Consider the following 57,246-nt stretch of genomic DNA (forward strand, 5'->3'; position numbering starts at 1 on the left):
CCCCCGGCCGGCTCGACCCCGGCATGGCGGGCCTCCACCGACACCCGACGCAGAATCGCGGCCAACAGAKCCGGAACGGCCACCTCGGTCTGGCCGAGCAGCGCGAAACCCTCGTCCACACCACGCTTGGGATGCGGCTCGAACCGGTCYGGCGCCGTCCGCGCGAGCCGTTCGGCGTCCTTGCCGGTGAGTAACTCACCAGCCGGGTCGATGAACACCCCCGACGGCAACATCGGCGAACCATCGAACAGGAGAGCCCGCACCGGTTGGCCGTCGCGGCGCACGACGGCGACCGTGTGCGACGTGCCGAGGTCGACTGCCAGCCGCACTTTCCACTCCCCCGCAAGATCCGAAAGGAGGATCGTAACCACCCCTGAGAAACGCCGCGAACGGTGAGGTCCCGGCGCCCCGGAGCGCAAGCCTCCCGAGTCCAGGAGGATCCACGTCCGCGGCGACACGAGGGAGTTCGGCGGTCGCACGTCGGGGACCGGCTCGACGCACTCTCCTAAGATGCGCCTTGAGCTGCGCGACTGTTAGCCGAGGGAGCACGAGTGAGCGAGTACCACGTCATCGATGTGTTGGGTTCTGCGGTTCGGTCCGCCCTCACCGGGGCCGAGACGGCTCCCGAGCTGATCCGGCGGGTCCTCGAGGAGGACTCGTGGCGCGGGTTCACCTCCCCGGGTGGTGACCAGGTCAGCCACGAACGGTTCGACGCCTTCGTCACCAGCGCCCCGCCGGTGGGACTGGGGCAGTCGATTCCGGACCTCGTCCAACTCGCGGCCGGCGATCCCGCGACGCTCGGACTGATGGCGGCGGCGCTGGGGGTTCACCCCGCCGACCTGGTGCCCTCGTCAGCGCCACAGCCTGCCGCCGCCGACCCCGTGCCCTCGTCGGAGCCACAGCCCGCCGCCGGAGACGTGGTCGACCAGGACGCCCACCACTTCGGCGGGTACGTACGGGCGGGTGGTTGGCTGTTCGGTCTCCTGGTCGCCAGGAACGTCCGCCCCGGGAGCATCGACAGGCAGTCGGAGTCCGAGTCCGGCCCGGCCCCGGCACCCTGCGCGCAACCGTCCAAGGTCTCCATCGCCGCCTTCGCGATCAAGGCGGGCTGCTCCAGGGACCGGGTCATGAGGTTCTACCGCGCGTGGGAACGCGCCGCGGGCGCGGGTGTGGTCCCCGACTTCGAGGCGCTGACGCCGGGCGTCGACATCGAACTGCCCGAGCCGCACCTGTGGTCGGAGTACTTCACCTCCTACGAACGCGGCAGTGACCGCCGCGAGAGCATCGCCGAACAGGCGGAGTCAGCGGGGACCAGCTACGGCGACGCGGTACGCGTCGCCGAACACCCCACCGCTCTGCGCACCGCGATCCTCGGCGATGCCCGGACGGCGGAGGCTGCCAGGAAGGCGCTGGTCGACAGGCTCGGCGACGATCAGGAGCTCCAGTCGCAGTTCGCCCGGGACATCGCCGCGATGCCCGCCCTGAGAAGGGCGGTGTCCGACGAGGCCAAGCGCACCGACCAGGCGGACTACGTCCGCAAGATCGCACAGAGCGGCAAGGCCCGCATCTCCTCGGGGGAGATCGCGCTCACCGAGGAGGCCGTCAGGAGAATCGCCCAGCACCTGCCGGCCGAACTGCCGGAGGAGGCCACGGCGGAGGAGGTCACCACGGCGTACGAGACGGCTCAGGCGCTGATCGCCGAAGCCGTCGAGGCGGACCCCGAGACGCAGCTGCAGGAACGCAGGCACCGGTTCCGGCGTGCGATCACGACCTCAGCGAAGCAGATCGAGTCCATCGACGCGGACGGTGTCGCGGACCTCGCCGACGACGAGATCCGCGACACCCTGATCGCCCTCCAGCAGAAGATCAACGTCCTCGCGAACCAGTTGAGGAGTACTGAGCTGCTCCGAGCGGTCTGACCAGCGGCGGCGACGCGTCCGGCCGTTCGCGGTCGCCCCGTGTCCCGTATGCGCGGCCCGGGAGATGGCGGGCCCGCCGGCGTCCCGCGCGGCGCGCACGTCGAGCTGGCCGGCCCGTCGGGGCGCTCCCGACGGGCCGGCCCAGGCTCACACCCGTACGGTCGCGGAGCCCACCCCGGTGGTGCCGGGGTCGACGAGCACCGTGTACGTGCCGCTCACGCCCAGGGTGACGCGGGTCAGCGTCACGGTCGCCCCGGCGGAGCTCTTGGTCGCCAGCACCGTTCCGTCGGGCGCGCGGAGGCTGTAACTGGTGGACACCCCGAACGTTCCCCCGGTGACCGCCACGGTGACCTGCTGCCCCGCGACCCCGACGAAGGACACCACACCCCTCTGCCCCGGGCCGGTGAGGGACACCACGACCCCGGGGCCGCCCGACGTGGCCGTCACGACGACGTCGGCGGGCACCGCGTAGATCTGGGCGGTGATCTGACCGGTGCTGGTGGTCTGCGGGTCGAGCAGCAGGGTGTGCTCGCCGGACACGGTCAGGACGACCGGCTCGATGAAGCAGGACACCCCGCAGTTCATCGCGGTGACCAGCACACCGCCGTCGGGCGCGAGGACGGAGACCTTCGCGTTCTTGGCCACACCGAACGTGCCGCCGGTCAGTGCCGCCGACACCCGGTCGCCGGCCGCACCCGTGAAGGTGACCTTCGCGTCGCGGCCCGGCTGGGGAAGGGCCACGACGACCGCCGGGCCGCCCGGCGAGGCGGGCACCAGCAGTGGTGAGGCGTCGACCAGAGCCAGGTCGATGCTCCCGGTGGACCAGCCGAGCGGGTCGTAGAACAGGGTGTAGTCACCGGTCACGGGCAGGGTGAGGGTGTCGTAGAAGCAGGTCTGGCCGCACTGCTGGTTGGCCTTCGCCACGGCGACCCCGTCGGGCCGGCGGACGGTGGCGGCGCCGCTGGCCAGCGTGCCGCCCGACAACCACACGCTCACCTTCTGCCCGGCGACCCCGGCGAAGGTGACCGTGGTGTGCTGGCCCGGGGTGGTGGAGGTGATCCGCAACGGGGCGCCGCCGACGGCCGCGCTGGTCGCGGTGTGCGTCACGTCGTAGGCGGTCACGGTGATCGAACCGTTCGCGCCGCCGCTGAACACCCGGTGGTACCAGAGGGTGTAGTCGCCGGTGACGGGCAGCGGGAACGGCTCGACCATCGCGTTGTTCGACGCGTTGACGGTGGAGTACACGAAGCCGCCGTCGGGGGCCGTCACCGTGAGCCCCATCTGCTGGGTCCCGAAGGTGCCGTTCTCCAGCCGGAGCCCGAGCAGGTGCCCGGCGACCCCGGGTACCGTGAGCCGCGCGCCCTTGCCCGGCCGGTCGAGGTCGACCGGGAACGGAGTGCCGTCCACGGTCAGCGTGCCGGTGACCGGGGACATGTCGACCAGGCCGACCACGAAGGCCTGCTGCCCGGCGTTGTCCAGGACCAGCTCGTAGTCGCCGACCACGGGCAGGCCGATCCCGTTGAGGTCACACGGCTGCCCGCAGGACCGCAGGTCGTAGACCTGCCCGCCCGGGTGCCGAAGGTGCACGTAGGTGAGGGCGGTGCCGCCGACGGTGACGTTGACGGAGAGCACCCGGTCGGGCTGGCTGGTGGCGAAGGGGATGATCGCGCGCTGCCCGTCGGTGACCCGCGCGGCCGTGACCTGCGGCCCGTCGATGGTGGCAGGGACCACGACATCCGGCTCGGCCGCCGAGGCCGGGGCGGGCACCGCCAACGCCAGTGCGGTGAGCATGCCGAGCCCGGCCGCACACAGCCGGCGGGTCACCTGGGCGGAGAGAGGTCTCATCCCCAGACCGTAGCCGCAGCGGGGCGCAGCAGTGACGGTTACATCGATCACTGAGGATCCCTTCGTTGCCCCGACCTGCGGCCAGGGAGTCGGGTCGGAAAGCCGATAGGCCTGAAGATGTCTCGTGAGGTTCGCAGAGGCCACTGAGAGTCGACTCAGAACCCACTCAGAGGACCGCGCGCCACCCGGACGCCTGAGTGCGGACCGCATGAGGAACTCACGTGCGCGGCGTGCCGGTCACTCCCCCGGCCCGGGTGAGTGAGGGCCTCTCTCAGGCGGGGATCAGTTCGCTGAGGCGGTCCAGCGTGTACACCTCGGAGCCGTCCGGCAGGTCCTCGGGCACCGCGATGCCGACGAACACCACCGGTCCGTCCGGCCGGTTCCCGTCCCAGGTCGTCACCTCGGCGCGGGCGCGCCACCGGTCCACGAGGTAGGACACGGTGAGGTGCCGCCGCTCCATCAGCGCCCGTACCCGGTCGGCCGTGGTGAAGGTGTTGTCCTCCACCCTGTTGAACGACGGCGTTCCCCCCAGGTACAGGTGCAGCCAGACGGCCTGCCATCCGTGCTCGCCGTGCACGAACACCATCGGCAACGCCACCCGACCCCGGCCGCGCAGCTGCGAGCGCGCCCGCACGGTCCGCGCGTCGAACGGGGCGCCCGCCTGGTCCGGCGCGCGGACCTGGTACCCGAACATCGACTCGGCGACCTCGTCGAACGACTCGCCCGAGTAGATGTTGACCTGCGGCACCACGTAGCGCGCGTCGACGGCCCGTGGCACGTCGATGAACTCCGTCGCGCCGTTCCTCGCGTCGGTGACGTCGCCGGAGTGCACCAGGCCCTGGTGGCGCAGGTTCGTCCAGGACACCTGGCCGGCGCCGCGGAACTCGTCGTCGAGCAGCAGCACCGACAGGTCGTAGTCGGTGCGGCGGCCGGACTGTCGCCAGTACGTGAAGAAGCGCAGCACCTCGCCGGAGACCGACGCCCGCGAACCCCTCGGCAGCACGGCGAAGCCGCCCTCGGCCGCCCTGCCGGACAGCGGCAGCGCGACGTCGAGCACCGCCGGGTCCACCAGCAGCGGCCGGTCCAGCTCCGGCAGCCGGGCGCCGATCCGGTCGTCGAGCAGGGCGGACAGCTCGGCGATCAGCTCCGCCGGCAGCGCGGGCCGCTCGTCGGGGCCGACCCACGCGGAGCGCGAGCGGCTGGCGTACATCCGGGCGGACGCGGGCGTCAGCCGGTTGTCGACATGCTCGCGCAGCGAGAGCAGCACCCGCCCCGACGCCGAGCCGAGGGCACCGGTGACGGCGCCGGTGACGGTGGCGCGCTCTGCGGCCGACGCCAGCCGCAGCAGCCGGTCCGCGGACCGCAGGAGCAGGCCCGGCGCGGCCGACAGCACGGTCGCGGCCGTGCCGATGTCCGCGGCGCGGATCGCCGACTCCGCGCGGCCGGCGAGACCCGGCGCCCGCCGCTCGCCCCGTGCGACGGCGAACACCTGCCGGGCGTGCGGCCACTGGGGGTACTCGTGCGGGTGCAGCCGTTCGCCGAGCCGCTTCCACCGCTCGGCGTGGCGCGCGACGTCACCGAGCTTGCGCGGGTCGGCCCGGACCACCTCGTCGAGGGCGGCCAGCAGCACCCGCCGTTCCGGGCGGCGGAAGGCGCGCATCCGGGTGGGCGTGAGGAGCGCGGCGTCCCCGTCGGAGACCTGGCAGGCCAGGCGCAGCACGTCGGTCGTGGTGTCCACGCCGATCAGCGGGCGGCCGAGGACGAGCCGGATCCCGTTGAGTACCGCGCGGTTCTCCCGGACCGGGATCCCGGTCGGCTGCGCGCCGTCGAGGCGGGCGACCGCGAGCTCGCCGAGGATGGCCAGGTCCGCCTCGCCGAGTGGCGTGGTGCTCCCGGCCAGGGCCAGGTAGAGGCGCTCGGCCTCCACGTCGGTCGGGTCGCCGAGCCGCAGCAGCGTCAACCGGTCGCCGGCGCCGGTGATCAGGTCGTCGTGCGCGGCCAGCAGGTCGGCGTAGGTGTGCTGGTAGGTCCCGTAGCCGGGCAGGTCGAGCAGGTTCACCCCGCCCGAGGCGAGGAGGTCGCGCAGCCGCGCGTCGGTCGCCGTGCCCGAACCGGCGAGCACGGCCGCGCGCAGCCGGTCCGTCCAGAACTCGAGGGTGTCCGGTACGGCGTGCGGGAAGCCGATGAAGTAGGCGTTGTGCTGGACGTGGTCGCCGACCAGCTCGCGCACCGCCGCGACGACCGTGGCGGCCAGGTCCAGCGCCGGTCCGGGGGCCAGGCCGCCGATGTGCTCCAGCAGCGCCCGCGACGCCGAGAACCCGACGTCCAGCAGCGCCGCGTCCAGCTGCCGGGCCACCGGGGTGCCGTCGCCCGTCGGGCCCGTGCCGGCCGGTACCCGCAGGGTCCTCTGAATGATCAGCTTCTCGAGCACGTGGTCCCCCCGTCCGGCGGTTGTCGTGTGGTGGGCCGCCGGGGATTCGAACCCCGAACCCTTCGATCCAACAAGGAGAAGGAAGCGCCTCCATGACCGCACAGGCGGAGAGCGGACGCGCTACTCAGTCGAATGCTCTGCCATTGAGCTAGCGACCCGCCGTCGATCATCGCATCGCCCGGCCGGCCCGGCCAACCGATTCCGCCCGGACCGCGCGTCGTCCGCCCCGGGCCTCATGGCCATGGAAACCGGGTTGCGCCCGGCCCGCCGAGGGGCTGGGATCCTGCGGTGGACACCATTCTCGCCGCCGCCTCCCGGGCCCTCGGCCGACCGCTCTCCGATCCCGTCGACCTGGGTGGTGGCAGCCGTTCGACCGTCCTGCGGTGCCGGACCCCGGACGGGGCGACCGTGGTCGTGAAGGCGTACGGCGACACCCCACACGCGATCGGCGGTTTCACGGCGGAGGCCACCGGGCTGGCGTTCGGGTTGGCCGGGCCGGAGCTGTTGGCCGTGGACCGGGACTTCCCGCTCGTCGTGCTCGCCGATCTCGGCCCGTGGCCCACCCTCGCCGACGTGCTCCTCGGCGACGACGCGGGAGCCGCGCGCGACGGGGTACTCGCCTGGGCCGCCGGACTCGGCGACCTCGGGGCGCGCGCCCACGGCCGGCGGGCGGAACTGGCGGAGCTGCGGACCCGGTACGACAGGGACGAGCCCGGCGCGGAGAGCGACCCCTGGCTGCTGACCAGCATCCGGAGGCTCCCCCACACCCTCGCCGCCGCCGGTGTCACCCCGCCGCCGGGACTCGACGCCGACCTGGCCGACCTCGAGGCACTGACCGACGACGCGTACCCGGCGTTCACACCCGGGGACACGTGCGCCGACAACAACCTGCTCACCCCGGACGGGCTGCGGCTACTGGACTTCGAGGGGGCCGGGTACACGTCGGCGTTCCTGACCGCCGCCTACGCCCGGATGCCGTTCTCCAGCTGCTGGTGCGTGTTCCGACTGCCCCCTGACCTGGCCCGCCGCGCCGAGAACACCTACCGTGCCGCGCTCGTGCCGGGCCACCCCGAGCTGGCCGACGACAGCGTGTGGGGGCCAGGGGTGCGTCGGGCGGTGGCCGCCTGGACCCTGACCGTGACCGACTGGCTGCTGCCCTCCACACTCGACGCCGACCGGCCGATGCACAAGGTGCGCCGGTCCCCGACGGCCCGGCAGCTCCTGACCCACCGGTGGCGGCTGCTGGCCGACGAGCTCACAGCTGCCGGGGAGCTGCCGGCGGTGGCCGCGACCACCGGGATGTTGCTGGAGCTGACGAAGGAGTGGGACGCGCCCGGGCTGGGGCTGTTCCCGGCGTTCGAGGGCTGATCTCCGGGGCTGTCGTCGATCACCGTCACGTCGATCGTCGGCGGCACGGCCCCCGCCGAGCGGCCCGCACGTGCCCCGTCAGCCGCGCAGGCGCTCGAGCGCGGCGACGGTGGCCGCGACCCCCGGCAGGGTGCCGATCTCCGCCTGGATCCGGGCCGCGGCCAGGCGGTGGGCGGGATCGGCGAGCACCGCCGAGACCGTGTCGCGCACGTCGTCCGGGGTCGCGGTGACCGGGTCGATCGCCCGCCCGACGCCGAGTTCGACGCAGCGCGCCGCGTTGTGCGGCTGGTCGGCGCCCATCGGCAGCAGGACCGCCGGCAGGCCGTGGGCCAGGGTGCCGGTCACGCTGCCCGAACCGCCGTGCGAGACGACGAGGTCGCAGCGCGGCAGGAGTTCGTCCTGCGGGATGAACCGTTCGATCCGCACGTGGGCGGGCTGCGGACCGAACCCCGCGGGATCGATGTGCTCGCCGACGGTCACGACGATGTCGGCGGGCAGGTCCCGCAGCCCGGCGAGGACCCGGGTGTGCAGGTCCGGGTTGGTGTAGATCGTGCCGAGGGTGAAGTAGACGGTCGGCCGCGCGGCGGTCGCGCGGGTCGGGACACCGCCGGTGGTCCGGTAGGAGAACGTCGTCGACGGCAGCGGCGCGGCCGGACTGCGAAAGCTCGGCGCGAACGGCGACAGCACCAGCCCCCGCTCCAGCATGGCCAGTTCCGGATCGAACGGCAGGCCGAGCTCGGCCCGCAACGCGTGCAGCGGCTCGGCGACGGTCTCCGGGCGCAGGAACGTCCCCGCCGCCAGGACCAGCACGGTCGCACAGGGCAGGTCGTGCAGCTCGGCGACGATCGCGGCGCCGAAGTCGACCTCGTCGCGGACCACCAGGTCGGGACGCCACTGCTCGACGATGCCGGGCAGCACCGCGGCGTGCCGCCGGGCACCGGTGCCGGCGAAGCCCTCCCGCAGGTTCCGCTCCTCCTCCGCCGGGTCGCTGGGCTCCAGCGGTCCGTGGTCCGGCGTGCTCCTGGGCCGGACCGGGCTGGTGGCGAACGCGGTGAACCCGGCCGCCTCGATCGTGGCGAACATGACTCCGCTGCCGGCCACGGCCACGGTGTGTCCGGCCGCCTCGGCGGCACGGGCGATCGGGACCAGCGGGTGGAAGTGGCCGCTGCCGCCGATGAAGGTGAACAAGATCCGCACCGGTCGGATAGTAGTGGCACGGACGTCGCCGGGGTGCCCCGTCACGGACGAGGGGCTTTCCGGTCTCGAACGCGTCGCGGGGCACCCGCCCCCTGGCGGCGGCGCGACACACTGGACGGCATGCGTCGAGGTGCACTGATCGCGTTCGCCCTCCTGTTCGCGGCCACCTGGTGGCGGCCCCCGTGGCCGGTCGAGCAGGCTCTGCACCACTCGCTCACGGTGCTCGGCCTCGGGCTGCTGTTCTGGGTACAGCGCCGCCGGCCCCTGCTCCGGTCGTCGTTCCTGCTGGTCCTCGCGTTCCTCGCCCTGCACACGGTCGCCGCCCGCTGGCTCTACTCCTCCGTGCCCTACGACAACTGGACCGACGCGCTCCTCGGCTTCCGGCTGTCCGACGCCCTGGGCTGGCAGCGCAACCACTTCGACCGTCTCGTGCACCTCGCCTACGGTCTGTGCCTCGGACCGGTGCTGTGCCGGTACCTCCGGGAGGCGCTGCGCTGGCCCGCCGTCTGGGCCGCGCTCGGCGCGATCACCCTCGTGACCGCCACCGGGGCGCTGTACGAACTCCTCGAATGGGGCGTGTCGCTGCTCGCGCCGCCGGAGCTGGCCGAGGCGTACAACGGGCAGCAGGGCGACATGTGGGACGCGCAGAAGGACATGGCGATCGCGCTGCTCGGGGTCGCCGTCAGCGCCACGGTGTTCGACCCCGGGCTCCGTCGCTCCCGCCACCGGCGCGCGGCGGACGGTGCGTGACTCCACGAGTACCCGGAACAGGGTTTGGCCTTTCACGCCCGCCGCCCCCGACGAGCCGCCCGCGCCCCGGCAGCCTCGTTCTCGACGCTTCCACACCGTCGGGCCGTTCGGCCGCGTACCCGGTGCCGTGGTCCCGGCACGGTGCGCGCTGGCGGTGCCGTCGCGCGGGAACGCCGTACCACGATGCTGGTATGTGTCTGTGGAGATGCCACCGTCGCGCCTTACGGTTGATTCATGTCCACAAATGCCTCAAGAGCGGCACGCATCGACACTCCCTGGTGTCAGGAGCTGCGTCGAGTCGCCAGTTCGATGACCCGCGAGGAACTGGCCAGGCGCGCTGGCTACAGCAAGGCGAAGGTCCAGCAGATCCTCGGCGGCCACCAGGAGCCGACCATCGACGAACTCGTCCGCATCGGCGACGCGTTGCACATTCCCCGACTCCGGTTGCTGACGATCTCGGGTCACCTCGAAGGTCTCACCAGCCTCCTCGTCCACCTCGACCACCTGGAGCGGCAGGAGATCGAGGTCGCCAGGGCCGCGCGGGCCCTGCCGCTGGAGCCGCCGTCGGCCACGGCGTGGATCACCGACAAGGTCCTCGCGGACGGCTCCTTCACCGTCACCGTCCGGCCGCGCTGGGAGGGGGACGAGCCTGACCGTCGTCTCCACTACGCCGATGTGGTGAGCCTCGAGCCCGTCACCGGGGCGCCGAACTCCCCGGCCACGAAGCGACACCTGGAGACGATTCTCGAACGCGAACTGGCGTGGTTCGGCGCCAGCGTGCAGAGCGCCCGATGCGACAGCGATCCCGAACGCCGCCCACTGTCCGTCTACGTTCCACGATTCTTCGCCAACCGCCAGTCCGCGGAAGCGCCGCTGCCGGGACTGCCGAGATCCATCGCCGTTCTCGGCGGCCACTGGTGCGGGTCGGCGGACGTCGCGTCACTGCTCGGGCGGGCCTTCCACTACGACTACAGCCACGTCTCCTTCGTGGCATCGCGCATCTTCACGCACCTGACCCACCGGTGGGAGGAGCCGCACCGCAGGCGGGACCGGCTCGAGGTCGTGCGCACCTACATCACCGCCAGTGACATCGGACGGGAGCGGGTGTGGGCCGCCGACGCCGGGGACGACGACGCGGCGTCGACCGCGACGCTGATCGCCTCAGCGGCCAGGAGCAGGCGGACATCCTTCGTCATCAACCTCCGACCGTCCGACGAGCTCATCGAATGGTCCGCCGACATGAGACAGCAGCTCGAACACACGAGTCGGTCCAGGGGCGAGGACATCGGGATCATGCGGACCGCCCGGTCACGGGTCGACGAGATCCTCCGCCAGATGGGCGACAAGGTCCTGACCCTGACAGCGCCGCTCCCCGACGAGCGAACAGTCCCCGACCCCGGCATACCGCCGGCGTTCCTCGGCCTGTGGGCGAGCCTCGCCGAACGCGCGGTCGGCGAGCTGCACCGGACACACCACTTCCCGTTCGACGAGCGAAGGGCCCTCCGCCACCTGCGGGCGGTGTTCCGGACGGATTCGACCGTCCAGTTCCCGTGGCCCCAGGCATGACCCCGACGCACCTGCGATCCACGGCCGCGCCCACCCGTTCCCCCGTTCGCCCGCGTACCGGCGGCACTCCCGGGAGCACCGGAGGTCCACCGCACAGCGCACGGCTCGCGCCGGGCGCCGAACCCGGCCACCACCATCCCGCGCCACAGAAGGGACCTCGCCATGAGCGTGCCGGTCCACCCTGCCCGCCGTCCCGATCCACCTCGGGGACGTCGTCGCGGGCTCACCCTCTGCCAGCTCACCCGCATCGTCACGGCGTTGACCGGCCTCGTCGTGGCGATCGCCGAACTCGTCGCCGTGCTGCGATAGCGGCCCGGCCCGCCCGCCGGCCGCGGGGCTGCGGCGGCGGCGCGGCGGCGGGGCTCCGGCGCGGCGGCCGCGCGTCGCCGGCCGCGCTGTCCGAATCGCGACCACGCGAACCGGGAAACGCGGCGGTCTCCCTCGATACGCTGCGAGGCATCCCCAACCGGAAGGCGCCCACCATGGTTGAGATCCTCGGCGGCACGATCACCACCGACCCCTACCTTCCCGACACCGGCCAGGCCCCCGGCGCGAAGATGGTCCTCGTCTTCAAGCCGAACGTGGTGCGGTGCAAGGCGATCGACCCGAACGGCACCCCCTGGCACTTCCACCTCATCCAGATCGTCCGGGACACGGTGGCCGGTATCGGCGTCGGCGCGCAGGGCAACGTCGGTTTCCGGGACCGCTCCGTGACGGCCGGCCCTTCGGCCGGGTGGGCCCTGGACATGGAGTGGCAGGCCCAGGGGGACGCGAGCTACCGCGCGATCTCCGAGGCCCGCGCGGAGACCCTGCGGTCCCGCATCGCCGCACTGCCGGCGCTGATCCAGGCCGGCGACCCCACCGGCGCGCTGGCCGCGGAGCTGGCGGCGTGCCAGGCCCAGCAGTCCCTCGACGCGTTCAAGGTGAGCCACGCGGGCCGGGCGAAGGCCGCGGCGGTCACCAGCCTCGATCCGCGATACGCACAGCAGCGGATCTCCGAGCACGTCCCGCTGTTCACCACCAGGACCGAAGGCACGGGCGGGAACGCGTTGGTCCTGCCGTCCCCGTACGCGGTCGGGGTCACAGCCCGGGCCACGCTGCGCGACAACCCGAGCACGCCGGTCGCCTTCGACCTCCTCGGCATGGACTTCGAGACAGCGGTGCTGTTCGAGTACGGGCAGCCCGGCGCCCGGCAGAGCCGCTACGTCGGATCGGTCCGCTGGGGCTGGAGCCGCAGCGCCAACAAGACCGACGTGACACTGGTACCGCTGGCGGAGGTCAGCAACGCCGGCGTCAGCGCCCACTTCACCGCGGCGGTCACGCTGTGGAACGGGCTCACGGTCGCCGACCCGCGCAACGCACCAGCCCGCCTGCCCGTGATGACGATCCCCACCCAGTAGGGCCCGCGGGCCGGACGTCCGATGATGCGGCGGCCCCCGCGTCACCCGGCACCGGCCCGCGTCGGGCGTCGACCACGAGTCGACCTGGTCGCTCACCGAGGCTGCCGGCTTCGCGTCACGCGACGCAGAACTCGTTGCCCTCCGGATCCGCCATCGTCACGCCGTAGTGGCCGGCGGAGTCGCCGTCGTGCCTCGACAGCACAGTGGCGCCGAGCCCCGTCAGCCGCTCCACCTCGTCGTCGACCCGTTGGCGGCGCACCTCCACCGGGACCGACCGGCCACCACCCACCAACACGTCGAGGTGCAGCCGGTTCTTGAGCGTCTTGCGCTCCGGCACGATCTGGAACCAGACAGCCGGCCCGGCGCCGGCCGGATCGACGATCCGGTCGGCGCACTCACCCTCACCGAGCTCCGCCGCGGGCACGCCCACGCTCAGGTAGAAGTCCCGCCAGGTGGCGTGCCCCTCCGGCGGATCCTGCACCCGATAGCCCAGCGCGGCCGCCCAGAAGTCGACCAGCCGACCCGGGTCACCGCAGTCGACAACAAGCTGAAGTCCCATACCGGAGATCCTGCCCCAGGGGTCCGACATTTCTCAGACCAGCGGACCGGGTCGAACGACGTCGTCCTCCGACCGCACGTCCGCCCTGACGTAGGTGGCCTCGCCGCCGGCCGGGCGGATCTCGTTCTCCACCTGCCCGGCCCGGCGCCTCCCGCGATCCGTCTGGTGCTTCCGGCGGCGACGCTCGTTCCGCGAACGGGGCCTGTAGGCCCGGCGGTCGATTGCGGCCAGCTTCCGACCTCAATGACGTGCACCATGGGCTGCATGGAGATGACGTGGTCCGAGGTGTGTGCCCGGCGACTGTCCCGACACGGGTTGGGCGGGCCGGTCCCGGCCGCGCGGCTGGCCGAACTCGTCGGCGTCCTGTGCGGCGCGCACGCGCAGGTGATGTCGGCTGCGGAGCTGTCGGTGGGCGTACGGGTCGAGGGGATGACGGCGGCGGCGGTCCGCGAGGCGCTGTGGACCGGACGGTCGCTCGTGAAGACGTACGGGCCGCGCGGCACCGTGCACCTGCTGCCGACCGCCGACCTGCCGATCTGGACCGCCGCGCTCGGCGCCATGCCCTCGCAGGCGGCCCGGTTCCCCGCTGACGTGCGCCTGACCGGGGCCCAGACCTCCGAGGTGGTAGCGGCGATCGGCGCGGCGCTGGCCCACGACGAGCTGACCGCCGACGAGCTGGGGGACGCGGTCGTCGCCCGCACCGGGTCGTGGGCCGGCGACCTGGTCATGCCCGCGTTCCAGGGCATGTGGCCCCGCTGGCGGCAGGCCATCGCGACCGCCGCGCACCAGGGTGCCCTGTGCTTCGGCCCGAACCGGGGCCGCAGGACGACCTACACCTCCCCGCAGCGCTGGCTCCCCGGCTTCCGACCGGCCGACCCGGACACGGCACTCGCCGAGGTGGTCCGCCGCTTCCTGCACGGGTACGGGCCGGCCACGTCGCAGCAGTTCGCGCAGTGGCTGGCGGTGCCGAGGACCTGGGCGGCCGACCTGTTCGACCGGCTCGCCGACGAGCTGGAACAGGTCACTGTGGACGGCTCACCCGCGTGGGTGGGCGCCGGGGACACCGCGGTGCCCGACGGACCGCCGAGCGGCGTGCGCCTGTTGCCGTACTTCGACGCCTACGTCATCGGTTGCCATCCGCGTCAGCGGGTATTCCCCGGCAGGGCGGCCGAACGCGCGCTCGACGGTGGCCAGGCCGGCACGAAGGCGACCCTCCTCGTGGACGGCGTGGTGGCCGGGATCTGGCATCTGCGCCGGGCCGGCCGCAGGCTCGCCGTCACCGTCGAACCCTTCAGCGCCCTGTCCGCGCGCCAGCTCCGCGAGCTCGACGACCAGGTGGAGCGGATCGGCGTGATCGCGGGCGGCACGCCGGAGTTGACCGTCGGCGAGGTGACGGTCGGCAGCCACGCGTGACCGGTGGCAGGCCGAGGTCGACGCCCGGCCGGGCCCGCTCAGCCCGGGTGGTCCCGCTTCCACTGGTCGTAGCCGGCCTGCTCGACGGTGTAGTCGTCGTCCGGCGGGTCGGTCTCCGACCAGTTGCGGATCACCGAGCGCACCGCCGTGGCCAGCAGCAGGAGGCCGAAGGCTGTCACGATGACACCGATCGTCAGGTAGACCCACGACGGAGCGTCGTGGCCGTCCATCGTGATGGACATGACGCCGTCCGGCCCGGCGAAGCGCCGGCCGAACTCGGTGCCGCTGCCCTGCGCGATGGTGAGCAGCCCGTACAGCGTGATCAGGAGGGTGGCCAGGGCGCCGAGCACCCTGAAGAGCAGGTTCATCTTGTACGTCACGACGTAGCCCACGATGCTGACGGCCAGGAGCGTGCCCAGGATGGAGCCGATCACCTTGACGATCCGCCACGGGTCGCCGTCCACGGGGAGGGCGAGGCTCAGGGCGGTGACGCCGGCGAGGAATCCGATCCCGACCAGGACGAAGCCGATCCGGGGGAAAATGCCGGCGAGGATCACCAGGAGGCCGAACAGCAGGATGTAGGCGCCGAAGTTGAGCTGCGGGGACAGGTGGCGGGCCGCTTCGAGCGGGCCGGGGCCGCCGCCCAGGTCCGCGACGAACTGGGCCCGGGTGCTCTCGGGCACGTCGTGCTGGAAGATCCAGAGGAACTGGGCCGCGACGACGCACAGGCCGCCCAGTGCGGCGAACCGCAGGTACCGGGCCCAGCGGGTGGCCGCCTCGGTGCCCTTGTCCGTCCGGTTGACCGCGACGAGGCTCAGGACACCGGCGACGAGGAACGCGATCACCGACAGCCGGAAGCTGACCGGGGCGCCCAGACCGCCGAACCCGACCTCGCGGGCGGTGCCGAAGGTCTGGAACCCTTCGAGGTCGCTCAGCACGACGGTCTCGTACGGCGACTGGGGCGGCGGGCTGAACCGCACGGCGTACAGGCCCGGCAGGAAGTAGCCGACGGTGGCGATGGCCATGCCGGTGAGGGTCGTGTTGAATCTCGTCGTCGAACTCATGTCGCGACCCTCCCGAGTGCCGTGGCCCCGTCGTTCCATTGTGGAGACGTAGGGCGCGCGGGGAGACCCAGGTTCGGCTACCCGACACACGCGCCCCGGGAGAGCCGCTCGGGCCGGTCACACCAGTCGGACAGATCGGAGGCCCAGGACCACGGCCGGGCGGAGACCCAGGTCCCGGGCCCGGCGGATGGTCACCCCAGCCGATACGCCCGGATAGTCGTGGTCTGGACGCTGTCCCCGTTGGCGTCCGTCGCCCCCAGCCGCAGCGACACGTACCCGGTCCCGGTGTTCGCGTTCGGGTGGAACAGCACGGCCTGCCAGGCCGAGCCGGTGCCGCCGAGTACCCAGACCTGCCGCCAGGTCGCCCCGTCGTCGGTGGACATCTCCGCGCGGACCTCGCGTACGGTGGCCGCCGGCCCGGTCGGGGCGTGCTGGACGGTCAGGTCGAGGGTGAACCAGGAGTACCCGGATGCGGTGTTGAGGTCGTCGAGGTCGCCGGTGGGGCGGATCGTCATGAGGGCGGGGTGCTCGCCCCGCTGGCTGGTGAAGCTCCATCGGCTGTCGACCCGGGTGCTCAGCCGCGACCAGGCGTTGTCCCGCCGGGTGCTGATGTCCAGGGTGTACCTGCGCCGCTCCGCCGGCAGGTTGAACTGCCCGAACCCGGCCAGGGGGCTGGTGCCGAGGACGGCGCCGCCGTCGGTGAGCGTGGTGGTGCCGGACAGGTAGCCGAACTGGTTGTAGCTGTTCGCGCTGTGTCCGGCCTCGGCCGGGGCGACCATGTTCGTCATCACCTGCAGGGTGTCGCCGTACCGGTGCACGCCGTTGTTGAGGGCGGAGGTCAGCAGTTCCGGCCCGAACGCGGCCCGGTTCCACTCCTCCGGTCCGGCGTCGCCGGGGGCGTACCGGACCGGTACGGCCGACACCTCCCCGTCCAGGTCGCGCAGTTCCGGCACGTCGGCCGCGCGCTGGTAGAGGGTGCGGTACCAGGTGACGGCGGTGGTGTAGTACTCGGTGCGCCGGCCGGGCAGCGGCAGGGTCGCGTACCCGCCGCTGGCCCCCTGTTGTCCGGGCAGGTAGAACGGGTTCGCCCCGCGCGAGCCGAGGGCCGGTGCGCCCTGGGCCCGGTACCGGCTGTCCACCCGGCCGAGGTCGGCGTCGCGGACCCGGACCCGGGGGTCGGCGGGCACGCCGTCGCCGTAGGGGGTGGCCACGTGGTAGGCGACGCCGGGTCCGGTGAGGATCGCGTTGAGGCCGGCGGTGAGGCTGCCGGGCCGGGCGGCGCCGACCGGGGCGGCGTACACGGGTTCCGCGCCGTTGAGGCCGAGGCTCATGGTCAGCGGGGAGCCGGCTCTCGAGGTGAGCATCAGGTCCACGCTGGCGTAGCGCTGCGTGGTGCCGGGCCGGTCGGTGCCGACGGCGGCGAGGTTGCCGGTCCTGGCGTCGAGGACCACCTCGCGCGGCCCGTCGAGCGGGACCGGGAGCTGGTGCACGACGGTGCCGGAGCCGGCCCGGCCGGGCTCGCCGGCCTTCGGGGTGCGGATCCACGCGGTCACGCTGTACCGGCCCGCCGGCAGGGTCGCCGTGCCCACCCCGTCGCGGAGGGTGATCGCCGGGGTCGCACCGGTCTCGTCCTCGTACAGGCTGACGACCTGCCCGAGGTTTCCGGCCGCCGGCCGGCCGTCGCGGTCGACGAGCCGCACGGTGAGCTGGTGCTGCGGCGCGGTCGCGGTCAGGGCCGCCGCCGTCCGCGCCACCGGCTGGCCGTCGAGGTTCGCGGTGACCCGGGCGGTGTAGTCCCCGGCCGGGCCGAGCAGCCCGGGTTCGAGCAGGAGTCGCACGCTGGCCTGGCCGTGGGCGGGCACGAACACCGCGCCCTCGCTGAGCCGCCACAGGCCCGGGACTCCGCTGCCGACGAGGCTCAGGGTCAGGGGCGCGGGCGTCGGGCCGTCGTTGCGGTAGGTGAGGGTGACGGCGCGCTGGCCGGTCGGATAGGGCTGAGCGAAGGACCCGAAGCTCACCGCGCCGGAGGTGGCCGACACGGTGGCGGTGACGGCGCGGCCCACGTCCAGCCGGCCGGCGCCCTGGCCGTAGACGTCCAGGCCGTTGGGGACGGCCGAGCTGGTCAGCGCCGCCTTGAGCTGCTCGGCGGTCCAGCCGGGGTGCGCCTGGGCGAGCAGCGCGGCGGAGCCGGTGACGTGCGGGGCGGCCATCGAGGTGCCCGAGGCCGCCGTGCGCAGCGCGCTGACCGGTGAGCCCATCGACGTGCCGGCGGCCCGGGCCGCGACGATGCCCTCGCCCGGCGCGGTCAGGTCCGGCTTGACGGCCGCGTCGGCCAGCCGCGGCCCCCGGTTGGAGAAGTAGCTGAGCTGGTCCGTGGGGCCGACGGAGCCGACGGCGAGGGCCCGGTCCGCGACGGCCGGCGTGCCGACCGTCGACCTGCCGCCCGTGTTGCCGGCCGCCGCGACGAACAGCGGCCCGGAGCCGCCCGACAGCCTGTTCACCGCCTGCGACAGCGGGTCGGAGCCGTCGGTCGGCTGGCCGGTCAGGCTCAGGTTCACCACCCGCGCGCCCTGGGCCGCCGCCCATTCCATGCCCGCGATGACCGCCGAGTCCTGACACGACCCGGCGTTGTCGCACACCTTGCCCACCAGCAGATCCACCCCCGGAGCCACCCCGGGAAACCCTTGATGGGTACCGGCGACGATCCCCGCCACGTGGGTGCCGTGCCCGTGCCCGTCGACGGGGCCGGCCGGGTCCGCGGTGAAGTCGCGCGCCGCGGTCACCCTGCCCGCCAGGTCCGGATGGCCCGCGTCGTATCCGGTGTCGAGCACGGCCACCCGCACGCCGGCGCCGGTGAGGCCGCGGGCGCGGGCGACGGGTACCCCGATCTGGGTGTTGCTGGCCGCGTCGGCGACCCGGGACCGGCCGTCGAGCCAGACCCGCCCCGGCCCGCCGGCGAGCACCTGCGGCCACAGTCCCGCCGGCGCGGCCCGGAAGGTCTGCGCGGCCCCGCCGGCCAGGCTCCGGTCGGCCCCGGCCAGGCCCGGCATCCCGGTCACGATCAGCGGTACGGCGGTGGCAGCCCCGGCCTCCCGCAGCGCCGCCACCTCGAACAGCCGCCGGTCCAGGAGCCCGGCGGAGACCGGCTGCTCGGCGTCGGCGGGCGTGACGGTCACCGGGCCGCCGCGCGGGGCCCTCGTCACGAACCCGACGTGCTCCCGGCCGGGCCCGGGGCGGACCATGGTCGCCGTGCGGCCGTCGCGCAGCACGGTCACGTCCACGGCGTCGCCCGTGAGCAGGGCGACCTGGTACCGGTCCGCGACGGGGTCGGCCGCCGGGGCCCGGTCCGCGGCCAGCGCGGGCGGCACCGGGGTGAGGCCGGCGAGGACGACGGCGGCGAGAACTAGGGCCGGAACGCGCACAGTGGACACTCCCGACCTCAGGACGACTCGGTGGAGGAAACCGTAAAGTCTCCTCACCGTTAAAGCAATACGTCGGTCGATATGCGTTCGCGCCGACCCGGCCGACCGGGAGCGGCGCGCCTATCGGGCGGGGGCGACGAACGGGTCGTGGCCGGCGGCGAGCAGGTGCAGGAGCAGCGCGGCGATGTTGCGGGCGTCGTCGACACCCCGGTGGTGCCGTCCCTCCAGCCGCAGGCCGGCGATCTCCAGCGCCGCCGCCATGCCGGGCCGGCGGCGCAGGCCGTGCGCTTCGGTGAACACGGCCTTCAGGTTGATGTGCCGCGCCCCGAACGGGTACCGCACCCCGCCGGGGCCGCACTGGCGCTCGAACTGCCTGCGGTCGTAGTCGCCCCAGCTCAGCCAGGTCCGGCTGTCGGCGCGCTCCTCGGCGCGGAGGTTCGCACACGCGGTCGCGAAGTCCACCCCGGTGTCGACCTCGGCCTGGGTGAGGCTGGTGAGTTCGGTGCAGAACGCGCTGACGGTGGAGCGGGCGGGCCGGACGAGGATGCCGCGGGAGGAGATCCGGTCGCGGGTGGCGAGGTCGACGACGCACAGGCCGATCTCGATGATCTCGTTCACCTGGCCGGGGGGCGGCTGGCCCGGCCAACACGTGGCTTCGACGTCGATGACGTTCACGTACCGGCCGTGTTCCTCCGTGGTGGTCGGGGCCGTGGGTCCGGGGTTCTCTTTCATGCGGGGGACGGTAGCGGCGTACCGGCCGGCGGGCGAACGGTTTGTCGACGGGGCTCCGGACGCATCCGACGCCCGGCCGCGCCGCCCGGGCCGGTGGCGACACGGCCGCGGCTCTCCTCGGCGGGCGCGGACGTGGAGCGGGGCACTACAACTTCCCCGGATCCGACACGGCCGGCGAGGACATCCGCCGGCCGTGTCGCGGCGACCTCCCGACGGGCGACCAGCCGTGCCGGCCGGAGGTCAGTCCTCGAGGGCCTGGTAGACCGTGGTCCAGAAGTCGTGGATGAGCCGCGCCGGGTCCGGGACCGACAGGCCGACCTGGGTGAGCAGGACACCGGTGAGCTGGTTGTCCCGGTCGGCGTAGGCGGTGGTGCCGGTTCCGCCGTCCCAGCCGAACTGGCCGACGGGCGCGTAGTCGCCGCGGTAGGTGCGGACCGCCATCCCGAAGCCCCAGCCGCCCTGCTGCCCCTGGCCGAACGAGATGTGCACGGCGTTCCTGGCCAGGTTGCTCCGGACGGTCTGCTCCTCGGGCGTGAGGCAGTTGGTGGTCATCAGCTCGACGGCCGCCCGGGACAGGATCCGCTCGCCGTCGTGTGTCCCGTGGTTGAGGAGCATCCGGAAGTAGGCGTGGTAGTCGTCGACGGTGGAGACCAGCCCACCGCCGCCGCCCTGGAAGGCCGGGGGCTGGCTGAAGCGTCCGCCGTCGGCCGGGTCCCACACGGTGAACTCCCCGGTCCGCGGGTCGGGCGCGTAGCTGGGCGGCAACCGGTCGATCTTGTCGGCGGGGACGTGGAAACCCGTGTCGGTCATGCCCAGCGGGTCGAGGATCCGCTCCCGCAGGAACGTCTCGTACGACTGGCCGGTGACCCGGGCGACGAGCACGCCGACGACGTCGTGGCTGATCTGGTACTGCCAGTGCTCGCCGGGCTGGTGCATCAGCGGAAGCGTGCCCAGGCGGCGCATCCACTCCTCCGGCTCGGGCTGCGGCGCGGCGTGGCCGATCAGGTTCAGTTCGAAGATCCTGTTCATGATCGGGGTACCGATGGACGTCAGATCCATGCCCAGTCCGAACGTGGAGGTCAGCAGGTCCCGCACGGTGATCGGCCGCCGGGCCGGCACGGTGTCCTCGAGGGGGCCGTCGTAGCTCCGGAGCACCTGCCGGTCGGCCAGTTCGGGCAGCCACGGGTCGACCAGGTCGTCCAGGCGCAGCCGGCACTCGTCGAGCAGCACCATCGCCGCCGCCATCGCGACCGGCTTGGACGTGGACGCCATCCGGAAGATCGTGTCCCGGCGCATCGGCGGGCCACCGTCGTGGCGCATCGTGCCGATCGCCTCGACGTGCGTCTCCCCGCCCCGGCCCACCAGCGCGACGAGCCCGGGGATCCTGCCCGACTCCACGTGCCGTTCCAGCACGTCACGTACCCTGCGCAGGCCCTTGTCCGAGAAGCCGCCGTTGTTCGTACCCATGATGAATCTCCCGGTGTGTTCGTGGGTCTGGTTGCCCGATGCGTCGACGATCGCCGACCGGCCTGTCACCGGGCTGACCCCGTCCTGTCACCGCCCCTGACACGGTCGCGGTCGGGGTGCCGGCGGCGGGGTCCCGCAATCTCCCGGATCGCCCGCACGGCCGAAGTTCGAGTACTACCGTTCGGAATCAGGACCCATTTCTCCAACAAGGAGGATTCCCATGGAAGCAGCACGTTCCTGGATCCGCGACAACCCTGCTGTCAGGGACGACATCCTCGCGCGGTTCCGCGGCGACGCGCGCCTGGCGAAGGACGCGCTGCCGGACGCCCTGGTCACCAACCCCGACCTGTTCGTGGACCTCTCGAAGGAGTTCGTCCACGAGGCGGTCCGGCGCGACGCGCCCGCCGGGGTGGCCGAGGAACTCCTCGTCGCGGTCCGCCGGGCGACCGCGGGCACCCGCGCCCTGTCCCCGTACATGAGAACGGTGCTCCAGAGTCTGCGCGGGCTGCGCGATCCCGCCGAGCTGGAACCGGTGTTCCGGAACGCGCTCGCCGACGCGACCGACGCGGACCGCGGGAAGCTCGAAGGCGCGCTCGAACTCGTGCGGAAGTACGCCGCCGCGGACGGGGACTTCTTCGACCCCACCCTCGAGACGGAGGCCCCCGAGTTCTCGCCTGTCGACTGCGTGGCCTGTTGCGCCCTCGGGTGCGCGCTCTGCCTGGAACTGTGCGCCGTCTGCTGCGTCGCCGGATGCATCTACTGCGGCTAGCGGCAGCCGGCGGGCCGGGCGGCTAGTCGGCGGCGCGGGCCAGGAGCAGGGACAGGTCCCGGCCGCCCGCCAGGGCCTCCAGGTCCGGTTCGCGCGCCGCGAGCAGGGTCGCCAGTCCCCCGGCCAGCCCGCCCGCGACCAGGCCCTCGGGGTAGAGCAGCAGCCGGTCGCCGGGGTCCAGGACGCTCTCGGACTCGTCGTACCCGACGCCCCCGGCCACTCCGAGGGGCAGGCCGAGCGGGCCCGAGAGCACCCGGGGCGCGTCGGCCGCCGGGTAGAGCAGCGGGATCACCTGGCCGGCGACCGCCCAGCGGACCGACCGGCCACCGGCGGCGACCCGGGCGGCGACCATCGTGGCCATCCTGCCCGGCTCGCGCTGGCGCAGGTAGGCGTTGAGACCGGCGAGCAGGCCACCGGGCGCGAGGCCGGCGACCGCGTACGCCGCCGCCGCGTGCCGGAGCCGTTGGGCCGCCGCGACCGCCCCGTCCCCGGCCACCTCGCCGACGAGGAGCACGGTGCCGCCGTCGGGGGCCGCGACGATGTCGTACCAGGTGCCCAGGGCGCCGGACCGGCCCGCCACGGTCAGCCCGTCGCCGTCGTGCCGGGCGGGCGGCGGGGCGAGGAGTTCGTCGAGGAGCCGGTGCCGGCGGGCGGCGGCGGCCATCCCGGACTGCGGGTCGCGGGTACCCGTCGGCCGGGTGTCCGTGATGTCCTGCACCGTGCCGAGCACGCCCCACAGGGTGCCGTCGGGGTCGGTCTTCGGCTCGGCGGTCAGCCGCAGCCGCCGGCCGGCGAGGGTGCCCGCGCCGCGCACCTCGGTCCGTAGCGTCCGGCCGCCGCGCAGGGTGTCGTCGACGGCCTTGGGCACACCGGCCAGGTCGTCGGGGTCCACGAACCGGTCGACAGCGTCGACGGACAGCGGACCGTCGGCGGGCCGGCGGCCGGCGAGCCGGTACAGGCCCGGGGACCAGCGGGTCTCGCCGGTGCGCAGGTTCCACCAGAACGAGCCGGCGTCGACGACCTCCTCGGAGAACAGCAGCTGCTCGTGCAGCAGGTCCGACTCGGAGTGCGTCCGCCAGGTGACCAGCACCCGGTCCCACAACCGGGCGGCGTGCAGGTCCACCAGGTACGAGCCGCGCACGCCCTCGCGCTCCGGGGTGATCCACACGTCGGCGAGTTCCAGCGGCTCCCCGGTGCGGACGACCTCGGCGAGCGCCGGCAGCAGCACCTGGCTGCCGAGCTGCGGCAGGACCGTCAGGACGCTGCTGTCGGACATGTCGAGCCCCTCGACGGCGGCCAGTTCGCGGGCGGCCGGGCTGCCGCACTCGGCGTGGAAGTCCACGATCCGGTCGTCCTCGTACTCGGGCACCAGAACGACGGCCGGTCGGCGCAGCGCCTCGACCAGCAGGGGCAGCACACTCGTGTCCGCCCGGCCCTCGGCCCCGCCCTCGTGCGGGGAACCGGGCCCCGGGGCCGCGAGTTCGGTGAACCGGCGGGCGCACGGCTCGGCCAGGGCGTAGAGGTACGCGCACATGTCGTCGTCGGCCTCGAGCGGGGCGTCCCAGCCGAGGGTGACCACGCCGACGACCCGGTCCTCGTGCAGCAACGGCAGGGCGACGACGGCCCGCGACAGCCACCAGTCCTCCGCGGCCTCGGGCACCAGTACCGGCGAACGGGTCTGGGCGGCCGCGACCATCGGCAGGTCCTGGATCGGCGGCACCCGCTCCCACTGGCTGCGGGACTCGGCCGACAGGCCGGTGGCGCCGACGAGCAGCAGCGCGCCGTCGGCCTCGCTCTCCATCACGGTGACGATCGTGGGCGGGGGCCAGCCGGCGGAGCTGTCCGTCAGGGTCTGGGCGAGCTCGTCGTAGGACCGGGCGGTGGCGATCCGGGCGGACAGCAGCTGGTGCTGGGCCCGCAGCGCCTCCAGGTCGGCCGACACCGGCGCGCGGGCCGGCCGGGGCGCCTCGGGCGCGGCGAGCTGGTCCAGGGCTTCCAGGCCGGGCAGGCAGCCGTCGTCGAGGGCGGCGGGGGCCGGCGCACGGGTGGCGACCAACGCGGCGGCCAGCTCCACGAGCTTGACGTTGCTGTGGGTGGACAGCTCCACGAGCTGGTCGAACGCCGCCTGCGGGTCGATGGCCATCCGTTCGACCAGGACGCCCTTCGCCTGTTCGATGACGGCACGGTTGCGCATCGCACGGCGCAGACCGTCCCGCTCGCTGCGGAGGCGGGCCACCATGCCCGAAAGCGCTTCCACCGGGTCCGTACTCGCCGGTACTTCCTCCGTCATGGCCCCATCCGATCAGCCGTCCGAACTTTTGTCCAGCCGAGCACACCACGCGTGACGTCTCGTAAGCGTAGTGTGAGAACCGGTAGGCGCGCACGCTCCGGAGTCCAGCACGGGCCCCGGCGCGAAGGCCCTCCAGCGGCGCTCCAGCAGCGGGCACCGACACCGTATTCCCACTCTGTGACCGCGGTGCCGCACGCCCCGCGGAGGTATCGCTGGAGGTGGACGTCGTGTCGACTACCGCCCTTCCCACCCGAACGGTCAGGGACCGGGCTTCCCGCCCCACTGGAGACCGGACCGCCCGGTCCGGTGACCGGACCACCCGCCCCGTCGAGGACCGGATCACCGACCTGCTGGACCAACTCGCGGCCCTCCCCGCCGGCCACCCGCGCCGGGCCACCCTCCGCGCGGACGTCATCTCCGCCGCCCTGCCCATGGCCGACCGGCTCGCCCGCCGGTTCGCGCACCGGGGCGAGGCCCTGGAGGATCTGGTGCAGGTCGCCCGAGTCGCCCTCGTGCGCTGCGTCGACGGGTTCCACCCCACCCGCGGCCCCGGCTTCACCGCGTACGCCGTGCCCTGCATCGCCGGCGAGCTCAAACGCCACTTCCGGGACCGGGCCTGGAGCGTGCGGGTGCCCCGCCGGTTGCAGGAGACCCGGCTCGAACTCAACCAGGCCGTCGGGCTGCTCGGCCAGCGCCTGGGCCGCACGCCCACGGTGACCGACCTGGCCGGGTACCTCGGGCTCAGCGAGGCCGACGTGCGCGCCGGGCAGGACTGCGCGGCGGCGTACACGGCGGTGTCGTTGCAGTCCCCGGTCGACTCCGGCGCGGAGCTGGGCGACCTGCTCGGGGCCGAGGACCACGCGCTGGAGGTGGTGGAGACCCGGGAGAGCCTGCGCCCGCTGCTGGCCCGGCTGTCCGGGCGGGAACGCCGGATCCTCGCGCTCCGCTTCGGCGAGGACCTCACCCAGTCGGAGATCGCCGACCGGGTCGCCCTGTCCCAGATGCACGTGTCCCGGCTGCTGCGCGGGGCGCTCGACCAGCTCCGGACCTGGATGGCGACCGGAGGATACGCATGAAACGGGGACCGTCCGGGTAGTCCGGTGGTACGGACAAAGGAGGCGGCCCCACATGACCGAACTCGTCCGGAGCCTGATGACCCGGTTCCCGGTGTGCCTGCCGCCGACCGCCTCCGTGGCGGAGGCGGCGCGGAAGATGCTCGACCACCAGATCGGCAACGTCCTCGTCACCGACGGGGGCAAGCTCTGCGGCATCGTGACCGACCGGGACCTCGTGGTGCGCGGGATCGCGGCCCACGCGGGGGCGGGCGCGCCGATCGGCGACCTGGCCAGCCCGCATCCCCGGGTGCTGAGGCCGGAGGATCCCCTGGACTACGCGGTGCGGGTGATGCGGGAGAACGCCGTGCGCCGGTTGCCGGTGTGCGGGGAGGAGGGGCACCCGGTGGGGATCCTGTCCCTGGGCGACGTGGTCACCGACCGCACGCCGTCCTCGACGCTGGCCGCGATCTGCACGGCCCCGCCGAGCACCTGAAACCGGCAACCGCCCTCGACGGGTACGGGGCGGGGCGGCTGAGCCGGGTACGGTGTCGATCATGACGGGTTTCGACTGGGGTGGCTTCGAGGACGCCGTGACCGAGCGGATCATCGGCGCCGCCCGGGATCTGCTGACCGGAGCGGCCGGCCAGACGCCGTACGCCCTCGCGCTGTCGGAGTTCTACGCCGAAACCGCCGGAGTCATCTACCTTCCGGTCCTGGCACTGGCCACCGAGGAGTCCGTGTCCGATCCCGACTGCCGGTTCAGCCCACCCGACTGGGTGCACGTCGCCCATGAATGGGCCGCCACCCCGCCCGTGGGCGACTGGGCCCGGCGACTGGTCGGAGCCGTCGAAGGACTGCCCCGGGCCCGCTGGCAGGATGCCCACGGACGCTACGAGCAGTCGATGCTCGACGCCATGGCGCGGGCGAAGCGGTCCCTGGTCGACGACGGCCTGCTGGCCCCCTCGGTGGTGTGCTACCTCGACGACGAGGAGGGGCTCCTGCTCCGGCGGTCGGTCACCGACGCGGAACTGGTCGAGCACTTCCCCTACTACTCCGAAGCGGAAACAGCCGAAGCCGAACTCCTCCGCCTGCCGGTCGACGCGCGCATCGCCCGGCTGGCGGCAGCCGTCGGCCTGGTCCCCGGGCCCGCGAGGGAACCGGGCCCGCTGAGCTCCGAACGGGCGACCCGGCTCCTCCTGGGACTCGGCGCGGACGCCGTACCGGCCGTGATCGACGGCCTGGCGCACCCGGGCACCCGGTGGAAGGCCGCCAAGCTCCTCGCGGACCTGCACCTGCCCACACCCGAGGTGCTCACCGCACTCCGTGCCCACCTGCGCCGCGACGACGACGAGGCCAACCGCAACTGGGTGGCGGTCGCGCTGGCCCGCCTCGGCACGGGCCACACGCTGCTCGACCGCGGGGATCTGCCCGCGGGTACGGTGGCCAGCGGCGTCGCCGGACCGTACCGGTCGTTCCGGGACCACGCCGTCGCGCACCTGCCGCTCGACTACGGCCTCCTCGACGCCGCCCTGGGCCGCGCCGACCTGGCTGCGCTGCTCGCCGAGGAGCTGGCGCCCGGCCGTGGGGAGTGCACCCTCGACGCCGCCGACCTGCCCGGCGCGGTCGCCGGGCTCGACTCTCCGCACGCCCTGATCCGTCGCCACGCGGTATCGGTGCTGGGCTGGGCCATGGGACCGGTGGGCGACCTCGACCTGGACGCCGGGTTCCGCGCCACCGCACTGGACAGGATCCGCGCGATGGCCACCGACGATCCGGACGGCTCCGTCCGCGCGGCGTCCCGGCTGGCGGGTCGGCCCACCTGACGTGGCACCGACCGGCCGCCCCACGATCCCCGGCGCGGAGCCGCTAGCGGCCGACGGCGCGTTCCAGTTCGGCCTTGGTCATCGTGGACCGGCCCTTGATGTTCTTCTTCTTCGCCTCCTCGTACAGCTGGTCGCGGGTCCGGCCGCCCGCGCCCCGGTGGGACCGCAGCCCGCCGCGCCGCCCCGAGGAGATGTCGTCGACCGACAGCGCGCTGGGCTCCCTGGCCTCGCCCGCGCGGGCCCGTTCCTTGTTCACGGTCCGGGCGGCGATCTCCTTCGCCGTGTCCTTCGACTCGCCCCGCTCGAGGGCACTGTCCACGATGTGCTCGTACTGTCGTTCCCGTTTGGCGCTCCAGGCCTTCGGCATGGTGGTCTCCTTCCGGTTCTCGGCGCCTCCTACCCGGCCGGCGCGGCCCGGAAACGCCTCCGTGACGCCCTCCACCAGGGTCAGGGTGGCCCAGCCCAGGGCGAGCAGAGCCAGATCACTGCCGTCACGGGTACCGGGTCCCGGGCCGTCGGTGAGCTGGGTCCGCACGAAACCCTCCCCCGTCTCGGCGAGCGTGATCTGCACGGTGCCGAAGGCGGCCAGCCCCGCCTCCCGCAGTCCCCGGACGGTCGCCGCGTCGGGCACGTTCAGGTTGGCGACGGTGCCGGGCGGGAGGTCCGCGAGGCGGGGCAGCACCTCGCGGGTGACCGCGGCAGCCGTGTCCCAGCGGGGCGACCCGGCGGGCGAGAGCCCCACGTCCAGGGACACCGCGAGGGCCGGCACCCCGTGGTACGCGGCGGTCAGGGCCGCGCCGACCGTACCGGAGTGCAGGATCGCCCGGCCGATGTTCGCGCCCCGGTTGATGCCGGACAGCACCACGTCGGGCGGGCCACCGAACGCGCCGTGCACCGCGAGCAGGCTGATCATGGCGGGGGTGGCCTCGACGGCGTACACGCCCGGCGCGCGTTCGGCCACGCCGATCCTGCCGCCGTGCTCGACGGCGGTGAGGGCGGCGGACATGCCGCTCGCGGGGCCGGCCGGGGCGGCGACGGTGACGTCCCAGCCGTGCGACCGGGCCGCGTCGGCCAGGGCCGTGAGGCCCGGGGAGTCGATCCCGTCGTCGTTGGTGACGAGTACCCGGATGGTCATCGGGCCGCGCCGGGCGCCGCGGGCTTCAGGTCGCCGGCCCCGGGCTTCGGATCGCCGGCGCCGGACGCCGGAGCCCCCCGGGCCGCCGCGTCGGGTGCCGCGGCCCGGGTGTCGAGGCGGGTCGCGAGGGCGTCGGGGGTGGTGCCCTCCACGCCGTCGGTCAGCGGCACCAGGTCGACCCTGGCGGTGAGCTTCCCGATCGCGCCCCGGTCGCCGGTGCCCAGCCCGTGCCGGGTGACGTTGAGCGCGCCGGCCGCCGCGCCGACCCGGACGGCCTCGGTGACGGACTGCCCGCCGGCCAGGGCGGCGGCGATCCCGGCGGTCATCGAGTCGCCGGCCCCGCGCGGATCGGCGGGGGCGAGACGGGGCATCCGGACCTCGTACAGGCCGTCGTCGGTCAGGGCGAGCGCGGGCCGGTCGGCGCGGGACACCACGACGGTGCGGGCGCCGGAGGCGTGCAGTTCGCGGACCGCCGCGACCAGGGCGTCGTGGTCGTCGGGGTCGAGGCCGAGTTCCTCGTGGCTGACCTTCACGACGGCCAGCCCGCCCTCGAGCGCCGCGGCCAGGCGGTCGCCGGCGAGGTCGGCCACGACGGGGCAGCCGTTGCCGCCCAGGTCCGTGGCGAGCCGGCGGTAGATGTCGTCGGGCACCGTGACCGGGCCGGCGGGGCCGCTCAGGATGGCCGCGCCCGCGTCGAGGGCCTCGGTGACGGTGAGGCCGTACACCTCGTCGAGGACGTGCCGGGGCAGCGGGTCGCCGGGGTCCTCGGCGACCGTGACCCGTTCGCCGCTGCGCCGGTCGTGCACGTAGGCCCCGTTGCTGAAGGCCCCGTCGACGGCGCGGACGTCGAGGCCCTCGTCGGCGATCAGGTAGCCGAGCACCCGGCCGGTCTCCCCGCCGAGCGCCGCGCACAGCGTCACGTCCACGCCCATGGACCGGACCATCCGCGCCTGCCAGACGCCCTGCCCGCCGGCGTGCACGTGCACGTCGGGAACGCCGCCCCGGTCCTCGATCACCACGGTGAGAACCGGCGACGGCGCGAACACCACCACCCGGGTCATCCCCCCGTCTACCCCGGAAACCACCGGCACAAACGCCGCACGACCACCGGGCGGCAACCGGGGCGTCCCGCACGGGACCGGCGCTGAACGTGGGATCCGGGCGGACCGTGAACGCGGGGCCGTGGTGGCGGGGAGAGGGCGGAGCCGGGCGGCGCGCGGGCGTACCCGTCGACGGTTTTCAGGCGGTCTTGCGCCGCCGCGCCGGGGCCTTCTTCGCGGGAGCGGGCGCGGCGGCCACCTTCTTCGACGCGGCCTTCTTCTCCGGCTCGGGCACGGACTTCAGCGCCCGCTTGGCGGCCGTCTTCTTCGGCGGCGCGGTCTCGGCCCGGGCGGCGGCGCGCGGGGCGGTCGTGCGGGGCGCCGGCTCGGCCGCCTCCGCGTGCCCGGCCCGGGCCTGCGCGACGCTGGCCTTCAGCGCGGCCATCAGGTCGATCACCTTGCCCGTCGGGGCCTCCACGGCGGGCGGCGCGACGGTCTCCCGGCCGGCGATCTTCGCGTCGATGACCTCCTGAACGGCCGCCCGGTACTGGTCGGAGAAGTCCGCCGGCGCGAAGTCCCCGCTCATCGACTCGATCAGCGAGGCGGCCATCGCCAGCTCCTGCGGCCGGACGTGCACGTCGTCCTCGAGGAACCCGAAGTCGGGGGTGCGCACCTCGTCGGGCCAGAGCATCGTGTTGAGGACCAGCACGTCGTCGCGGACCCGGAGGGTGGCGAGCTGTTCGCGCTGGCGGAGGGCGACCTTGACGATCGCGACCCGTTCGCCGGTGCGCAGCGCGTCGCGGAGCAGCACGTACGGCTTGACGGCGATCTTCTCGGGCTCCAGGTAGTACGCCTTGTTGTAGAAGATCGGGTCGATCTGGTCGGCGGGCACGAACTCCAGCACGTCCACGGAGCGCGAGGAACTCAGCGGCAGGTGCGCCATGTCCTCGTCGTCGAGCAGCACGAGTTCGCCGCCGCCGATGTCGAAGCCCTTGACGATGTCGGCGGTCCCGACCTCCTCGCCGCACACCTCGCAGACCTTCTTGTAGCGGATGCGTCCGCCGTCGGCGCGGTGCACCTGATGGAACCGCACGTCCTTCTCCTCGGTGGCCGAGTACAGCTTGACGCTGATCGCCACCAGGCCGAAGGACACGGCGCCCTTCCAGATCGCCCTCACCAGGCCAGCATCGCACGATTGGCCTTCATCGACCTGTTGAGCTGGGAAAATGGGGGGATGCCCGCGCCGATGGCTCCGATGCTGGCCACGAACGGCCCGCTGCCCACGGGCGGGAACTGGGCGTTCGAAGCCAAATGGGACGGAGTGCGGTGCCTGGCGGCGACCGATTCCCGGCTGCGGCTGTGGGCCCGGTCCGGCACCGAGATCACGCTGCGGTACCCGGAGCTGGCCGACCTGGTCCTGCCGGCCGGCACCCTGCTCGACGGCGAGATCGTGGTCCTCGACAACGGGGTGCCGCGGTTCGAGCTGCTGGCCTCGCGGATGCACACCGACCGGCCCCCGGCGGCGCTGGTCGCGAAGCTGCCGGTGACGTACATGGTGTTCGACGCGCCCCGGCTGGCCGGCGAGGACCTGTGCGCGCTGCCCTACGAGGCCCGCCGCGCCCGGCTGGAGGGGCTCGCGCTGGACCATCCGCACGTGCTGGTGCCGCCGAGCTTCGACGACGGGGCGGCCACGTTCGTCGCGTCCCGGGAGCTCGGGCTGGAGGGCGTGATCGCGAAAAGACTCTCCTCGGGGTACCAGCCGGGGGCGCGCAGCCCGGACTGGGTGAAGCACAAGCACGAGTACACGATGGACTGTGTGGTCGGGGGTTGGCGGCCCGGCGCCCGGCGGATCGGCGCGCTCCTGGTCGGCAGCCCCACCGACGGCGGCCTGGTCTACCGGGGCCGGGTGGGCGGCGGCATCTCGGCGGCCACCGAACGGCACCTCCTGAACCTGCTGGAACCCCTGGAACAGCCGACGTCCCCGTTCGCCGAGCAGCTGCCGGCCGAGGACCGGCGCGGCGCGCACTGGGTGGCCCCGCTGGTCACGGTGGAGGTCGCCTACGGCGAGGAGACCCTCGCGGGCCGGCTGCGGTTCCCCCGGCTGCGCAAGGTGGTCGACGATGCCTGAGAAGTGGGTCCGGGATGCCTGACCGGGTGGCCGTGGACGTCGAGGGCCGGGTGCTGCGCCTGTCCAGCCTGGACAAGGTGATGTACCCGGACGGGTTCACCAAGGCCGAGGTCCTCGACTACTACACCCGGATCGCCCCGGTCCTGCTGCCGCACCTGTCGGGCCGGCCGGTGACCCGGATCCGGTTCCCGCACGGCGCGGCCGCGGAGAGCTTCTTCGAGAAGAACTCCCCCGCCGGCCGGCCCGACTGGGTGCCGACGGTGACCGTGGGCGACGTCGAGTACCCGCTGGTGGAGGACCTGGCGACCCTTGTGTGGCTGGCCAACCTCAACGCCCTGGAACTGCACGTCCCCCAGTGGCGGACGGGCGACCCGGAGCACCCCGACCGGCTCGTCATCGACCTGGACCCCGGGCCGCCGGCCGGGCTGGCCGAGTGCTTCGCCGTGGCCCTGCGGCTCCGGGACCGGCTCGCCGCCGACGGTCTCGACGCGCTGCCGAAGACCAGCGGCCGCAAGGGCATGCAGCTGATGGCCGCGCTGCCCGGCGACCGCACGGCCGACGAGGTGTCCGGGTACGTGCGCGACATCGCCCAGGAGCTCGAACGCGAGACGCCGGGCGCGGTCGTGTCCCGGATGGCGAAGGCGCTGCGGCCCGGCAAGGTGTTCATCGACTGGAGCCAGAACAACGCGGCGAAGACGACCGTGGCCCCGTACTCGCTGCGGGCCACGGAGCACCCGACCGTGTCGGCGCCGTTCGGCTGGGACGAGGCGCCCCGGCTGTGGACCGCGCCGGAGGTGCTCGACCGGGTGGCCGCCGACGGGGACCTGTACGCGCCGCTGCTCGCGCGCGCGACCCGCCGGCCGCCGAAGGTCCGCCAGACGTCCGGGCGGGACCCCGCCGAGGACCTGCGCGCCATCGCGTTCGCCCTGGAACGCGCGGGCGAGGGCAGTTACCGGGTGCAGGCGTTCCGGCAGGCCGCCGACGCCGTTGCCGGGCTGGGCGGCACCGCCCTCGCCGCGCACCTGGCGGCCGGCACCCTCACCCACGTGCCCGGGATCGGGGCGGTCACCGCCGCCTGCGTCGCGGAGTCCGTGGCCGGCCAGGAGCCCTCGTACCTGAGGAAGATCAGCGCCCCGGAGCCCACGGCCCTGCGGACGGAGCTGCGCGGGGACTGCCACAGCCACACGAACTGGTCCGACGGCAGCCACTCGGTCGAGGAGATGGCCCTGGCGGCGATGGAACTGGGCCACGAGTACCTGGTGGTCACCGACCACTCGCCGCGCCTGACCATCGCCCGGGGCCTGTCCGCCGAACGGCTCGCCGAGCAGCTCGACGTGATCGCCGCCGTGAACTCCGTCCTCGGGCGCCGGCTGCGGGTCCTCGCCGGGATCGAGGTGGACATCCTGGCCGACGGCACCCTGGACCAGACCGACGAGCTGCTCGACCGGCTCGACGTGGTGGTGGCCAGCGCGCACAGCGGCCTGCGCGAACCCTCGCCCCGGATGACCCGCCGGCTGCTGCGGGCGGTCCGCGACCCGCACGTGAACATCCTCGGGCACTGCACCGGCCGGCTGCGGTCGGAGCGGAAGAACCGGCCGGAGAGCACGTTCGACGCGGCGGCGGTGTTCGCGGCGTGCGCCGAGCACCAGGTCGCCGTGGAGATAAACTCCCGGCCGGAGCGGCTCGACCCGCCGTCGCGGCTGCTCAAGGTCGCCATCGACGCCGGGTGCCTGTTCGCCATCGACTCCGACGCGCACGCCCCCGGCCAGCTCGACTGGCTCGACAACGGCTGCGCGCGGGCCGAACGCGCCGGGGTGCCCACCGACCGGATCGTCAACACCTGGCCCGTGGCCAGGCTCCTGCGCTGGTCCCGCCGTTTGCGGTGACCTCCGGGCGGGTAACTCCGGGCGAAAGCCAACCAGAGGAGGACAGCCCGATGTCCGACACAGTGAGCTTCCTGATGACGCCGAACCCGGTGTGCGTCCCGACCGACGCCACGCTCGCGCACGCCGCCGAGCAGATGCGCGACCACAACATCGGCGACGTACTCGTCGTCTCCGGCAGGATCCTCGAGGGCATCATCACGGACCGTGACCTCGTGGTCCGGGGCCTCGCCCTGCACGCCGACCCGCTCGTCACCACCGTGGGCAGCCTGTGCACGACCCGGCCGGCCGTCCTCGAACCCGACCAGCCCGTCGAGATCGCCGTGGAGATGATGCGCGACCTGGGCGTCCGCCGGCTCCCGGTGTGCGACGCGAGCGGCGCGCCGATCGGCATCCTCACGCTCGGCGACCTGGCCGTGGAACGCGATCCGGACTCCGCGCTCGCCGACATCAGCGCCTCACCCCCCACCATCTGAGAGGACCCACCCGTGAGCAGACTCGTGCGCAACCTGATGACCCGTGGCCCGATCTGCCTGCCGGCGGACGCCACCCTGACCGAGGCCGCCGAGCACATGGCCGACCACGACATCGGCGACGTCCTCGTCCTCGACGGCGCCACCCTGCGCGGCATCCTCACCGACCGTGACCTCGTGGTGCGGGGCGTCGCCGCCGGCCTGGACCCGGACTCCACCACCGTCGGGGAACTGGCCACCGGGCATCCCCTGGTGCTCGGCCCCGAGGACCCGGTCGACTTCGCCCTCCGGCTGATGCGCCGGCACGCCGTGCGCCGGCTGCCGGTGTGCGCGGAGGGCGGCCGGCCGGTGGGCATCCTGACCCTCGGCGACCTCGCGGAGGACCGGGCGCCCGCGTCCGCCCTGGCAGCGATCTGCGCCGCCGATCCGACCCCATGGCCGCAGGACTCCGAACGCCCAGTGGCCACGAACCTGCTCTGATCCGTTTGCGGGCGGTCGACCCCGGGTATTTGTGACGTATGTCAGTCAAGGAGAACCAGCAACTGCTCGGAACCCTCAAGCGGGCCGCCGCCGGGTTGCAACAGGCGGGAGTGCCGTTCGCGCTGGCCGGCAAGTTCGCCGTGCACGCCCGGGGCGGTCCGCTGTCCGAGCACGACGTGGACTTCGTCATCCTCGAGGCGGACGCGACCCGCGCAGTGCAGGCCCTGGTGGACTGCGGGTTCCGCGCCGAGGACCCGCCCGAGGACTGGCTCGTCAAGGCCTACGACGACGACCGGCTCGTGGACCTGATCTTCCGGCCCGTCGACCGGCCGGTGACGGCGGAGACCCTCGCCGACACCGACCTGCTGCCCGTACAGGGCATCCGGATCCCGGTGCTGTCGGCCACCGAACTGATGATCCACACCATGTCGACGTTCTGCGAGAACTACTGCGACTTCAGCCGGGCCCTGCCGACCGCGCGCTCGCTGCGCGAACAGATCGACTGGGAACGGGTCACCAAGGAGACCGCGCACTCCCCGTACGCGCAGGCGTTCCTGTTCCTCCTCGAGCGGCTGGAGATCCTGGCATGACCGACGGGTACACGGTCGCCGCCGTCCGCCGGCTGCTCGCCGAGGACCACCGCATCACCGAGCAGGCCATCCGGGTCGAACAGCACGGCGAGGAGCTGCTGCTGTGCGGGGAGGTGGAGAGCGCCGAACGCCGCGAGCAGATCGAGGCGGCCGTGCTGCGCGCCTTCCCCGACGTGCGGGTGCACTGCGACATCGGGGTCACCGGAACCCACCCGCCGCACGGTACGGAGGTGCTGTCGTGACCGGGGTCCGGGTCGCCGCCGTCGGGGACGTGCACCTCGACGCGGGCGTGGTCGGCCGGTACCGGCCCGCGCTCGACGAGCTGGGCGACCGCGCCGACGTGCTGCTGCTCGCCGGTGACCTGACCCGGCACGGCACCGCCGAGGAGGCGTACTGCGTCGCGGCCGAGTTCGGCGGCCTCGCCGTACCCGTCATCGCCGTGCTCGGCAACCACGACTACCACTGCGACGCCGAGAAGGAGGTCACCGAGATCCTGCTCGACGCGGGGATCGACGTGCTCGAACAGACCGGCACCGTGCTGGACGTGCGCGGGGTCCGGCTCGGGGTGGCCGGGGCCAAGGGCTTCGGCGGCGGGTTCGCCGGCAGGTGCGTGACCGAGTTCGGGGAGCCGGAGACCAAGGCGTTCGTCCGGCACACCCAGACCATCGCCACCGGGCTCGCCGCGGCACTCGGCGGGCTCGACTGCGACGTCAAGGTCGCGCTCACCCACTACTCCCCCGTCGCGGACACCCTGGCCGGGGAGCCGCCGGAGATCTTCCCGTTCCTCGGCTCGTACCTGCTCGCCGAGGCCATCGACGCCACGGGTACCGACCTGGCCGTGCACGGGCACGCGCACGCCGGCACCGAGCGGGGCCGGACCCCCGGCGGGGTACGCGTCCGCAACGTCGCACACCCGGTGATCCGCCAGGCGTACGCGCTCTACGAACTGTCACCGAACCGCTGAGAGGATCCGACATGGACGGCATCGTGCTCCTGAAGGACGACCACAAGACGGTCGAGGGCCTGTTCAAGACCTTCGAGAAGACGAAGGAATCGGCCACCCCGGCGGCCAAGCGGTCCCTGGTCAACAAGATCATCAAAGAGCTGACGACGCACGCGTTCATCGAGGAGACCATCTTCTACCCGGCCGCCCGCCGGCAGGTCCCCGAGACCGAGGACCACATCCTGGAGAGCGTCGAGGAACACCACGTCGTCGTGTGGCTGCTCTCCGAACTCCGCGACCTCGACCCGAAGCACGAGACGTTCGACGCGAAGGTCACGGTGCTGATCGAGAACGTCCGCCACCACGTGGAGGAAGAGGAGAAGGACTGGTTCCCGAAGGTCCGCAAGGCGCTGGGGCGCAACCGGCTCGTCGAGCTGGGCGAGGAGATGGCCGGCGCGAAGGCCAAGGCGCCGAGCGACCCGTTGGCGTTGAGCTCCGCCGCCGCCTGACGGCGACCCGCGCGACTCCCCGGGCCACGCGACCCGCGCGACCACCCGGCCCCCGAGGCCCCCGGCTCCGACACGGAGCCGGGGGCCTCGTCGTCCCCGGCGTGGGAGCCCCGACGCGCCGGCCCGGCCTGACACGGGACGACGCCTGCCGGCGGGTCCGGGCCACACTCGTTAGGATGCCGGTTATGGAGCCAAGCGCGGCTTTTCCCGGCGAACCGGCCGATGTGGTGCGGGCCTTCGAGGACGTACCCGCCATCCTGTGGGCCTTCGAGGGCCCCGAACACCGGGTCGTCGCCGCGAACCGCGCGGCCCGCGCCTCCACCGGCCACCGCGCGGACATCGTCGGCCGGCCGGTCCGCGAGGTGCTGCCCGAACTAGAGGGCCAGCAGATCTTCGCCATGTTCGACGAGATCTATGCCACCGGGCAGGGCCGTTCCCAGCCCGAACTGCGGGTGCTGATCGACCGCGACGGCGACGGCGAGCTGGAGGAGGGCTTCTTCACGTACTCCGCGCAGCCCGCCCTGCACGCCGACGGCACGGTCCGCGGCCTGCTGGTGTACACGGTGGAGACCACGGAACTCGTCCGGCTGCGCAGGGCGGCGGAGGACCGGGCGGCCGTCTCCGAGCACCGGTACCAGGAGGCGCGCGACGTCGTCCTAGGCCTGCAGCGCAACCTGCTCCCCCAGGGCATGCCGGTCCTGCCGAGGGTGCGCACCTCCGCGCGGTACCTGGCCGCCGGGGCCGACACCGCCGCCGGTGGGGACTGGTTCGACGTGGTGCCGCTGGGCGACGGCCGGGCGGCCCTGCTCGTCGGGGACGTCGTCGGGCACGGCGCGCCGGCGGTGGCCGCGATGGGCCAGCTGCGCGCGGTCGCGTTGCAGGCCCTGACCTCCGGCGCGGACATCGCCGAGACCCTGGCCCGGCTGGACGGGCTCGCCACCCAGGTGCCGACGGCGCGGGGCGCGACGGTGTGCCTGGCGGTGCTCGACCCGGTCGCCGGGGAGGTGCGCTACACGAGCCGCGCGCACCCGGCCCCGCTGGTGGTCGACCCGGACGGCGGGATCCGGTTCCTGCCCGGGGCGCCCGGCGGGCCGCTGGGGGCCGGTCAGGGGAAGGCCGAGGTGCACCGCGAGAAGCTGGCCCCCGGCGAGCTGGTGCTGCTCTACTCCGACGGCCTGGTCGAGCGCCCCGGGCGCACCCTCGCCGACGGCATGGCCCGGCTGTCCAAAGTGGTCTCCGCCGTGGTCCGCGACGCGGTGGGCGGGGACACGACGGTGCCCGAGCTGATGGTGGACCGGGTGTGCGCGCTGGTCGTGGAGCGCCTGGCCCTGTCCGGGTACTCCGACGACGTCACCCTGCTGGCCGCCGAACCGGTACCCCGCCGCGCGGATCTGAGTGTCGACTTCCCGGCGTGGAGCGGCGCGCTCAGTGGGCTGCGCACGTCGGTGGCGACGTGGCTGGCGGCGCTGGACATCACCGGGATGGACGCCGCCGGGCTGCAACTGGTGGTGGGCGAGGCGGCGGCGAACGCGATCGAGCACGCGTACCCGGCCGGGGGCCGGCACCGGATGCGGGTGGAGTGCCGGCTCGGCGAGGACGGCGTGGCGCACCTGACCCTGTCCGACGGCGGCCGGTGGCGGCAGCCCACCCCGGAGCCCCTGGGCCGGGGCTGGGGGCTGCGGCTGATGCGCGCGCTGGTGGACCGGGTGGAGGTGTCGGCGACCCCGTCGGGCACGGCGGTGACGTTCCACCAACCGCTCCGCAGGGCGGTGCCGCTCGGCTCGGCCCCGACCCCGGACCGCGACTCCGGGGAGCTGACCACGGACTTCGAGCGGCCGGTGCTGCGGGTCTTCGGGCCGGTCGACCAGGAGACGGCCGAGCAGTTGCGGGAGGCGGTGATGGCGGCCAGCCGGGGCGGCGCGCTGCCGGTGGTGGTGGACCTGTCGGGGGTGACCCTGCTGGCCAGCGCGGGGGTGTTCCTGCTGCACCGGCTCGCGGCGGACTCCGACGGGATGCGGCTGCTGGCCCCGGTCGGCGGGCCCGCGCGTCAGGTGCTCGAACTCACCGGGCTCGGGCACCTGCTGTGACCGGCGCGAGGAGCACCTCGGCGACGCCGCTGATCTCCAGCACCCGGCGGACCCAGTCCCCCGCGCCGTGCACGTCGAGCGAGCCGCCCAGCCGGGTCGCGTCCAGGTACCCGTCGAAGAGGGCTCTGATGCCCGTGGAGTCGAGGAACGCGACGGCGCCCAGGTCCACTGTGATCTCTGTGGCCCCGTCGCCGAGCGCGGTGCGGATCGCGGTCGACAACGCGGGCGAGGTGGTCATGTCGAGGTCGCCTTCGACCACGAGCCGGACGTGCCGTGCGGCCCCCGGGCGTTCCACCCTCAGTACTGCCATGACTACAGGATAGTCACCACCCCGAGGAGTTCGCGCAGTCGGGCCGCGTTGCGTTGGGCGTTGTCCGCGCAACAGTTGTTGAGCAGCACGTGCACCTCCTCGGTCCGCTCGGCGAGGGCGCGCAGGTGCCGGGCCCACTGCGACAGCTGGCGGTCGTTGTAGAGGTAGCGGTACCGCTCGTCCACGTCCCGGTTCGCCCACTGCCGACTGTGACCGTGGAAGCGCACCACCGCGAGATCGGCGGTGGCCTCGACGACCGGCGGCACCGAGTTGCGGTGCCCCTGCGGCATGTCCACGCACACCAGCGGCAGATCGTGCCGGCGCAGGAACGCGAGCGTCTCGGCCCGGCGGTCGCCCTCGAACCAGGACGCGTGCCGGAACTCCACGGCGATCCGGCGCGGCGCGCACCGTTCGGCAGCCTCCAGGAGCTGCCAGGCGTTGACGCCCCCGTAGGTGAACCACGGCGGGTACTGGAACAGCACCACCCCGAGCTTGCCCGCGTCGACCAGCGGGTCGAGCCCCTCCAGGAACCGGTCCCACACCTCCTGGTAGTCCCGCGGCGACAGGTCCTTGGGGTAGACGAACCGCCGGCCGGTGGTGGGCCGCATGTCCGGGGACAGCGCGTCCGGCTGGGTCGGGTGCCCGGTGAGCAGACTGAACGCCTTCACGTCGAACGTGAACCCGGGCGGGGTGCGCTCGGCCCACAGCGCGGCGGTCCGGGCGGCCGGCGGCCCGTGGTAGGTGGTGTCGACCTCGACGATCGGGAACTGGTCGGCGTAGTACGCGAGGCGCTTGGCGGGGGTGTCGGCCGCCCGTGGGTACCAACCGGACTCCAGCAGCGTCCGGTTGGACCACGAGGCGGTACCGATCCGGATCTCGCCCACTGTTCCCCCTCGCCCCTCGGTGCACCCCCATGGGTGGTACCCGGCGGGGCGGTTTTCAATCCCGGGGGTAGCCGCGCAGCCTGCGGACGAGGGGCACGACGTACCAGAGGACCACATAGGTCGTTCCGGCCGCGGCGGTGGCGAGCCCGGCCCACGGCGAGCCGGCGACGGTGTTCACGGCCAGGTACAGCGCGCCGGTCAGGGCCAGCATCACGAAGAACACGCCCCAGATGGCCAGCCGGGACGCGAGCGGCAGGATCCGGCCCTTCATCCGCCGCCGGAACGTGAGCCGGTGGTGGTTGACGGGGGCGATGAACAGGGCGGTGGCGGCGCTCGCGCACAGCAGGGTGGCGACGTACACGACCTTCTCGGAGCCGGTGGCCTGGGCGAACCGGGGCGTGAACGCGACGGTGAGCAGGAAGGCGAAGAGGATCTGGTTGCCGGTCTGCGCGACCCGCAACTCCTGGAGCAGCTCGTCGAAGTTCCGCTTCGCCCGATCGGTCTCGCTCTCCACCATCTTCCAGTTCTACCCCATGCGGGAGCTGGGCGAACCCGTTGTGGGCGCACCGGGCCGGGCCACCGGGGGCCCCGCTCAGGCCGGTGCCGGGCCGCCCGCCTGCGCCCGGTGCGCCGCCGCGGCCACCACCAGGTCCTGCCAGGCCATCCCGACCCCCTTGAAGAACCGGGGCCGGTCCATCCGCGGCCCCACCCGACCGGTGACCAGGTCGGCGAGGTTGCCGCGCACGTGCTCCGGCCCGATCACGCCCCGCCCGATCGGCCCGAGCAGGTCCCCGGCCTCGCGCAACGCGGCCGACCGCGCCTCGACCCACACGTCGGACCGGACCACCAGGTCGTCGTCGGTCTCCCGGACGGCCGGTTCGTGCGAGCCGACGGCCACGACGGTCGCCGTGGGCCGCACCAGGGCGCCCGGGAACAGCGGGGTCGACGCGGTCGTGCAGCAGCAGATCACGTCGGCGTCGGCGACATCGGCGGGTACGCCGACCCGCGCCCCCCACTCGGCCGCGAACAGTTCCGTGCGCCCCGGATCGCGCCCGACGACCGTGACCCGGGTGATCGGCCGCACCGCCCGGACCGCCGCGATGTGCCCGGCCGCCTGCGGTCCGCTGCCGAAGACGAGCAGGTGCGCCGCGTCGGGGGCGGCGAGGTGCGAGACGGCGACGGCGGAGGTGGCCGGGGTGCGCAGCGCGGTGAGTTCCGTGCCGTCGAGCGTGGCCAGCGGGCTCAGGGTGGCCGCGTCGAGCAGCAGGTAGAGGGCCTGGATCCGGGGCAGGCCGCGGGCCGGGTTGCCGGGGGCGACGGTGGCGACCTTGACCCCGGCGTACCCGTCGTGGGCGCCGGGCATCAGCAGGACCTGGCCGGCGGGCAGGTCGACGATGCTCCGGGGCGGGTCGGCCTCGGGGTCCAGCCCGGCGCGCAGCGCGTCCTCGACGGCGGCGATCGCGGCGAGCAGGCCGAGGTGTTCCAGGGCGCTCACCGGAGGACGAACCCGGTGCCGAGCGGGTCCGCCGGGTCGAGCTCGAACACCGACTCCCCGGTCCGGTACGCCATGCCGGTGATCTCCGTGACCGACCCGTCCGACCCGTCGGCGACGACCCGGCCGAGGAACTCGGTGCCCACGATCGAGCCGTGCCGCAGGGTCGCGCCGGCCGGGAGGGTGCCGTCGGCGTGCAGCAGCGCCAGGCAGGCCGAGGTGCCGGAGCCGCACGGGGAGCGGTCCACCTGGCCGTCGGCGAAGATGGTGACGTTGCGTTGCCGCAGTCCGCCGGTGCCGGGGTCGGGCGCGCGCCGGTCGTGGAAGATGACGCCGTACAGGTCGCGGCCCGGCAGGTCGGCCTTGATCCGCCGGCCGGCCCGGATCAGTTCCGGCAGCGCGGCGGGTTCGACGGCGAGGCCGAGCGCGTGTGCGTCGAGGACGGCGTACAGCGCGCCGGAGTAGGCGAGGTCCACGGTCACGCCCCCGGCGGGCACGCCGAACTCGACCGGGCGGGACGGCACGTTGCGGAAGGTGACGGCGGTGACCCGGCCGGCCTCGGTGCTGACCAGCGCGGCGACCCGACCGGACGGCACGTCGATCCGGACCTCCACGGTGCCGGTGTCGGGCGCGGGCACCCGCCCCGACTCCACGGCCCACGCGCCGAGGGCGATGGTGCCGTGCCCGCAGGCGGTGGAGTAGCCGTCGTTGTGCCAGAACAGGACGCCGAAGTGCGCGCCCTCGTCGTCGGCCGGCACGACGAAGCCGCCGTACATGTCGGCGTGGCCCCGGGGCTCGCGACAGAGGAGCTGGCGCAGGTCCTCGACGTCGCGGCCGGGCGCGCCGGGGTCGGCTTGGGCGAGCAGGAGGGCCGCGCGGCGGGCCTGGACGGTGCCGCCCGGGATCCGCTGGCCGGTGACGATCCGGAAGGGCTCGCCGGCGGTGTGGTAGTCGACGGTACGCACGCTCATGCGCAGTACTATGTCATATATTTCTCTGCGGGCGTCACCTGGTCCACCCTGACCTGGCGGTTCTCGGGGTCCACCCCGGCGATCGCGTCCGAGGGGATCACCGTCTGATGCCCCTCGGCGCGCACCACCAGCAGGTACGGCCCGAAGTCACCGGTCGCCTCGTCGACGCTGCCGAGCGGGCCGTCGCGGCCGCTCACCTCGTAGCCGATCAGCTCGCGTAGCGGCCCGTCGTACTCGGTCTCCGTCATCGCCGCCCCCCTCAATTGGGTCGCTCTGGACCTACCCGGGAGGGCAACCGATCAAACGGCCAGCTCAGACCACAGATCCACAACCGTCGTCGGGTACGGGGGCCGGCGGCGCCCTACAGGGTCACCGTCACCGACAGGCCGCCCGCGTGGTGCGCGACCACCGAGATCCGACCGTCGTGCGCCTCGGCGATGGCCCGGGCGATGGCCAGCCCCAGCCCGTGGCCGGTCGGGTGCCCCGGACCACCGGTCCCCCGACCGCCCGGGTTCCGGCCCTGGTCGCGCCCGCCCGCCGCGCGGCCCTGGCGCCGGTAGAACGGCTCGAACAGGTACGCGAGTTCCTCCTGGGGCACCACGGGGCCCGAGTTCGACACGGTCAGCGTCGCCCCGCCGGTGTGGCCCGGCGCGACGCCCACCGCGACCTGTCCCCCGGCGTGGTTGTGCCGGACGGCGTTGTGCACGAGGTTCACCAGCAGCTGGCGGAGCAGTTCCGGGTCCCCGGCCACCCAGGTCGCGGGCAGCCGGTGCAGGACCGCCACCTCCCGGTGCGCGGCCTCGGCGGCGACCTGGCCGAGCACCTCCCCGGCGAGCGCGGCGAGGTCCACGCTCTCCGTGCGGACCCGCGCGTGTTCGGCGCCGGCCAGGACGAGGAGCGCCTCGGTGGTGGCGATGCTGCGTTCGTTGGTGGCGAGGAGCTTGGGGCCCAGTACCCGGAAATCGTGGTCCTCGGGGTGGGCCAGCGCCACCTGGAGCATCGTGCGGGTCACGGCGAGCGGGGTGCGCAGCTCGTGGGCCGCGTTCGCCGCGAACCGCTGGTGCGCCCCGAACTCGCGTTCCAGCCGGGCCAGCATGCCGTCGAACGTGTCGGCGAGCCGCTTGAGCTCGTCGTCGCGGCCGGACAGCGCGATCCGCTCGTGCAGGGTGCCGGTGGTGGCGGTGTGCGCGGCGGCCGTGATCCGGGCCAGCGGACTGAGCACCCTGCCGGCGACCACCCAGCACACGAACAGCCCCAGGCCCGTGACCAGCGCCAGTCCGACGCCGAACGACCAGAGCAGCGAGGCGAGCACGTCGGCCTTGGACTCGATGGAGATCCCGGCCGCCGGCTGGGCGTCCCACGGCACGGTCCTCGCCGGTTCCCAGGTGGGCAGCGGGCCCTGGACGGCGGTGATCCGGTAGCTGGGCACGTAGGTCATCAGGATGTAGACGACGGCCAGCAGGATCGCCTCGACGACGAGCATCAGGGCGCCGTAGGCGAGGGTCAGCTTGGCCCGGACGCTGAGCCGGGCGGTCACCGGGCGGCCCCGAGGTAGTAGCCGACGCCGGTGACCGTGTGCAGGACCGGCGGGTCGCCGAGCTTGCGGCGCAGCGTGGAGATCGTGATCCGCACGGCGTTGGTGAACGGGTCGGCGTGCTCGTCCCACGCCTTCTCCAGCAGGTACTCGGCACTGACCACCCCGCCCTCGGCGCGCATCAGCAGGGTCAGCACGGCGAACTCCTTGCGGGTCAGCGGCAGGAACCGGTCGTCGCGGTACGCCTGCATCCGGTGCGGGTCGACCCGGATCCCGGCCCGGTGCAGGACGGGCGGCTGGGCGGGGGCGGTCCGCCGGCCGAGCGCCCGGAGCCGGGCGACGAGTTCGGGGAAGTCGAACGGTTTGACCAGGTAGTCGTCGGCGCCCAGTTCCAGGCCGGCGACCTTGTCCCGCAGTCCCCCGGCGGCGGTGAGCATCAGGATCCGGCAGGCCGGCAACGTGGTCGCGACGTACCGGCACACGTCGTCGCCGTGCACCCCGGGCACGTCCCGGTCGAGCACCACCACGTCGTAGGCGTGCACGGCCAGGCGCTCCAGGGCGTCGTCCCCGTCGTGCGCCACGTCGGCGGCCATCGCCTCCCGGCGCAGCCCCGACTGCAGCGCGCTCGCCAGGAAGGGCTCGTCCTCGACGACCAGTACCCGCATCGGCTCCTCCTCGGTCAGCACGCCAGCACAGCAGGCCGCGCCTATCGCGGACGTATGGCGATCGCCAGACGCCCACGAGACGCGGCCCGGACTCTAATGACCCCGCCTGGAAGGTCCCTGGCAACGAACGCGACTGACGACGGAGGCGAACCGAGGGTGAATGTGAACTTTGTCAAACGGGCGGGCCTGAGCCTGGCGGCCAGGAGGGTGAAGTCCCTGATCATGCTGGGGCTGTTCCTGGTCATCTTCACACTGGTGCTGGCCGGGTTCCTGCTGCAGAGCGCCACGGGGCAGTCGGCGGCCAACACGAAGGCCCGGGTGGGCGCGGACGTCACCCTCGACTGGGACGTCGAGAAGGCGATGGCCAAGAGCAACGGCGCCTTCCCCAAGATGACCGACACGGACGCCCTGACCACCGGCAAGGTGGACGCGCTCGGGAGGTCGCCCCTGGTCCGGGACTACAACTACAGCCTGGAGAGCGCGAGCCCGCCGCCGTCGGGGGTGACGCTGTTGGAGAGCGCCGCCAAGCCCCCGGAGGGCCTGTCCATGGCCACCACCATCGGCGGAGGGGCGACGACCGCCGGACCTGCCGACATGAACACCCTCTCGGTCAGCGGACAGCGCGACGTGCGGCTCACCGACGAGTTCCGCAAGGGCCGGCACGCGGTGATCGACGGCCGGGCGGTCGGCCCGGACGACGACGGGAGGAACGTCGCCATGGTCGAGGAGCGACTGGCCGCGAAGAACAAGCTCAAGGTCGGCGACAAGCTCACCCTGAAGTCCCCGGACGGCAAGAACCCCACCGAGTTCGAGATCGTCGGGGTGTACCGGGACCCGACCGCCCCCCAGGCCGACATGTGGATGCCGCCGGGCATGGTCCCCGGCAACAAGGTCTACGCCCCGGTCGGCGCGGTCGCGCGGCTCAACCCGTCGGAGAAGGTCAACGGGCAGAACAAGGTGCAGGTGGCCAAGTACACCCTGAAGGATCCGGGGAAGTTCGAGCAGTTCAAGAAGGCCGCAGGGGCCGCGGGCATCGACCTGGAGGTGTTCAAGCTCGACAACAACGACCGGCTGTACCGCGACCTGGTCGGCCCGATCCAGTCCATCGCCTCCTTCGCGGGGGTGGCCGTCTGGCTGGTCTCGATCGCCGGCGCCGCGATCCTCGGGCTGATCGTCGCGATGGCCATCAAGGAACGCCGCCAGGAGCTGGGCATCCTGCTGTCCCTCGGCGAGCGCAAGTGGAAACTCGTCGGCCAGCACCTGGTGGAGGTGACCGCCGTCGCCGTCCTGGCGCTGGGCTTCTCGGTGCTGATCGGCACGGCCCTGTCCCAGTACGCGGGGGACGCGCTGCTCGGCCGGGAGGTGGCCGCCGCGAAGGACAAGGAGGCCGACCAGGGCATGCCGGGCGGCGGCAGGGTGATGATGGCCCGCTCGATCGGGTCGGCCGATCCCGGGCCGGTGAAGCCGATCGACAAGATCTCGGTGTCGCTGGAGGCCGCCGAGGTGGGCCGGGTGGCCGGCGTGGGCGTCGGCATCGCGCTGCTGGCCACGATCCTGCCGGGCCTGGCGATCCTGAAGCTCAACCCCCGCACGATCCTGATGAAGGGCGAGTGACCGTGGCACCGATTCTCGAACTCGACGGCGTCAGCCACGCCTTCCAGGGGCCCCGGAAGAAGGTCTGGGTGCTCAAGAACGTGAGCTTCGCCTTCGAGCCGGGCACCTTCTACACGATCCTGGGACCGTCCGGCAGCGGCAAGACCACGATGCTCAGCCTGGCCAGCGGGCTGGACTCCCCCGTCGACGGCCGGGTGCTCTACCGGGGCGAGGACGTGCGCGGCATGGGTCTGGCGAAGTACCGCAACCGGCACGTGGCGACCATCTTCCAGTCGTACAACCTGCTGACGTACATGAGCGCGGTGCGCAACGTGACCACGGCCATGGAGATCACCGGGGTGAAGGGCGGCAGGACGAGGGCCATGGAGCTGCTCGAACGGCTCGGGCTCGACGAGCAGGAGGCGAAGGCCCCGGTGCTCGAACTCAGCGGCGGCCAGCAGCAGCGGGTCGCCATCGCCCGCGCCCTGGCCTGCGACGTGGACATCCTGTTCGCCGACGAGCCGACCGGCAACCTCGACGGCGACACCGCGCAGGAGATGGTCGAGGTGTTCCGGGAACTGGCGCACGAGCAGGGCACCTGCGTCATCGTGGTCACCCACTCCCAGGAGGTGGCCCGGCAGTCCGACCAGGTGCTGACCCTGACGAAGGGGAAGATCGCCCGACGCGGGAAGTGAACCGGCCCGGCCGGGGGCTCACTACGCTCAGGGGGTGGACAATCTTCTGCTCCCCGGGCACGACGTGGCCCTCGGCCGGTACACCGTCGTGCGCCGGCTCCTGCCGCAGCGCCCCCGCCGGATGGTCGGCGCGTGGTGCTTCGCCGACGCGTTCGGCCCGGACGACGTGGCCGACCGGCCCGGGATGCAGGTCGGGCCGCACCCGCACACCGGCCTGCAGACCGTGACCTGGCTGGTCGAGGGCGAGGTGCTGCACCGCGACAGCCTGGGCAGTCTGGTGAGCATCCGGCCGGGCCAGCTCAACCTGATGACGTCCGGGCGGGGCATCGCGCACTCCGAGGAGTCGCCCGCCGTGCACCCGCCGGTGATGCAGGGGCTCCAGCTGTGGGTGGCGCTGCCGGAGGACGCCCGGCACGGGGAGCCCGCCTTCGACCACCACGCGGACCTGCCCGTGTACGCCGCGGACGGGGTGACGACCACCGTGGTGATGGGCTCGCTCGGCGGGCTGACCTCGCCGGCCCGGGCGCACACCCCGCTGGTGGGGGCCGAGTTCGTGCTCGCGGCGGGGGCGCGGACGACCGTGCCGGTGGAGGCGGACTTCGAGTACGCGGCGGTCGTGCTGAACGGGGCCGCGCGGGTGGCCGGTACCCCTCTCGTCCCCGGGGGTCTGCTCTATCTGGGCACCGGGCGGCGTGAGCTGCCCCTGGAGGCCGACGGGGACGCCCGGTTGTTCCTGATCGGCGGCGCGCCGTTCGACGACCCGCTGGTGATGTGGTGGAACTTCGTGGCGCGCTCGCACGAGGAGATCGTCGAGGCCCGCGAGGACTGGATGGCCGGCCGGCGGTTCGGCGTCGTGCACGGCTATGACGGGGATCCCATTCCGGCCCCGGAGATGCCGACAGTCCGGCTGAAAGCACGCGACCGGCACGGGAATAGTTGACTGAGCAAATATCTTGAGTACGATGCAAGTAGTTGACTGAGCAACTAACTGATCTGGAGGGGCACGATGCCCGCTGTGACCGTCGAGAACCTGCTGGCCCTGCCGCGCGTTCCGCAGCCCAACCCCCTCACCGACCGTGACCGCCCCGTCCTGTCCGTGACCACCGCCCCCCGCGGCTTCGAGGGCGAGGGCTTCCCCGTCCGGCGCGCCTTCGCGGGCGTGGACCTGGCCGACCTCGACCCGTTCATCCACATGGACCAGATGGGCGAGGTCGACTACGGGCCGGGCGAGCCCAAGGGCACCCCGTGGCACCCGCACCGGGGCTTCGAGACCGTGACCTACATGATCGACGGCGAGATGGCGCACTCCGACTCCAACGGCGGCGGCGGCCTGATCGGCGGCGGCGACACCCAGTGGATGACCGCCGGGGCCGGGATCCTGCACATCGAGACCCCGCCCGAGCACCTCGTCATGAGCGGCGGCCTGTTCCACGGCGTGCAACTGTGGGTCAACCTGCCCAAGTCCGACAAGCTCGCCGCGCCCCGGTACCAGGACATCACCGGCAACAAGGTCGCCCTCCTCACCTCGCCCGACGGCGGGGCGCTGATCCGGGTGATCGCCGGGGAGCTGGCCGGGCACGCCGGGCCGGGCTCGACGTACACCCCGATCACGCTCGTGCACGCCACGGTCGCGCCCGGCGCGTCGGTCACCCTCCCCTGGCGGGCCGACTTCAACGCGCTCGCCTACGCCCTGGGCGGCTCCGGCACGGTCGGCGCGGAGAAGCGCCCCCTCACCTCGGGCCAGCTCGCGGTGTACGGCCCCGGCGGCGCGCTCACCGTCGCCGCCGACCCGGGCGGCGCCCCGCTGGACGTGTTCGTCCTGGGCGGGAAGCCGATCCGGGAGCCGGTCGCCGCGTACGGGCCGTTCGTGATGAACACCCGCGCCGAGCTGGTGCAGGCCTTCGAGGACTTCAAGGCCGGGCGGCTGGGGTCGATCCCGGCGGAGCACGCGGAGTAGGCGATGGAGTCGGCCGGTCCTTCGGGACCGGCCGTTCCACTCCGCTGACGTGGGCGTGCGGGCTGACGGGCGGGTGGGCCTGCGGCGAGAATGCTCGTCATGGGAAACGCGCACATGTATCCGCTGCTGCACACCACGGAGCTGGACGAGGCCTTCGGCCTGGCCCGTCAGCTGGTCGCGCTCGCCGATCGTGTGCGGGAGGTCAGCGTCTCGGCGATGACCACTCCCCGGGGGCTGCCGCGCTACCTGCCGCTACCGGAGCTGGCCGGGCGACCCATGAGCACCGACCTGCGCGTTCCGCCGGAACGGGACGAGGTGGTGTCGCACCTGCTCAAGGACGTACCCGAGGACCGCTTCTACCGGTCCGCCAGGGGCCCCGGCCAGGTCTGGGAACTCACGCCCGCCGAAGCGGGACTCATCGAGGCGGTGCCGGATCTCGTGGTGGACATCGAGATCGACGGCATCGCGCCGGGCAGGGTCGAGGAGCAGTTCATCGCGACCGTGGGGCGCGACATCGGCGAACTGAGCTGGTCGGTGATCTGGCCGGAGTCCGCGGCGGAGGAACTGTGGTCGAACCCGAAGTACGACGGTGTCGAGCTGGTGATCCACGAGACGGGCCTGTTCAGCGAGGAGTGGTCGAATACGCACTCGGTCTGGGTCTGCGGGCGCAGCGAGGAACGCGCGGAGTGGGCCGCCCGGGCCACCGGGCGGCCCATCGTCGGCGACATGCGGCTCGGCCGGTAGCGCCGCGCGCCCGCGACCCTTCCTGTTACCCGGCGGTAATGGGAGGATCGGGCCATGACCGAGGACGTGGTCCGGTTCGGGGCCTGCAACCTGTGCGAGGCCATCTGCGGGCTGCGGTTCACCCTGCGCGACGGCGCCGTGGTCGACATCCGGGGCGACGAGGACGACCCGCTGTCGAGGGGCCACCTCTGCCCCAAGGCGCTCGCGCTGCCCGACATCCGCGACGACCCCGACCGGCTGCGGCGCCCGGTGCGCCGGACCGCCGACGGCTGGCAGGAGCTGTCCTGGGACGCCGCGCTCGACGAGGTCGCCCGCCGGCTGGTCGAGGTCCGCCGCGCGCACGGGAGCAACGCGGTGGCCGTCTACCTGGGCAATCCCAATGTGCACAACTATGGCTCGCTCACCCACGGGCCGCTGTTCCTCGGGCAGTTGCGGACCCGGAACCGGTACTCGGCGACGTCCGTCGACCAGCTGCCGCACCATCTCGTCTCCTACTGGCTGTACGGCCACCAGTTCCTGCTGCCGGTGCCCGACATTGACAGAACGAGCTTTTTCCTGGTACTCGGCGCGAACCCGATGGCCTCCAACGGCAGCCTGATGACGGTCCCCGACTTCCGGCGCAGGCTCACCGACCTTCAGGGGCGCGGCGGCCGGATGGTCGTGGTCGACCCCCGGCGCACCGAGACCGCCCGGGTGGCCGACGAGCACCACTTCATCCGGCCCGGTACCGATGCGGCGTTGCTCTTCGCCCTGGTCCGTGAGGTGTTCGAGGCGGGACTGGCGAGCCCGGCGGCCTATGTGGACGGGCTCGACGCGGTGCGCGCGGCGGTCGCGGAGTTCACGCCGGAGCGGGTCGCCCCGGTCACCGGCGTGCCGGCCGACGACATCCGCCGGATCGCGCGGGAGTTCGCCGCCGTCGACGGGGCCGCCTGCTACGGCCGGGTCGGCCTGTCCACCCAGAAGCACGGCGTGCTCAGCCAGTGGGGCGTACAACTGCTGAACCTGGTCACCGGGAACCTCGACCGGCCCGGCGGCACCCTGCTGACCCGGCCGGCCGTGGACCTGGTCGGCCGGAACCTGATCGGGCGCGGGCACCACGCGAAGTGGCGCAGCCGGGTGCGGGGCCTGCCCGAGTTCGGCGGCGAGCTGCCGGTGGCCGTCCTCGCGGAGGAGATCCTCACCCCGGGCGACGGCCAGGTCCGCGCGCTGGTCACCTCCGCCGGCAACCCGGTGCTGTCCACCCCGAACGGCGGCCAGCTCGACCGGGCCCTCGCCGGGCTGGACTTCATGGTGTCCGTCGACTTCTACCTGAACGAGACCACCCGGCACGCGGACATCATCCTGCCGCCGACCGTGGCCCTGGAGCACGACAACTACGACATCGTGTTCCACGCGCTCGCCGTGCGGGACACCGCCCGCTACTCCCCCGCCGTGTTCGCGCCGCCGGCCGACGCGCGGCACGACTGGCAGATCTTCGGGGAGCTGGGCCGCCGGTACCGGAAGATGCTCGGGGGTCGGCGCACCTGGCGGGACCTGCGGCTGGCCGTGCAGTCGCGGCTGCGGCCCGACCAGCTGGTGGCGCTGCTGCTGCGCACCGGCCCGTACCGGCTGTCGTTGCGCACCCTGCGCCGGAACCCGCACGGCGTGGACCTCGGCCCGCTGAAGCCCTCGCTGCCCGGCGCGCTGAAGACCCGCGACCACCGGGTGCACGGCGCGCCCCCGGAACTCCTCGCCGCCCTGGACGCCGCGCGGCCCGAGCTCCTCACCCCGCTGGCGGCCGGCGAGTTGCGCCTGGTCGGCCGTCGGCACCTGCGCAGCAACAACTCGTGGATGCACAACGCGCCCCGCCTGGCGAAGGGCCGCCCCCGCCACCAGCTGCTCATGCACCCCGACGACCTGGCCGCCCGGGGCCTCGCCGACGGCCAGCGGGTCCGGATCCGGTCCCGGGTGGGGGCGGTGGAGACCGAGGTGGCGGCGACGGCCGACATGATGCCGGGGGTGGTGAGCCTGCCGCACGGCTGGGGCCACGACCGGTCCGGTACCCGGCTGGCGGTGGCGGCGGAGCGGCCCGGGGTCAGCCTGAACGACCTGACCGACGACGCCGAGGTGGACGGGGTGGTCGGCACGGCCGCTTTCAGCGGGGTGGTCGTGACCGTGGAGGCGGCGGACTGAGTCCGGTCCACCTGGTCGCGGGACCGTCCCGCGGGCGGCGATCGCCGACCTGACCGGCCTCCGGTGCGGCCCCTGGCGGGGAACGCCCGGCGGCCGGTCGTCGGCGGCTACCGCCTGGACAGCAGTTCCACCGCCGCGTTCGCGTCCGCCAGCCCCGCCCCGCACCCGTCGGGACAGTCCCCCGGCAGGTCCCGCGCCGTGTGCTGGACGATCAGCTTCACGTCGGCCGGCGTCAGCCCGGAGTTCAGGCCCAGGAGCAGCGCCGCCAGGCCCGCGACGTGCGGGGCGGCCATGCTCGTGCCCTCCATCTGGCCGTAGCCGGGGTCGCCGGTCGCGGTCTGGCCCTGGTTCCAGGTGGACAGGATGCCGTCGTTGGGGGTCACGTGCGTCTCCCCGCCCGGGGCGGCCACGTCGACCGTGGCGCCGTAGTTGGAGTAGTCCGACCGGCCGCCGGCCCGGTTCAGGGCGCCTACGACGATCGTGTCCCCGCCGCAGTTGGCCGGGGTGGAGCCGCTGGCCGGCAGGTTCTCGTTGCCGGCGGCGATCACCACGGTCGCGCCCCGGCCGGTCGCCGACCGCAGCGCGGCCGAGTACGCCTTCGGGCACGCGCTCCGGCCGCCGAGGCTGAGGTTGAGCACCTGGGCGGGGTTCTGGTTCTTCGGGATCCCCGGCACGGTACCCCCGGAGGCCCAGACGATCGCGTCGGAGATGTCGGCCACGGTGCCCCCGCACACGCCGAGTACCCGGACCGGGACGAGCCTGGCGTGCGGGGCGACCCCGGCGACGCCGACGTTGTTGTCCGCGACGGCCGCGACCGTGCCGGCGACGTGCGTGCCGTGCCAGCTGCTCGGCCGCCCGGGCCGGTTCTTCTCGCACTGCCCGGAGGACGTCCAGTCGCCCTGGTCCGCGGCGTCGGCGTCCCGGCCGTCGCCGTCGCGGGCCGCCGCCGCGTTGCTGAGGAAGTCGTAGCCGGCGACGACGTTGCCGTCGAGGTCCGGGTGCTTCGTGATGCCGGTGTCGAGGACGGCGACGGTCACGCCGTCCCCGGTGGCGCCCCGCCGCCAGGCCTCCGGGACGCGCATGCCGGCCTGCTCCTCGTGCAGGTCCCACTGGTAGGAGAGGTACGGGTCGTCGGTGGCGGCCGTCGGGGCGGCGATCCGCAGGTTGGGCTCGACGGACACGACGCGCTGGTCGGCGGCGATCCGGCGCATCACGTCGTCCATCGTGGCCCGGGACAGCTCGGCCGGCTGGGTGCGGTACAGGATCCGGTCGTTGGCCATCGGCACCGCCGGGTCCAGCCGGATGCCCTCGATCTCGGGCAGCGCGGCCCGGGTCACGTCGCCGTCGGTGCCGGGCGCGCCGGGCTGGAACTGCACGATCAGGCCGTCGGACGCCGGGAACTCGGGTTCCACGGCGGGGGCGGCGGTCGCGGCCCCCGCCGACAGCACCGTCGACAGCAGGAGGAGGACGCCTCCGGTAGTCAGGCGGGTGGGTAGTCGCACAGAATTCCCCTCTCGGGTGGATCACGGCGGGCATACCCACAGGATGCTAATTGCCCAGCTATGACCGCTTTACCCATTCGGGGAATGTCTCCGGGGCTCAGCCCAGCGACAACGCCGCCAGCGCCGCGTTCACGATCGACCCCGGCGTCAGGTCGTGCAGCTCGTAGAGCTCGGCCACGGTGCCCGACTGGCCGAAGGTGTCCACACCCAGCGGCACGCACGGCACACCCAGCGCCGACCCCAGCCACGCCATCGCGTGCGAGGCCCCGTCGTGCACGGTGACGACCGGCGCCCGGGTCGGGAACGCGGCCCGCAGCGCGCCGGCCACCGACGGGGTGGTCGCGGTGCGCACGCCCTGGCGCAGGGTCCGCTGCCAGGCGGAGTACAGCCGGTCGAGGGAGGTGACGTCCACGACGTGCGCGGCGATGCCCTCCTCGGCGAGTTCGGCCGCGGCGGCCAGGGTCTCGGGCAGCACGGCTCCGGTGGCGGCGAGGTACACGGTCGGCCCGGTGACCGTCGAGGTGACCAGCGGGTACGCGCCCGCGAGCACCTGCCGGCGCAGCACCGCCTCGCCGAGCCGCTCCCGGGCGGCGGCGAACGGCGCCTGGTCGATCGGCCGGGTGGTGAGCCGGAAGTAGTAGGCCCCGTCCTCGGTCGGCCCGGCGGTCGGGTTGGTCGACGGGCCGGCGGCGATCCGGCCGAACGCGTCGCACAGCAGCCAGTCCAGCGCCCCGGCGTACGCGGGCTCGATCAGGGTCGTGTTCGGCAGTTCGAGGCCGATGGACGGGGTGATCGTGGACTGGTGCGCGCCGCCCTCGGGGGCCAGGGTGACGCCGGAGGGGGTGCCGGCGACGACGAACCGGGAGCCGGAGTACACCGAGTAGATGAAGGCGTCCAGGCCCCGGCACACGAACGGGTCGTACACGGTGCCGACGGCGAGCAGGGGCTGGCCGGACAGGTCCCAGGACAGGCCGAGCTGGCCGAGCAGCAGGAACAGGTTCATCTCGGAGATGCCGAGTTCGAGGTGCTGGCCGGTGGGGCCCTCGGACCACTTGACGAGCGGGTCGGCGGACCAGGCCCGGCGGGGCTCGGGGGCGAACACGCCGGTCCGGTTGATGAAGCCGGCGAGGTTGGTGGAGGTGGCCACGTCCGGGGCGGTGGTGACCAGGTAGGGGGCCACGGCCGGGTCGCGGGACAGGTCCACGAGGATCCGGCCGAACGCCTCCTGGGTGGACATCGGCTTGGTGGAGCGCAGTCCGGTGGCGGTCGGCACGGTCACGCCGAGGGCGGGCGAGCGCGGCGGCTTGGCGAGGGCGTCGCGGCGCGAGTTGCACAGGATGCCGGCGGGGCTGGCGGCGTCGAACCGGTCCCACTCGGTCGCCTCGTCCAGGCCCGTCTCGGCCCGCAGGTCGGCGATCTGGGACCCGGTGAGCAGGCCGGAGTGGTTGCGCGGGTTGCCGGCGAGCGGCAGACCCCAGCCCTTCACGGTGTACGCGAACACGACGCTCGGCCGGTCCTTCTCCGCGTCGGCGGCCTCGAACGCGTCGATCAGCGCGCCGATGTCGTGCCCGCCGAGGTCGGTGACCAGGGTGTAGAGGTCCTCGACGCCGGCGACGAACTCGGCGACCCCGTCCGGGGCCCCGTCGAGGAACCGGATCCGCAGCTCCTCGCCGGCCAGGGCGAACAGCGACTGGTACTGCTCGTTGGGCATCGCGTCGAGCCACGTGCGGAGCACCTCGCCCCCGGGCCGCGCGAACGCCGCCTGCAACCTCCGCCCGTACTTGACCTCGGAGACGTGCCAGCCGGCCGCGTCGAACTGGCCGCGCCACTTGTCGATCTGGATGCCGGGCACGACCCGGTCGAGGGACTGCCGGTTGAAGTCGACGACCCACATCACGTTGCCGAGCCCGGTGGTGGCGGGGTCGACGATGGCCTCCCAGATGTTGCCCTCGTCGAGTTCGGCGTCGCCGATCAGGGCCACGAACCGGGAGCCGGGCCGGGCGCCGAAGTGCGCGTCGACGTAACGGCGGGTGACGGCGGCGAACAGCGGGGCGGCGGCGCCGAGGCCGACGGAACCGGTGGAGAAGTCGACCTCGTCGGGGTCCTTGGTCCGCGACGGGTACGACTGGAGCCCGCCGCGCGACCGCAGCGTCGTCAGGTACTTCCGGTCGAGGTTGCCCAGCAGGTACTGGATCGCGTGGAACACCGGCGAGGCGTGCGGCTTCACGCTGACCTTGTCGGCGGCGTCGAGGTGGTGCAGGTACAACGCGGTCAGGACGCTGGTCAGGGACGCCGAGGAGGCCTGGTGGCCGCCGACCTTGACCCCGTCGCCGGTCTCGCGCTCCCGGTTGGCCGCGTCGACCATCCGCACGGCGAGCCACAGCACCCGACGGGAGACCTCGTTCAGAACCTCGATGTTCACCGCGCGAACCCCACATCTTCTCTACGCCTGGCTGACAGCGTTTCACATTCTGTGACGGAGTCGGGCCTGGGGCGCTCGTGACGCCGACAGGCCCGCCCGCGAGTGAGTGGGTGCACTCTTCAAGAGGTCAAGGTCCCGGGGTGCGCTCCACGAACCCCAGGACCGTGATGCGGACAGACTACCGGGTAGTGAGCGCAATTTGTGATCGTTCTTGCCCCGTCCGGCGTGTCCCAGTGGTAGAAACTAGGGCTGTGGACAGCATCGACCGCAGAATCTTGCGCGAACTCCAGGACAACGGCCGGCTCACCAACGCCGACCTCGCGCACCGGGTCGGCCTGAGCGCCTCACCGTGCCTGCGCCGGGTGCGGCAGCTGGAGGAGGACCGGATCATCGCCGGGTACCGGGCCGTGATCGCCCCCGCCGCCGTCGGCCGGGGCTTCGAGGTGTTCGCCACCATCGAACTCCAGGCCAAGGACCGCGACACGATCACGGCGTTCGAGGAGGGACTCGAGGGCATCCCGGACGTGGTGGAGGCCTACCGGCTGTTCGGGGTGCCCGACTACCTGCTCCGGGTGGCCGTCGCCGACATCAGCGCGTACGAGGTGCTGTGCATCGAGCGGCTGACCTCCCTGCCCGGCGTCACGAAGATCAACTCGCAGATCACGATGAAGCGGCTCAAGGACCGGGGCGGGCTGCCGCTCTGAGCGGTACCCGTCGAAAGGTCTGTCGGCCGCGGAAAAGGTCCGCCCCGCGCCCGCGCCGGTGGCATGCTGGGGAGGCCAACCTGGCACGTCCCGGGGAGGACGACATGCAGCAGCTGGAAGCCCCCTCCGACCTGGCCACCCCTCGGCTGACACACGGCGGCCGGGCCGTCGTCGTCCTGAGTGTCCTGCTCACCCTGCTGCTCCTCGCGGCCGTGGTCGCCCTGTGGGCCCCGCTGCCCCCGGCGGACTGGGCGTGGAAGACCTACCTGGTCACCAGCGAGTACGCGCTCTTCGTCACCCTGCTCGGCCTCCTGACTCTGGGCCTGACCCTCGCGCTGCGCGCCTGGCAGCGCTACCGGCTCGCGTGGGTCGTCACCCTGGTCGCCGTGCTCGCGGTGCTCGCCGGGCTGCTGCCGACCGTCAACCTGTGGCTCACGGCGCGCTCGACGGGCACCCACCTGTCCCTGGGGCAGTACTTCACCGGCGGGATCAACCTCGGCAAGCCCGACCCGGCCCGCACCGTCACCTACGCCACCGTGGAGGGCCGCGCCCTGCCGCTGGACGTGTGGCTGCCGCCCGCGTCGGCCGCCCGGCCCGCGCCGGTGGTGGTCACCGTGCACGGCGGCGCGTTCGTGGCCGGCCAGCAGGGCCAGTACCCGAAGTGGAACGCCTGGCTCAACGAGCGCGGGTACGCGGTGTTCGACATCCAGTACCGGCTGGCCCCGCCGCCCCGGTGGAACCAGGCGGCCGGCGACGTCAAGTGCGCGGTCGGCTGGGTCCGCGAGCACGCCGAGCGGTACGGCGTCGACCCGACCCGGATCGTGCTGATGGGCGAGTCGGCGGGCGGCACCCTGGCGCTGCTGGCCGCGTACAGCCAGGGCGACGCCGCGCTGCCGCCGAGCTGCCCCGCGCCGGACACGTCGGTGACGGCCGTCGTCGGGCTCTACCCGGCCACGGACCTGGTCGCGGGCTGGCACGACGACACGCTGGGCGGATACACCCGCGAGGCGGTGGAGAAGTACACCGGCGGGACCCCGGCCACCGCCGCCGACGCCTACCGGATCGCCTCACCCCTCAGCTACGTCCGGGGGAAGCTGCCCCCGACGCTGCTGGTGCACGGCGAACACGACGCCCTGGTGGACCCCGAGACCCAGTCCGTGCCGCTGTCGATCAAGCTGGACGAGTCCAACGTGCCGCACGAGCTGGTCACGCTCCCGATGACCGACCACGGCTACGACTTCCAGTGGGGCGGCTGGGGCACCC

At 73.4% G+C, this 57,246-nt stretch carries 50 protein-coding genes, 1 tRNA gene and 2 pseudogenes (1 of these 53 only partly in view); 29 read left to right on the forward strand and 24 right to left on the reverse strand.

The window, feature by feature from the left end; all coding sequences use genetic code 11:
- Positions 1-329, reverse strand: a pseudogene (locus PT931_RS22035) (Hsp70 family protein); the annotation flags it as partial.
- Between the two features lie 222 nt (positions 330-551).
- Here PT931_RS22035 and PT931_RS22040 point away from each other — a divergent pair.
- Complete coding sequence (locus PT931_RS22040) at positions 552-1,919, forward strand: hypothetical protein (RefSeq protein WP_456247658.1); 1,368 nt, start codon at positions 552-554, stop codon at positions 1,917-1,919.
- Positions 1,920-2,066: 147 nt separating this feature from the next.
- Here the strand turns inward: PT931_RS22040 and PT931_RS22045 are convergent, their stop codons facing one another.
- From PT931_RS22045 to PT931_RS22055, 3 genes are all read right to left on the reverse strand, one after another.
- Complete coding sequence (locus tag PT931_RS22045) at positions 2,067-3,764, reverse strand: hypothetical protein (protein ID WP_456247659.1); 1,698 nt, start codon at positions 3,762-3,764, stop codon at positions 2,067-2,069.
- Between the two features lie 271 nt (positions 3,765-4,035).
- Entirely contained in the window at positions 4,036-6,195 is a 2,160-nt protein-coding gene (locus PT931_RS22050) for a hypothetical protein (RefSeq protein ID WP_456247660.1), read from the reverse strand.
- Positions 6,196-6,223: 28 nt separating this feature from the next.
- Positions 6,224-6,353, reverse strand: a tRNA-OTHER gene (locus PT931_RS22055).
- 130 nt (positions 6,354-6,483) lie between these two features.
- On the opposite strand from PT931_RS22055, the gene PT931_RS22060 reads away from it, so the two are divergent.
- A complete protein-coding gene (locus PT931_RS22060; RefSeq protein WP_456247661.1) occupies positions 6,484-7,563 on the forward strand; it encodes a hypothetical protein in 1,080 nt (359 codons plus the stop codon).
- 78 nt (positions 7,564-7,641) lie between these two features.
- Here PT931_RS22060 and PT931_RS22065 read toward each other — a convergent pair whose 3' ends face one another.
- Complete coding sequence (locus tag PT931_RS22065) at positions 7,642-8,760, reverse strand: glycosyltransferase (protein WP_456247662.1); 1,119 nt, start codon at positions 8,758-8,760, stop codon at positions 7,642-7,644.
- A 120-nt stretch (positions 8,761-8,880) separates the two neighbouring features.
- On the opposite strand from PT931_RS22065, the gene PT931_RS22070 reads away from it, so the two are divergent.
- The 4 genes from PT931_RS22070 (at position 8,881) to PT931_RS22085 (ending at position 12,476) form a co-directional block, all read left to right on the forward strand.
- A complete protein-coding gene (locus PT931_RS22070; protein WP_456247663.1) occupies positions 8,881-9,510 on the forward strand; it encodes a DUF2238 domain-containing protein in 630 nt (209 codons plus the stop codon).
- A gap of 234 nt (positions 9,511-9,744) precedes the next feature.
- Positions 9,745-11,076, forward strand: coding sequence for a helix-turn-helix domain-containing protein (locus PT931_RS22075; protein WP_456247664.1), 1,332 nt, complete (start codon positions 9,745-9,747; stop codon positions 11,074-11,076).
- 162 nt (positions 11,077-11,238) lie between these two features.
- A complete protein-coding gene (locus PT931_RS22080) occupies positions 11,239-11,385 on the forward strand; it encodes a hypothetical protein (RefSeq protein WP_456247665.1) in 147 nt (48 codons plus the stop codon).
- Between the two features lie 173 nt (positions 11,386-11,558).
- Positions 11,559-12,476: a hypothetical protein gene (locus PT931_RS22085; protein ID WP_456247666.1), complete on the forward strand. Its 918-nt coding sequence runs from the start codon at positions 11,559-11,561 to the stop codon at positions 12,474-12,476.
- A 115-nt stretch (positions 12,477-12,591) separates the two neighbouring features.
- On the opposite strand, the gene PT931_RS22090 is transcribed toward PT931_RS22085, so the two are convergent.
- Positions 12,592-13,035, reverse strand: a complete 444-nt coding sequence (locus PT931_RS22090; RefSeq protein WP_456247667.1) for a VOC family protein — start codon at positions 13,033-13,035, stop codon at positions 12,592-12,594.
- Positions 13,036-13,299: 264 nt separating this feature from the next.
- Here PT931_RS22090 and PT931_RS22095 point away from each other — a divergent pair, with 264 nt between their 5' ends.
- Positions 13,300-14,448 carry a winged helix DNA-binding domain-containing protein gene (locus tag PT931_RS22095; RefSeq protein WP_456247668.1) on the forward strand — a complete coding sequence of 383 codons (1,149 nt, stop codon included), beginning with the start codon at positions 13,300-13,302 and terminating at the stop codon, positions 14,446-14,448.
- A 38-nt stretch (positions 14,449-14,486) separates the two neighbouring features.
- On the opposite strand, the gene PT931_RS22100 is transcribed toward PT931_RS22095, so the two are convergent.
- The 4 genes from PT931_RS22100 to PT931_RS22115 form a co-directional block, all read right to left on the reverse strand.
- The gene (locus PT931_RS22100; protein WP_456247669.1) at positions 14,487-15,512 is read right to left on the reverse strand and encodes a hypothetical protein; all 1,026 of its coding nucleotides are present in this window, start codon (positions 15,510-15,512) and stop codon (positions 14,487-14,489) included.
- Positions 15,513-15,703: 191 nt separating this feature from the next.
- Positions 15,704-18,934, reverse strand: a complete 3,231-nt coding sequence (locus tag PT931_RS22105; protein ID WP_456247670.1) for a S8 family peptidase — start codon at positions 18,932-18,934, stop codon at positions 15,704-15,706.
- A gap of 120 nt (positions 18,935-19,054) precedes the next feature.
- Entirely contained in the window at positions 19,055-19,666 is a 612-nt protein-coding gene (locus PT931_RS22110) for an exonuclease domain-containing protein (RefSeq protein WP_456247671.1), read from the reverse strand.
- A 240-nt stretch (positions 19,667-19,906) separates the two neighbouring features.
- Positions 19,907-21,133, reverse strand: coding sequence for a serine hydrolase domain-containing protein (locus PT931_RS22115; protein WP_456247672.1), 1,227 nt, complete (start codon positions 21,131-21,133; stop codon positions 19,907-19,909).
- Positions 21,134-21,353: 220 nt separating this feature from the next.
- Between PT931_RS22115 and PT931_RS22120 the strand changes: the two genes are divergently transcribed.
- A complete protein-coding gene (locus tag PT931_RS22120; RefSeq protein WP_456247673.1) occupies positions 21,354-21,902 on the forward strand; it encodes a hypothetical protein in 549 nt (182 codons plus the stop codon).
- 22 nt (positions 21,903-21,924) lie between these two features.
- On the opposite strand, the gene PT931_RS22125 is transcribed toward PT931_RS22120, so the two are convergent.
- Positions 21,925-24,192, reverse strand: a complete 2,268-nt coding sequence (locus PT931_RS22125) for a SpoIIE family protein phosphatase (protein ID WP_456247674.1) — start codon at positions 24,190-24,192, stop codon at positions 21,925-21,927.
- A gap of 227 nt (positions 24,193-24,419) precedes the next feature.
- On the opposite strand from PT931_RS22125, the gene PT931_RS22130 reads away from it, so the two are divergent.
- The 3 genes from PT931_RS22130 (at position 24,420) to PT931_RS22140 (ending at position 27,070) form a co-directional block, all read left to right on the forward strand.
- Positions 24,420-25,268, forward strand: a complete 849-nt coding sequence (locus PT931_RS22130) for a SigB/SigF/SigG family RNA polymerase sigma factor (RefSeq protein WP_456247675.1) — start codon at positions 24,420-24,422, stop codon at positions 25,266-25,268.
- Between the two features lie 52 nt (positions 25,269-25,320).
- Positions 25,321-25,740 carry a CBS domain-containing protein gene (locus tag PT931_RS22135; protein WP_456247676.1) on the forward strand — a complete coding sequence of 140 codons (420 nt, stop codon included), beginning with the start codon at positions 25,321-25,323 and terminating at the stop codon, positions 25,738-25,740.
- A 61-nt stretch (positions 25,741-25,801) separates the two neighbouring features.
- A complete protein-coding gene (locus tag PT931_RS22140; protein WP_456247677.1) occupies positions 25,802-27,070 on the forward strand; it encodes a DUF4303 domain-containing protein in 1,269 nt (422 codons plus the stop codon).
- Between the two features lie 43 nt (positions 27,071-27,113).
- Here PT931_RS22140 and surE read toward each other — a convergent pair whose 3' ends face one another.
- From surE to ku, 3 genes are all read right to left on the reverse strand, one after another.
- Positions 27,114-28,205, reverse strand: a complete 1,092-nt coding sequence (gene surE / locus PT931_RS22145; RefSeq protein WP_456247678.1) for a 5'/3'-nucleotidase SurE — start codon at positions 28,203-28,205, stop codon at positions 27,114-27,116.
- On the reverse strand, positions 28,202-29,266 hold the full coding sequence (locus tag PT931_RS22150) for a PfkB family carbohydrate kinase (RefSeq protein ID WP_456247679.1): 1,065 nt from the start codon (positions 29,264-29,266) through the stop codon (positions 28,202-28,204). The genes surE and PT931_RS22150 overlap by 4 nt, the downstream gene beginning before the upstream one ends.
- A gap of 178 nt (positions 29,267-29,444) precedes the next feature.
- The gene (gene ku, locus PT931_RS22155; protein WP_456247680.1) at positions 29,445-30,422 is read right to left on the reverse strand and encodes a non-homologous end joining protein Ku; all 978 of its coding nucleotides are present in this window, start codon (positions 30,420-30,422) and stop codon (positions 29,445-29,447) included.
- 57 nt (positions 30,423-30,479) lie between these two features.
- On the opposite strand from ku, the gene PT931_RS22160 reads away from it, so the two are divergent.
- The 10 genes and pseudogenes from PT931_RS22160 to PT931_RS22205 all read left to right on the forward strand — a co-directional run bounded on the left by PT931_RS22160 (position 30,480) and on the right by PT931_RS22205 (position 38,338).
- Entirely contained in the window at positions 30,480-31,373 is an 894-nt protein-coding gene (locus PT931_RS22160; RefSeq protein WP_456247681.1) for an ATP-dependent DNA ligase, read from the forward strand.
- Positions 31,374-31,387: 14 nt separating this feature from the next.
- A pseudogene (gene ligD / locus PT931_RS22165) lies at positions 31,388-32,215 on the forward strand (non-homologous end-joining DNA ligase); the annotation flags it as partial.
- Positions 32,210-33,259: a PHP domain-containing protein gene (locus PT931_RS22170; RefSeq protein ID WP_456247746.1), complete on the forward strand. Its 1,050-nt coding sequence runs from the start codon at positions 32,210-32,212 to the stop codon at positions 33,257-33,259. The pseudogene ligD and the gene PT931_RS22170, both read left to right, overlap by 6 nt.
- A gap of 50 nt (positions 33,260-33,309) precedes the next feature.
- Positions 33,310-33,732, forward strand: coding sequence for a CBS domain-containing protein (locus PT931_RS22175; protein ID WP_456247682.1), 423 nt, complete (start codon positions 33,310-33,312; stop codon positions 33,730-33,732).
- A 12-nt stretch (positions 33,733-33,744) separates the two neighbouring features.
- On the forward strand, positions 33,745-34,209 hold the full coding sequence (locus PT931_RS22180; protein WP_456247683.1) for a CBS domain-containing protein: 465 nt from the start codon (positions 33,745-33,747) through the stop codon (positions 34,207-34,209).
- A gap of 38 nt (positions 34,210-34,247) precedes the next feature.
- On the forward strand, positions 34,248-34,799 hold the full coding sequence (locus PT931_RS22185) for a nucleotidyltransferase family protein (protein ID WP_456247684.1): 552 nt from the start codon (positions 34,248-34,250) through the stop codon (positions 34,797-34,799).
- Positions 34,796-35,041 carry a hypothetical protein gene (locus tag PT931_RS22190; protein WP_456247685.1) on the forward strand — a complete coding sequence of 82 codons (246 nt, stop codon included), beginning with the start codon at positions 34,796-34,798 and terminating at the stop codon, positions 35,039-35,041. The genes PT931_RS22185 and PT931_RS22190 overlap by 4 nt, the downstream gene beginning before the upstream one ends.
- Positions 35,038-35,763, forward strand: coding sequence for a metallophosphoesterase family protein (locus tag PT931_RS22195; protein ID WP_456247686.1), 726 nt, complete (start codon positions 35,038-35,040; stop codon positions 35,761-35,763). Before PT931_RS22190 ends, PT931_RS22195 begins: the two co-directional genes overlap by 4 nt.
- Before the next feature lie 11 nt (positions 35,764-35,774).
- Positions 35,775-36,251 (forward strand): hemerythrin domain-containing protein, encoded by a 477-nt coding sequence (locus tag PT931_RS22200; protein WP_456247687.1) that lies wholly within the window; start codon positions 35,775-35,777, stop codon positions 36,249-36,251.
- Positions 36,252-36,436: 185 nt separating this feature from the next.
- On the forward strand, positions 36,437-38,338 hold the full coding sequence (locus PT931_RS22205) for a SpoIIE family protein phosphatase (RefSeq protein WP_456247688.1): 1,902 nt from the start codon (positions 36,437-36,439) through the stop codon (positions 38,336-38,338).
- On the opposite strand, the gene PT931_RS22210 is transcribed toward PT931_RS22205, so the two are convergent.
- The 8 genes from PT931_RS22210 to PT931_RS22245 all read right to left on the reverse strand — a co-directional run bounded on the left by PT931_RS22210 (position 38,313) and on the right by PT931_RS22245 (position 44,194).
- Complete coding sequence (locus PT931_RS22210) at positions 38,313-38,648, reverse strand: STAS domain-containing protein (protein ID WP_456247689.1); 336 nt, start codon at positions 38,646-38,648, stop codon at positions 38,313-38,315. The two genes, PT931_RS22205 and PT931_RS22210, sit on opposite strands and share 26 nt — an antisense overlap.
- Before the next feature lie 2 nt (positions 38,649-38,650).
- Entirely contained in the window at positions 38,651-39,532 is an 882-nt protein-coding gene (locus tag PT931_RS22215; RefSeq protein WP_456247690.1) for a DUF72 domain-containing protein, read from the reverse strand.
- 55 nt (positions 39,533-39,587) lie between these two features.
- Entirely contained in the window at positions 39,588-40,049 is a 462-nt protein-coding gene (locus tag PT931_RS22220; protein WP_456247691.1) for a DUF6328 family protein, read from the reverse strand.
- A 75-nt stretch (positions 40,050-40,124) separates the two neighbouring features.
- Positions 40,125-41,027: an ornithine cyclodeaminase family protein gene (locus PT931_RS22225; protein ID WP_456247692.1), complete on the reverse strand. Its 903-nt coding sequence runs from the start codon at positions 41,025-41,027 to the stop codon at positions 40,125-40,127.
- The gene (locus PT931_RS22230; RefSeq protein ID WP_456247693.1) at positions 41,024-41,995 is read right to left on the reverse strand and encodes a proline racemase family protein; all 972 of its coding nucleotides are present in this window, start codon (positions 41,993-41,995) and stop codon (positions 41,024-41,026) included. Before PT931_RS22230 ends, PT931_RS22225 begins: the two co-directional genes overlap by 4 nt.
- Before the next feature lie 8 nt (positions 41,996-42,003).
- On the reverse strand, positions 42,004-42,243 hold the full coding sequence (locus tag PT931_RS22235; protein ID WP_456247694.1) for a hypothetical protein: 240 nt from the start codon (positions 42,241-42,243) through the stop codon (positions 42,004-42,006).
- A 113-nt stretch (positions 42,244-42,356) separates the two neighbouring features.
- The gene (locus PT931_RS22240) at positions 42,357-43,532 is read right to left on the reverse strand and encodes a sensor histidine kinase (protein ID WP_456247695.1); all 1,176 of its coding nucleotides are present in this window, start codon (positions 43,530-43,532) and stop codon (positions 42,357-42,359) included.
- On the reverse strand, positions 43,529-44,194 hold the full coding sequence (locus PT931_RS22245) for a response regulator transcription factor (RefSeq protein WP_456247747.1): 666 nt from the start codon (positions 44,192-44,194) through the stop codon (positions 43,529-43,531). Before PT931_RS22245 ends, PT931_RS22240 begins: the two co-directional genes overlap by 4 nt.
- 162 nt (positions 44,195-44,356) lie before the next feature.
- Here PT931_RS22245 and PT931_RS22250 point away from each other — a divergent pair, with 162 nt between their 5' ends.
- The 6 genes from PT931_RS22250 to PT931_RS22275 all read left to right on the forward strand — a co-directional run bounded on the left by PT931_RS22250 (position 44,357) and on the right by PT931_RS22275 (position 51,355).
- Complete coding sequence (locus PT931_RS22250; protein ID WP_456247696.1) at positions 44,357-45,808, forward strand: ABC transporter permease; 1,452 nt, start codon at positions 44,357-44,359, stop codon at positions 45,806-45,808.
- The gene (locus PT931_RS22255) at positions 45,805-46,482 is read left to right on the forward strand and encodes an ABC transporter ATP-binding protein (protein ID WP_456247697.1); all 678 of its coding nucleotides are present in this window, start codon (positions 45,805-45,807) and stop codon (positions 46,480-46,482) included. Before PT931_RS22250 ends, PT931_RS22255 begins: the two co-directional genes overlap by 4 nt.
- A gap of 34 nt (positions 46,483-46,516) precedes the next feature.
- Entirely contained in the window at positions 46,517-47,422 is a 906-nt protein-coding gene (locus PT931_RS22260; protein WP_456247698.1) for a pirin family protein, read from the forward strand.
- Between the two features lie 66 nt (positions 47,423-47,488).
- A complete protein-coding gene (locus PT931_RS22265; protein ID WP_456247699.1) occupies positions 47,489-48,439 on the forward strand; it encodes a pirin family protein in 951 nt (316 codons plus the stop codon).
- A gap of 99 nt (positions 48,440-48,538) precedes the next feature.
- Positions 48,539-49,183, forward strand: coding sequence for a hypothetical protein (locus PT931_RS22270; protein WP_456247700.1), 645 nt, complete (start codon positions 48,539-48,541; stop codon positions 49,181-49,183).
- A 54-nt stretch (positions 49,184-49,237) separates the two neighbouring features.
- On the forward strand, positions 49,238-51,355 hold the full coding sequence (locus tag PT931_RS22275; RefSeq protein ID WP_456247701.1) for a molybdopterin-dependent oxidoreductase: 2,118 nt from the start codon (positions 49,238-49,240) through the stop codon (positions 51,353-51,355).
- 107 nt (positions 51,356-51,462) lie between these two features.
- Here PT931_RS22275 and PT931_RS22280 read toward each other — a convergent pair whose 3' ends face one another.
- Positions 51,463-52,857, reverse strand: coding sequence for a S8 family peptidase (locus PT931_RS22280; protein ID WP_456247702.1), 1,395 nt, complete (start codon positions 52,855-52,857; stop codon positions 51,463-51,465).
- A 97-nt stretch (positions 52,858-52,954) separates the two neighbouring features.
- Positions 52,955-55,222: a transketolase-like TK C-terminal-containing protein gene (locus tag PT931_RS22285; RefSeq protein WP_456247748.1), complete on the reverse strand. Its 2,268-nt coding sequence runs from the start codon at positions 55,220-55,222 to the stop codon at positions 52,955-52,957.
- A 308-nt stretch (positions 55,223-55,530) separates the two neighbouring features.
- On the opposite strand from PT931_RS22285, the gene PT931_RS22290 reads away from it, so the two are divergent.
- Positions 55,531-55,983: an Lrp/AsnC family transcriptional regulator gene (locus tag PT931_RS22290; protein WP_456247703.1), complete on the forward strand. Its 453-nt coding sequence runs from the start codon at positions 55,531-55,533 to the stop codon at positions 55,981-55,983.
- 104 nt (positions 55,984-56,087) lie between these two features.
- Positions 56,088-57,246, forward strand: the 5' portion of a protein-coding gene (locus PT931_RS22295) for an alpha/beta hydrolase fold domain-containing protein (protein ID WP_456247704.1). It continues 59 nt past the right edge of the window; only the first 1,159 of its 1,218 coding nucleotides appear in the window; its start codon is at positions 56,088-56,090; its stop codon lies beyond the right edge, outside the window.

This window comes from Longispora urticae, from assembly GCF_053902585.1.

Excerpts from the sequence above, each read along its gene's own strand:
- PT931_RS22070 (WP_456247663.1), top strand. The coding sequence starts at position 8,881 with ATGCGTCGAGGTGCACTGATCGCGTTCGCCCTCCTGTTCGCGGCCACC.
- PT931_RS22160 (WP_456247681.1), top strand. The coding sequence starts at position 30,480 with ATGCCCGCGCCGATGGCTCCGATGCTGGCCACGAACGGCCCGCTGCCC.
- PT931_RS22045 (WP_456247659.1), bottom strand. The coding sequence starts at position 3,764 with ATGAGACCTCTCTCCGCCCAGGTGACCCGCCGGCTGTGTGCGGCCGGG.
- surE (WP_456247678.1), bottom strand. The coding sequence starts at position 28,205 with ATGACCATCCGGGTACTCGTCACCAACGACGACGGGATCGACTCCCCG.
- PT931_RS22110 (WP_456247671.1), bottom strand. The coding sequence starts at position 19,666 with ATGAAAGAGAACCCCGGACCCACGGCCCCGACCACCACGGAGGAACAC.
- PT931_RS22230 (WP_456247693.1), bottom strand. The coding sequence starts at position 41,995 with ATGAGCGTGCGTACCGTCGACTACCACACCGCCGGCGAGCCCTTCCGG.
- PT931_RS22245 (WP_456247747.1), bottom strand. The coding sequence starts at position 44,194 with ATGCGGGTACTGGTCGTCGAGGACGAGCCCTTCCTGGCGAGCGCGCTG.
- PT931_RS22210 (WP_456247689.1), bottom strand. The coding sequence starts at position 38,648 with ATGGCAGTACTGAGGGTGGAACGCCCGGGGGCCGCACGGCACGTCCGG.
- PT931_RS22175 (WP_456247682.1), top strand. The coding sequence starts at position 33,310 with ATGTCCGACACAGTGAGCTTCCTGATGACGCCGAACCCGGTGTGCGTC.
- PT931_RS22205 (WP_456247688.1), top strand. The coding sequence starts at position 36,437 with ATGGAGCCAAGCGCGGCTTTTCCCGGCGAACCGGCCGATGTGGTGCGG.
- PT931_RS22075 (WP_456247664.1), top strand. The coding sequence starts at position 9,745 with ATGTCCACAAATGCCTCAAGAGCGGCACGCATCGACACTCCCTGGTGT.
- PT931_RS22095 (WP_456247668.1), top strand. The coding sequence starts at position 13,300 with ATGGAGATGACGTGGTCCGAGGTGTGTGCCCGGCGACTGTCCCGACAC.
- PT931_RS22115 (WP_456247672.1), bottom strand. The coding sequence starts at position 21,133 with ATGGGTACGAACAACGGCGGCTTCTCGGACAAGGGCCTGCGCAGGGTA.
- PT931_RS22125 (WP_456247674.1), bottom strand. The coding sequence starts at position 24,192 with ATGACGGAGGAAGTACCGGCGAGTACGGACCCGGTGGAAGCGCTTTCG.
- PT931_RS22220 (WP_456247691.1), bottom strand. The coding sequence starts at position 40,049 with ATGGTGGAGAGCGAGACCGATCGGGCGAAGCGGAACTTCGACGAGCTG.
- PT931_RS22185 (WP_456247684.1), top strand. The coding sequence starts at position 34,248 with ATGTCAGTCAAGGAGAACCAGCAACTGCTCGGAACCCTCAAGCGGGCC.
- PT931_RS22080 (WP_456247665.1), top strand. The coding sequence starts at position 11,239 with ATGAGCGTGCCGGTCCACCCTGCCCGCCGTCCCGATCCACCTCGGGGA.
- PT931_RS22200 (WP_456247687.1), top strand. The coding sequence starts at position 35,775 with ATGGACGGCATCGTGCTCCTGAAGGACGACCACAAGACGGTCGAGGGC.
- PT931_RS22270 (WP_456247700.1), top strand. The coding sequence starts at position 48,539 with ATGGGAAACGCGCACATGTATCCGCTGCTGCACACCACGGAGCTGGAC.
- PT931_RS22265 (WP_456247699.1), top strand. The coding sequence starts at position 47,489 with ATGCCCGCTGTGACCGTCGAGAACCTGCTGGCCCTGCCGCGCGTTCCG.
- PT931_RS22085 (WP_456247666.1), top strand. The coding sequence starts at position 11,559 with ATGGTTGAGATCCTCGGCGGCACGATCACCACCGACCCCTACCTTCCC.
- PT931_RS22235 (WP_456247694.1), bottom strand. The coding sequence starts at position 42,243 with ATGACGGAGACCGAGTACGACGGGCCGCTACGCGAGCTGATCGGCTAC.
- PT931_RS22275 (WP_456247701.1), top strand. The coding sequence starts at position 49,238 with ATGACCGAGGACGTGGTCCGGTTCGGGGCCTGCAACCTGTGCGAGGCC.
- PT931_RS22090 (WP_456247667.1), bottom strand. The coding sequence starts at position 13,035 with ATGGGACTTCAGCTTGTTGTCGACTGCGGTGACCCGGGTCGGCTGGTC.
- PT931_RS22100 (WP_456247669.1), bottom strand. The coding sequence starts at position 15,512 with ATGAGTTCGACGACGAGATTCAACACGACCCTCACCGGCATGGCCATC.
- PT931_RS22120 (WP_456247673.1), top strand. The coding sequence starts at position 21,354 with ATGGAAGCAGCACGTTCCTGGATCCGCGACAACCCTGCTGTCAGGGAC.
- PT931_RS22190 (WP_456247685.1), top strand. The coding sequence starts at position 34,796 with ATGACCGACGGGTACACGGTCGCCGCCGTCCGCCGGCTGCTCGCCGAG.
- PT931_RS22150 (WP_456247679.1), bottom strand. The coding sequence starts at position 29,266 with ATGACCCGGGTGGTGGTGTTCGCGCCGTCGCCGGTTCTCACCGTGGTG.
- PT931_RS22135 (WP_456247676.1), top strand. The coding sequence starts at position 25,321 with ATGACCGAACTCGTCCGGAGCCTGATGACCCGGTTCCCGGTGTGCCTG.
- PT931_RS22140 (WP_456247677.1), top strand. The coding sequence starts at position 25,802 with ATGACGGGTTTCGACTGGGGTGGCTTCGAGGACGCCGTGACCGAGCGG.
- PT931_RS22285 (WP_456247748.1), bottom strand. The coding sequence starts at position 55,222 with ATGGTCGACGCGGCCAACCGGGAGCGCGAGACCGGCGACGGGGTCAAG.